Source organism: Collinsella aerofaciens, assembly GCF_025289055.1.
GTDB lineage: Bacteria > Actinomycetota > Coriobacteriia > Coriobacteriales > Coriobacteriaceae > Collinsella.
In genome coordinates, this window is the sequence record NZ_JAESIQ010000004.1 from 56,654 (window position 1) to 102,619 (window position 45,966).

General features: G+C 59.4%; 42 protein-coding genes and 1 riboswitch. Of the genes, 18 read left to right on the forward strand and 24 right to left on the reverse strand.

The window, feature by feature from the left end; genetic code table 11:
* Positions 1–24 precede the first annotated feature (24 nt).
* The 4 genes from JMJ97_RS09580 to JMJ97_RS02205 form a co-directional block, all read right to left on the reverse strand.
* Entirely contained in the window at positions 25–900 is an 876-nt protein-coding gene (locus JMJ97_RS09580; RefSeq protein ID WP_195625358.1) for an EamA family transporter, read from the reverse strand.
* A 450-nt stretch (positions 901–1,350) separates the two neighbouring features.
* Entirely contained in the window at positions 1,351–2,049 is a 699-nt protein-coding gene (locus tag JMJ97_RS02195) for an ABC-2 transporter permease (protein WP_260699014.1), read from the reverse strand.
* Complete coding sequence (locus tag JMJ97_RS02200; RefSeq protein WP_260699015.1) at positions 2,046–2,927, reverse strand: ABC transporter ATP-binding protein; 882 nt, start codon at positions 2,925–2,927, stop codon at positions 2,046–2,048. Before JMJ97_RS02200 ends, JMJ97_RS02195 begins: the two co-directional genes overlap by 4 nt.
* Positions 2,928–2,950: 23 nt before the next feature.
* Entirely contained in the window at positions 2,951–3,325 is a 375-nt protein-coding gene (locus JMJ97_RS02205; protein WP_260699041.1) for a GntR family transcriptional regulator, read from the reverse strand.
* A 221-nt stretch (positions 3,326–3,546) separates the two neighbouring features.
* Here JMJ97_RS02205 and JMJ97_RS02210 point away from each other — a divergent pair, with 221 nt between their 5' ends.
* From JMJ97_RS02210 to JMJ97_RS02220, 3 genes are all read left to right on the forward strand, one after another.
* Positions 3,547–5,160 carry a peptide chain release factor 3 gene (locus tag JMJ97_RS02210; protein ID WP_117820856.1) on the forward strand — a complete coding sequence of 538 codons (1,614 nt, stop codon included), beginning with the start codon at positions 3,547–3,549 and terminating at the stop codon, positions 5,158–5,160.
* A 156-nt stretch (positions 5,161–5,316) separates the two neighbouring features.
* Entirely contained in the window at positions 5,317–6,039 is a 723-nt protein-coding gene (locus tag JMJ97_RS02215) for a VUT family protein (RefSeq protein WP_022093974.1), read from the forward strand.
* 9 nt (positions 6,040–6,048) lie between these two features.
* Positions 6,049–6,729: an SDR family NAD(P)-dependent oxidoreductase gene (locus JMJ97_RS02220; protein ID WP_196032399.1), complete on the forward strand. Its 681-nt coding sequence runs from the start codon at positions 6,049–6,051 to the stop codon at positions 6,727–6,729.
* Between the two features lie 50 nt (positions 6,730–6,779).
* On the opposite strand, the gene JMJ97_RS02225 is transcribed toward JMJ97_RS02220, so the two are convergent.
* Together JMJ97_RS02225 and JMJ97_RS02230 are read right to left on the reverse strand one after the other, a co-directional pair.
* The gene (locus JMJ97_RS02225) at positions 6,780–7,505 is read right to left on the reverse strand and encodes a uracil-DNA glycosylase (protein WP_250786957.1); all 726 of its coding nucleotides are present in this window, start codon (positions 7,503–7,505) and stop codon (positions 6,780–6,782) included.
* A gap of 88 nt (positions 7,506–7,593) precedes the next feature.
* Positions 7,594–8,496, reverse strand: coding sequence for a DMT family transporter (locus JMJ97_RS02230; RefSeq protein WP_260699016.1), 903 nt, complete (start codon positions 8,494–8,496; stop codon positions 7,594–7,596).
* A 158-nt stretch (positions 8,497–8,654) separates the two neighbouring features.
* Between JMJ97_RS02230 and JMJ97_RS02235 the strand changes: the two genes are divergently transcribed.
* The gene (locus JMJ97_RS02235; protein WP_260699017.1) at positions 8,655–9,521 is read left to right on the forward strand and encodes a LysR family transcriptional regulator; all 867 of its coding nucleotides are present in this window, start codon (positions 8,655–8,657) and stop codon (positions 9,519–9,521) included.
* Positions 9,522–9,548: 27 nt separating this feature from the next.
* Here JMJ97_RS02235 and JMJ97_RS02240 read toward each other — a convergent pair whose 3' ends face one another.
* Positions 9,549–10,931 (reverse strand): MATE family efflux transporter, encoded by a 1,383-nt coding sequence (locus JMJ97_RS02240; RefSeq protein WP_217107643.1) that lies wholly within the window; start codon positions 10,929–10,931, stop codon positions 9,549–9,551.
* Between the two features lie 216 nt (positions 10,932–11,147).
* Between JMJ97_RS02240 and JMJ97_RS02245 the strand changes: the two genes are divergently transcribed.
* Positions 11,148–11,960 carry a putative RNA methyltransferase gene (locus JMJ97_RS02245; protein WP_250786960.1) on the forward strand — a complete coding sequence of 271 codons (813 nt, stop codon included), beginning with the start codon at positions 11,148–11,150 and terminating at the stop codon, positions 11,958–11,960.
* Between the two features lie 128 nt (positions 11,961–12,088).
* Here JMJ97_RS02245 and JMJ97_RS02250 read toward each other — a convergent pair whose 3' ends face one another.
* The gene (locus JMJ97_RS02250) at positions 12,089–12,490 is read right to left on the reverse strand and encodes a hypothetical protein (protein WP_055286664.1); all 402 of its coding nucleotides are present in this window, start codon (positions 12,488–12,490) and stop codon (positions 12,089–12,091) included.
* 434 nt (positions 12,491–12,924) lie between these two features.
* Here JMJ97_RS02250 and JMJ97_RS02255 point away from each other — a divergent pair, with 434 nt between their 5' ends.
* Positions 12,925–13,629, forward strand: a complete 705-nt coding sequence (locus tag JMJ97_RS02255; RefSeq protein WP_260699018.1) for a class I SAM-dependent methyltransferase — start codon at positions 12,925–12,927, stop codon at positions 13,627–13,629.
* 48 nt (positions 13,630–13,677) lie between these two features.
* On the opposite strand, the gene JMJ97_RS02260 is transcribed toward JMJ97_RS02255, so the two are convergent.
* On the reverse strand, positions 13,678–13,974 hold the full coding sequence (locus tag JMJ97_RS02260; RefSeq protein WP_260699019.1) for a hypothetical protein: 297 nt from the start codon (positions 13,972–13,974) through the stop codon (positions 13,678–13,680).
* A 77-nt stretch (positions 13,975–14,051) separates the two neighbouring features.
* Between JMJ97_RS02260 and JMJ97_RS02265 the strand changes: the two genes are divergently transcribed.
* The 4 genes from JMJ97_RS02265 to JMJ97_RS02280 all read left to right on the forward strand — a co-directional run bounded on the left by JMJ97_RS02265 (position 14,052) and on the right by JMJ97_RS02280 (position 20,516).
* Entirely contained in the window at positions 14,052–14,540 is a 489-nt protein-coding gene (locus tag JMJ97_RS02265) for a GNAT family N-acetyltransferase (protein WP_260699020.1), read from the forward strand.
* A 254-nt stretch (positions 14,541–14,794) separates the two neighbouring features.
* Positions 14,795–16,798 carry a GTP-binding protein gene (locus JMJ97_RS02270; RefSeq protein WP_260699021.1) on the forward strand — a complete coding sequence of 668 codons (2,004 nt, stop codon included), beginning with the start codon at positions 14,795–14,797 and terminating at the stop codon, positions 16,796–16,798.
* A gap of 93 nt (positions 16,799–16,891) precedes the next feature.
* Positions 16,892–18,010 carry an AAA family ATPase gene (locus JMJ97_RS02275; RefSeq protein ID WP_260699022.1) on the forward strand — a complete coding sequence of 373 codons (1,119 nt, stop codon included), beginning with the start codon at positions 16,892–16,894 and terminating at the stop codon, positions 18,008–18,010.
* The gene (locus tag JMJ97_RS02280; protein ID WP_479682379.1) at positions 18,003–20,516 is read left to right on the forward strand and encodes an excinuclease ABC subunit UvrA; all 2,514 of its coding nucleotides are present in this window, start codon (positions 18,003–18,005) and stop codon (positions 20,514–20,516) included. The genes JMJ97_RS02275 and JMJ97_RS02280 overlap by 8 nt, the downstream gene beginning before the upstream one ends.
* 40 nt (positions 20,517–20,556) lie before the next feature.
* On the opposite strand, the gene JMJ97_RS02285 is transcribed toward JMJ97_RS02280, so the two are convergent.
* The 8 genes from JMJ97_RS02285 to JMJ97_RS02320 form a co-directional block, all read right to left on the reverse strand.
* Positions 20,557–21,657, reverse strand: a complete 1,101-nt coding sequence (locus tag JMJ97_RS02285) for an ATP-binding protein (RefSeq protein WP_260699024.1) — start codon at positions 21,655–21,657, stop codon at positions 20,557–20,559.
* A 144-nt stretch (positions 21,658–21,801) separates the two neighbouring features.
* Positions 21,802–22,401 (reverse strand): tRNA (cytidine(34)-2'-O)-methyltransferase, encoded by a 600-nt coding sequence (locus tag JMJ97_RS02290; protein WP_260699025.1) that lies wholly within the window; start codon positions 22,399–22,401, stop codon positions 21,802–21,804.
* A 95-nt stretch (positions 22,402–22,496) separates the two neighbouring features.
* On the reverse strand, positions 22,497–23,627 hold the full coding sequence (locus JMJ97_RS02295) for a CobW family GTP-binding protein (protein WP_260699026.1): 1,131 nt from the start codon (positions 23,625–23,627) through the stop codon (positions 22,497–22,499).
* A gap of 86 nt (positions 23,628–23,713) precedes the next feature.
* Positions 23,714–24,055 carry an arsenate reductase family protein gene (locus JMJ97_RS02300; protein WP_055252194.1) on the reverse strand — a complete coding sequence of 114 codons (342 nt, stop codon included), beginning with the start codon at positions 24,053–24,055 and terminating at the stop codon, positions 23,714–23,716.
* A 17-nt stretch (positions 24,056–24,072) separates the two neighbouring features.
* Positions 24,073–24,696: a flavodoxin family protein gene (locus JMJ97_RS02305; protein WP_195544244.1), complete on the reverse strand. Its 624-nt coding sequence runs from the start codon at positions 24,694–24,696 to the stop codon at positions 24,073–24,075.
* 74 nt (positions 24,697–24,770) lie between these two features.
* Entirely contained in the window at positions 24,771–25,877 is a 1,107-nt protein-coding gene (locus JMJ97_RS02310; protein WP_260699027.1) for a diguanylate cyclase domain-containing protein, read from the reverse strand.
* A complete protein-coding gene (locus JMJ97_RS02315; RefSeq protein ID WP_260699028.1) occupies positions 25,808–26,299 on the reverse strand; it encodes a GGDEF domain-containing protein in 492 nt (163 codons plus the stop codon). The genes JMJ97_RS02310 and JMJ97_RS02315 overlap by 70 nt, the downstream gene beginning before the upstream one ends.
* Positions 26,300–26,426: 127 nt before the next feature.
* Positions 26,427–29,144: a bifunctional diguanylate cyclase/phosphodiesterase gene (locus tag JMJ97_RS02320; RefSeq protein WP_260699029.1), complete on the reverse strand. Its 2,718-nt coding sequence runs from the start codon at positions 29,142–29,144 to the stop codon at positions 26,427–26,429.
* A 324-nt stretch (positions 29,145–29,468) separates the two neighbouring features.
* Between JMJ97_RS02320 and JMJ97_RS02325 the strand changes: the two genes are divergently transcribed.
* Positions 29,469–30,338: a patatin-like phospholipase family protein gene (locus JMJ97_RS02325; protein WP_260699030.1), complete on the forward strand. Its 870-nt coding sequence runs from the start codon at positions 29,469–29,471 to the stop codon at positions 30,336–30,338.
* A gap of 112 nt (positions 30,339–30,450) precedes the next feature.
* Here JMJ97_RS02325 and JMJ97_RS02330 read toward each other — a convergent pair whose 3' ends face one another.
* Genes JMJ97_RS02330 through thiM form a run of 3 tightly spaced genes read right to left on the reverse strand, consistent with a single transcriptional unit; the run spans position 30,451 to position 32,327 of the window.
* Positions 30,451–31,146, reverse strand: coding sequence for a thiamine phosphate synthase (locus JMJ97_RS02330; RefSeq protein ID WP_260699031.1), 696 nt, complete (start codon positions 31,144–31,146; stop codon positions 30,451–30,453).
* Entirely contained in the window at positions 31,143–31,484 is a 342-nt protein-coding gene (locus JMJ97_RS02335) for a thiamine-binding protein (protein WP_260699032.1), read from the reverse strand. Before JMJ97_RS02335 ends, JMJ97_RS02330 begins: the two co-directional genes overlap by 4 nt.
* Positions 31,485–31,487: 3 nt before the next feature.
* Positions 31,488–32,327 carry a hydroxyethylthiazole kinase gene (gene thiM / locus JMJ97_RS02340; RefSeq protein ID WP_260699033.1) on the reverse strand — a complete coding sequence of 280 codons (840 nt, stop codon included), beginning with the start codon at positions 32,325–32,327 and terminating at the stop codon, positions 31,488–31,490.
* Positions 32,328–32,378: 51 nt separating this feature from the next.
* A riboswitch (TPP riboswitch) is annotated at positions 32,379–32,489 on the reverse strand.
* Between the two features lie 61 nt (positions 32,490–32,550).
* Between thiM and JMJ97_RS02345 the strand changes: the two genes are divergently transcribed.
* The 3 genes from JMJ97_RS02345 (at position 32,551) to JMJ97_RS02355 (ending at position 35,655) form a co-directional block, all read left to right on the forward strand.
* Positions 32,551–33,459, forward strand: a complete 909-nt coding sequence (locus tag JMJ97_RS02345; RefSeq protein WP_260699034.1) for an HAD-IIB family hydrolase — start codon at positions 32,551–32,553, stop codon at positions 33,457–33,459.
* A 10-nt stretch (positions 33,460–33,469) separates the two neighbouring features.
* The gene (locus JMJ97_RS02350; RefSeq protein WP_055286633.1) at positions 33,470–34,366 is read left to right on the forward strand and encodes a LysR family transcriptional regulator; all 897 of its coding nucleotides are present in this window, start codon (positions 33,470–33,472) and stop codon (positions 34,364–34,366) included.
* Positions 34,367–34,521: 155 nt separating this feature from the next.
* Positions 34,522–35,655, forward strand: a complete 1,134-nt coding sequence (locus tag JMJ97_RS02355) for a 5-methyltetrahydropteroyltriglutamate--homocysteine S-methyltransferase (RefSeq protein ID WP_260699035.1) — start codon at positions 34,522–34,524, stop codon at positions 35,653–35,655.
* A 238-nt stretch (positions 35,656–35,893) separates the two neighbouring features.
* Here JMJ97_RS02355 and JMJ97_RS02360 read toward each other — a convergent pair whose 3' ends face one another.
* A complete protein-coding gene (locus JMJ97_RS02360) occupies positions 35,894–36,559 on the reverse strand; it encodes an alpha/beta hydrolase (RefSeq protein WP_055310020.1) in 666 nt (221 codons plus the stop codon).
* A 137-nt stretch (positions 36,560–36,696) separates the two neighbouring features.
* Positions 36,697–38,007, reverse strand: coding sequence for an NCS2 family permease (locus JMJ97_RS02365; RefSeq protein WP_055310021.1), 1,311 nt, complete (start codon positions 38,005–38,007; stop codon positions 36,697–36,699).
* A gap of 193 nt (positions 38,008–38,200) precedes the next feature.
* Between JMJ97_RS02365 and JMJ97_RS02370 the strand changes: the two genes are divergently transcribed.
* Together JMJ97_RS02370 and bsh are read left to right on the forward strand one after the other, a co-directional pair.
* A complete protein-coding gene (locus tag JMJ97_RS02370) occupies positions 38,201–38,620 on the forward strand; it encodes a peptide deformylase (protein ID WP_260699036.1) in 420 nt (139 codons plus the stop codon).
* 243 nt (positions 38,621–38,863) lie between these two features.
* Positions 38,864–39,829 (forward strand): choloylglycine hydrolase, encoded by a 966-nt coding sequence (gene bsh, locus JMJ97_RS02375; RefSeq protein WP_260699037.1) that lies wholly within the window; start codon positions 38,864–38,866, stop codon positions 39,827–39,829.
* Between the two features lie 79 nt (positions 39,830–39,908).
* On the opposite strand, the gene JMJ97_RS02380 is transcribed toward bsh, so the two are convergent.
* Positions 39,909–42,158 (reverse strand): KUP/HAK/KT family potassium transporter, encoded by a 2,250-nt coding sequence (locus JMJ97_RS02380; protein ID WP_260699038.1) that lies wholly within the window; start codon positions 42,156–42,158, stop codon positions 39,909–39,911.
* Positions 42,159–42,297: 139 nt separating this feature from the next.
* Entirely contained in the window at positions 42,298–43,209 is a 912-nt protein-coding gene (locus JMJ97_RS02385; RefSeq protein WP_260699039.1) for a DMT family transporter, read from the reverse strand.
* A 118-nt stretch (positions 43,210–43,327) separates the two neighbouring features.
* Here JMJ97_RS02385 and JMJ97_RS02390 point away from each other — a divergent pair, with 118 nt between their 5' ends.
* A complete protein-coding gene (locus tag JMJ97_RS02390) occupies positions 43,328–44,185 on the forward strand; it encodes a LysR family transcriptional regulator (RefSeq protein ID WP_260699040.1) in 858 nt (285 codons plus the stop codon).
* Positions 44,186–44,386: 201 nt separating this feature from the next.
* A complete protein-coding gene (locus JMJ97_RS02395; protein WP_276550529.1) occupies positions 44,387–45,868 on the forward strand; it encodes an aminotransferase class I/II-fold pyridoxal phosphate-dependent enzyme in 1,482 nt (493 codons plus the stop codon).
* Positions 45,869–45,966: the final 98 nt, after the last annotated feature.

Here is a 45,966-nt window from a genome sequence, read left to right on the forward strand (position 1 = left end):
CCTAGATCTCGCTCGGAATCGGCGCTATTTCCAAACCGCGAGCGCGGCGGTGCCCAGTACGATGAGGGCGAGACCGATAGCGCTGCGTCGCGAGACTTTTTCGTTGAATGCCAGGCGCGCAAATAGTACCGATACGACAATCGATAGTTTGTCGATCTGCACCACGACGCTCACCTGGCCTGTGGCGATGGCGTAGTAGTATAGCAGCCACGATGCGCCAGTCGCAATGCCCGATGCCGCGAGAAATACGAGTTCATAGCGGTCTACGTGCACGGCTTGGCCCATCTTGCCTTTAGCTGCCACGATTGCCCATGCCATAACCAGTACCACACAGGTACGGATTGCCGTGGCCAGGCTGGATTCGACGCCTTCGATGCCAGCCTTGGCAAGGATGGACGTGAGCGCCGCGAACACGGCGGCGCCGAGGGCGTAAGCGAGCCAGGTCCGGTCTTGCTGCTGCTCGGGTCCGGCAGACTGCTTCTTCTCGATCATTAAAAACGTGCCGAGGGTGATGACAGCGGTTCCCACGAGCTTAACCGCAAGGTTGCTCGTCTCGCCAAAAAGTACGATGGCGATCAGTGCGGCGAGTACGGTGCTCATCTTGTCGACCGGTACGACCTTATTGACGTCTCCGATGCCCAACGCCTTAAAGTAACAGATCCACGAAGCACCGGTAGCGAGTCCCGAGAGGACGAGAAAGAGCCAGGATCTGGGTTCGATGCTGCCGATGGTTCCAATGGATCCAGAAATGCCCGCCATTGCCCAGGCGAAAACGAGCACCACGCAGGTGCGAATGGCCGTCGCGACATCGGAGTCGGTCTGCTTGATGCCGCATTTGGCCAGGATAGATGTGATGCCGGCAAAGAAAGCCGACACAAATGCTGCTGCGACCCACGACACGGGTGAAATGCCTCCCCAAAGAACGACCGCGCCAGATTTACGGCGCTCGTCCGATGATACCGTCCCGCCATGAAGCTTTGATATCGCTGTGGTGAGACAGGGGCCATAGTTCGAGAGGGCATTTGGTTAAGGCTCGAATCGAAGGTGAATGGTTTTCCGCGAAGTGAACGAGTAAATCTGGACCCCTGGAACATGCACACTTTTTTCGAACAAAACTGCAGGATTCTTAGACAAAAACCGCAGGAATTGAGTCCTTAAAAATGTCGATGCTACAGGGCACTGTTTTTACTCGTTCACTTCTCGGAAAAGTATTCACCTTCGATATGCTGACGGTGTCTTTTTGGTTGCCAAGAACTAGACGGCCTGCTGTGAGGGGCGGTGGTGACGCTATGCCGCCTTGTTTCATTGAAAAAATAAGCGGGGTACCACCTAAGCTTTTTTAGCTGTCGATTACAGGTCGCGTACTCGATAAACCTTGGTGCTGACGGTGCAGCTGATTGCACATAGCGCGAGGGCCAGCACGGCAATTCCTGCGCACAGACAGCCCAGAACGGCGGGATCGGGATTTGCTCCGGCAATCGACATGAGCCAGTTGCTGATGGGGTTGGAGGAGCTCAGCGTGGCCATTGTGCCGCAACCAAGCAGGGCAAACAGGCCAACGGATAGGCGCAGCGCCTCCATGTGTCCAAATCGAAAGAACAGCGGCTGCGCCAAAAACACCATCATGAGGGAGATGAGCATCGATGCTGCCGAGGCTATTGCAATCTCAAAGACGATCTGTCCCGTCAACGGGATACCCGCGCTGTTGAAGAGCGGGAAGGAGACGATGCTCAGAAGCGCGGCGGCGCACGCCATGACAGCCGAGAAGACAATGATGCTCAGGTAGCGTGCGCAGATGATGTCTTTGCGCGAGAAGGGCAGCGTTGCCCGATATCGCTCCCAACCGTTTTGATTGTCGAAACCGGCCAGTGAGTTCATGAATATGATGGGCGACATGGCACTGACGGCGCAAGCGCCGGCGCTCATACCGGAATCGCCATCCGACGCGTTGGCGAGCGTCAGCACGACGAACATGAACAGGCCGACACCCGCGATGCTCGGGACAAGTGAGCGAACGATGGCGAGCTCGGACATAAAGGCGCGTTTCATTTCGAAGCCCCTTTCAGCATGAGGCGCAGATAGTCATCAATGGTTGCCCGATCGCAGGGAATCTCGGGAAAGGCCTCGAGCGTTTCGCGACGGTTGGGCACGAGCACGTCCACGCTATAGGCGTGGTGGACGGCACAGGCGCCTTCGACGCAAGCCATAAGCTCGGCAGCCTGCGATTGGGTGCAGTGGGCGATGCCGGCACGGTCGGTAATGTCCTCGCGCGGCAGGTCAAACACAATCGAACCGTTATCGATGCAGATGACGCGATCAGCGGTGCGATCGAGGTCGGACGTAATGTGGCTCGAGAGCAGCACGCTGTGCTGGCCGTCGCCGACAAAGGCAAGCAGCTCATCAAGCAGCTCCTCGCGTGCCATGGGATCGAGGCCCGCGGTGGCTTCGTCCAAAACGAGCAGCTTGGCATTGTGGCTGAGCGCGCAGGCAAGCTGCAGCTTCATGCCCATGCCGCGGGAGAGGTCTTTGACCTTTGTCTTGGGATCGAGTCCAAATCGGTTGATGAATTCGGCGAACGTTTCGCGGTCCCACGTGGGGTACGCCGGGCCTACGAGCGACTCGATCTGGCCCACCTTGAGCGTGGAGGGGAAGGGGCACGTGTCCAGGACAAGACCGACGCGGGAGCGTAGATGGCGTTGCAACTCATCGGGCGCGTCGGCGCCACAGTGCTGCCCAAACAGGTGCACTTCGCCGGCGTCGAGCTTTATAAGCCCGAGAGCAGCTCGAATCGTCGTTGTTTTGCCAGCACCGTTGGCACCAACAAAGCCGACGATCTGGCCAGGCTCCACGGCAAGCGTGACGTCGCGCAGTGAAAAGCGGTCGCTTACAGTGCGTGAGATGCCTTTGAGTTCAAGCAAGTTTTGCATGGTATAGCCTTTCTTGCAGATGGCTACTGCATGGTTTCGGGGGCTACCAGGTCGAGCATCTCGTGCAGTTTGTCGCGCGTGACGCCCAAGGCTTCGGCTTGGCTTGCCGCTTTCGCAAGCAGCTCTTCGATATGACAGAGCTGGTTTTCGCGCAAAAGCTCCTGGTTGCCCTCGGCGACAAAACAGCCCTTGCCCTGCACGGTGCAGATAAACCCGAGCTGCTCCAGGTCGGCGTAGGCGCGCTTGGTGGTGATGACGCTCACGCCAAGATCGCTCGCGAGTGCACGGATGCTGGGGAGTTTGGCGCCCGCAGCGAGCGTGCCCGATAAGATCTGAGCTTTGACTTGCGAGGTTATCTGCTCGTAGATGGGCTTGTCGCTCGAATTGGATAGGATGATGTCCTCAGCGGCTCCTTAGCTGTTGGGCTACACGTGTATATAACCGGTAAGCACAGTATATATACACTATGTACAGTTGCGCTAGAGACAAATTCAGATTGGGCCGGCTATCCAGGCCCCAACTGATGAATTTGTCCTGATAGGCGCCCTAGAGCGGGATTTCGCGGCTACAATAGTGCGGTTACAACGACGTAATGCACTCAATGCAAGAAAGGATCCGCATGGCAAGCCTGTCGGATGAAATCTCGTCGCGCCGCACATTCGCGATCATCAGCCACCCGGACGCCGGTAAGACCACACTTACCGAGAAGCTGCTGCTCTATACCGGCAGCATCCAGACTGCCGGCTCGGTCAAGGGCAAGAGCTCGGCCAAGCATGCCGTCTCGGACTGGATGGACATCGAGAAGGAGCGCGGTATTTCCGTTACCTCCTCGGTGCTGCAGTTCACCTACAACGGCGCCTGCGTCAACATCCTCGATACCCCCGGCCACCAGGACTTCTCGGAGGATACCTACCGTACCCTTATGGCCGCCGATGCTGCGGTCATGGTCATCGACGGCGCTAAGGGCGTCGAAGCCCAGACCAAGAAGCTCTTTAAGGTCTGCACGCTGCGCCACATTCCCATCTTCACCTTTGTGAACAAGCTCGACCACGAGGCTCGCGATCCGTTTGAGCTCATGGAAGAGATCGAGAACGTCCTGGGTATCAATACGTATCCCATGAACTGGCCGATCGGCAGCGGCCGCAATTTCCGTGGCGTGTTCGACCGTCAGACCCGTCGCGTTATCGCCTTTGAGGGCGACGGCCACGCCAACGCCACCAAGAAGGTCGCCGAGGTCGAGGCTGAGCTGGGCGATCCTTCCATGGACGAGCTCATCGGCGAGGAAAACCATAAGAACCTGATGGACGACATCGAGCTGCTCGATGGCGCCGGCGACGAGCTCGACTTGGATGCCGTGGCCTGCGGCAAGCTGAGCCCGGCGTTCTTTGGCTCGGCGCTCACCAACTTTGGCGTGGAGCCCTTCCTCAAGGAGTTCCTGCGTCTGGCCCCGACGCCGCGCGCCTATACCGATACGCTCACCAGCGAACCGGTCGATCCCTGCCGCGACGACTTTAGCGGCTTTGTGTTTAAGATCCAGGCCAACATGGATAAGAACCACCGCGATCGCATCGCCTTTGTGCGCATTTGCTCGGGCAAGTTCGAGCGCGGCATGGACGCCTTCCACGTGCAGGGCAACCGCAAGCTTAAGCTTGCCACGGGCACGTCGATGATGGCCGATGACCGCGCCATCGTGGACGAGGCGTACGCGGGCGATATCGTGGGCCTGTTCGATCCGGGTATCTTTAGCATCGGCGACACTGTGTGCTCCGGCAAGCGCCACGTGCAGTATCCGCAGATCCCGACGTTTGCCCCCGAGATGTTCGCTCGCATTACGCAGGTCGACACGCTCAAGCGCAAGCAGTTCGTCAAGGGCATGGAGGAGCTTGCCCAGGAGGGCGCCATCCAGATCTTCCGCGAGCTGGGTGCCGGCATGGAGAGCGTCATCGTGGGCGTGGTCGGCGTGCTGCAGTTTGAGGTGCTCGAGCGCCGCCTTAAGGCCGAATACCGTGTTGAGGTTCGTCGCCAGCCGCTGCCCTATACGGACATCCGCTGGATCCAGAACGACCCCGATACCATCGATATCCCGGCTCTTTCGCTCACGCGCGACACGCTGCGCGTCGAGGACATGCGCGGCGGTAAGCTGCTGCTGTTCACGAGCCCGTGGAACGTGGATTGGGCAACCGACCACAACCCCGACCTTATCCTGTCGGAGTTTGGCAACGTAGCCTTTTAACGCATCGGCGCGGTGGTCCTGCGGGGCTGCCGCGCCGTTTGCTTGCCTGATGCCGTGTGAGCGGCTATCATACCCACCGTCGTCTCAAGACCGGGGCGTCCGAGCAGTTCGGGTCCGATATCCTGCTCGTTAAACCTAAAACCAAAGGAGTACATAATGATCAAGAAGGTCATGGAGGACTACAAGGTCCTGTTGCGGAGCATTCCCGCGGCAACGGTTTCGCTGTTTTTCGTGAGCGTCATCATGATGAACCTGCTGGCCAACAAAGAACTCATCAGCCTACCGTATCTGGCGCTCGACTGTGGCTTTGTGGTGAGCTGGGTTTCGTTTTTGTGCCAGGACATGATTTGCAAGCGCTTTGGCGCCAAGGCATCCATCAAAATCTCTATCCTCGCGCTGCTGGTCAACCTGGCCGTGAGCCTGTGCTTTTGGGCATGCTCGCTCACGCCCGGCATGTGGGGCGCTTACTACGACACGGGTATGATCGAGGTCAATACTGCCCTTAACGCCACCATCGGTGGCACCTGGTACGTGGTGCTTGGCTCGTCGCTTGCCATGCTCGTTTCTGCCGTGGTTAACTCCACGCTCAACCAGTCGCTTGGCCGTATGCTCAAAAAGAATAACTTTGCGAGCTTTGCCTTCCGCTCCTATGTGTCTACGGGTGTTGGCCAGTTTATCGACAACCTGGTCTTTGCCATTGTAGTGAGCCACACGTTCTTTGGTTGGACCTGGGTGCAGGTCCTTATGTGCTCGCTGACGGGTGCTGTTGCCGAGCTGCTATGCGAGGTCTTCCTGAGCCCTGTGGGCTACAAGGTCGTGCGCGGCTGGGAGCGCGAGAATGTGGGCTCCGAGTACCTCGAGCGCCACGCAACCGCCTAAGGAGCAAGTATGCGGGTTTTGATCACGGGCGCTTCGGGCGGTATCGGAGCTGCATGCGTGCAGCGCTTTTTGGACGAGGGCCACGAGGTTGTGGGCTTTGATCTGCTGCCGGCGGCGGTCGAACACGAGCGCTACCGCCATCTGATCGTTGATGTCCGCGAGCCGGGCTCGTTTCCAGGCGACCTTGAACCCCAGGTGATCGTGAACGTTGCCGGTACGCAGGATTCGGCCGATGACATCGCCGCCAACCTGTATGGCACCATCAACGTGACCGAGCGCTACGCCTTTGCGGGGGAGGGGCTTGCCGCCAAGCCGGTGCCGGCTATCCAATCCGTGGTCAATGTGGGGTCGGCGAGCGGGCATACGGGATCGGAGTTTCCTGCCTATGCTGCCAGCAAGGGCGGCGTTATCGCGTACACCAAGAACCTTGCAAACCGCCTGGCGCCGCAGGCCATCGCCAACAGTGTGGACCCGGGCGGCGTTATCACGCCGCTCAACCGTTGCGTGATGGAAGACGAGCGCCTGTGGAATCAGATTATGGAGCTCACGCCGCTTAAACGCTGGGCCACCGCCCAAGAGATCGCCGAGTGGATCTACTTTGTGGGCGTGACCAACCGGTTTATGACCGGACAGAGTCTGTTGATCGATGGCGGCGAGGCCGGCCGCACGCAATTTATTTGGCCCGAATAGGAAACGCGCCCGATGGAAAGCCGTCGGGCGCGTTTTTGATGTATCGATTTTTAGCCGAGGCAAGTCCAGTTGACGGGGGTCGAGCCGTGCTGTTCGAGTAGCCGATTGGCTGCCGAGAAGGGACGCGACCCCATAAAGGCGGGGAGTTCTGCCGTGGCACGATTGGCCGAAAGCGGCGAGGGGTGCGTGGAGGCCAGACAGAACTTGTCGGTTGCCTTGCCCGCGTCAGTTGCGACGAGCTTGCCCTCGACCATCTGCTGGGCAAAGCGGCCCCATGCCAAAAAGACAACCGGTTGAGGCAGCTGGCAGCAGCGTTCGATAACGTAGTCGGTGAGCGTGCTCCAGCCCAGCTTGGCGTGCGAGTTCGCGGCATGCTCGCGCACGGTGAGCGTAGTGTTGAGAAGCAGGACGCCCTGTTGTGCCCATGGCGTTAAATCTCCTGTGGCGGGAATGGGACAACCCAGATCGGCATTGAGTTCCTTGTAGATGTTGCGCAGGCTCGGCGGCAACTTGGTTTGCGTCGCGGGGACCGAGAACGACAGCCCCATGGCCTGGTTGGGTCCGTGATAGGGGTCTTGACCCAAGATGACAACCTTGACCTGGTCGGCCGGCGTGTAGGCGAGGGCATTGAGGATGTCGTCTTGTGCCGGGTAGATAGTCTGCTCGGCACGCAAAAGGGCGATGCGCTCGAGCAGCTGGTTCGTAGTGTCACGTACCGGCTGCGGTGCATCGCCCAACCAAGTTGCTATGTTGCGGTCGCGGGTCGCGGCGTCCATGGGGCTCCTTTACGTCAGATGCTCTGTTGGCATCTATTGTAAAGGCGCACCGGTTGCCTTTATGCCGCGGCTGTATGAAGAGCGGGGTCTACGAGACGTGCTCGGGCGCTCCTGCCATGCGAGCCTGTCCATGTGCGCGGAGGCGCGGAAGCTCGACGGTTGCCACCATGACGCCGGTGAGGATGAGGGCGGCGCCAAAGAAGGCGATGGGGCTCAGGACCTCGCCGACCAGGAAGAACGAGAAGACGGCGGAGCAGACTGGCTCGAGCGAGAAGGCGAAGCCGGTGGTCTCGGCGGGCACGTGGGGCTGCACGAGCGTCTGGGTGATAAAACCGTAGGCAGAGCAGATGAGCGCGAGGGCAACGACGACCACGATCTCGCTGGGCGTACTGGGAAGTGTGAAACCGCCAAAGACGCATGCGGCAATGCCCGAGAACAGGCCGCCAAAGCCCAACTGCCAAACGCCTAGGGACAGCGGGTCGACATCTTCGACAAAGCGCTTGGCTACGATAATGTGGCCGGCATAGATAAAAGCGGAGAGCAGCATGATGAGCGCGCCCGGATTCAGGCTGGTGAAGTCGGTGCCCGAGAGCAGCAACATGCCGCAGGTGACGATGGCGGTGCCGATGAGCACTTTGCGCTCGGGGGCGCGGCGCAGCAGGGCGGCGTTGGCAAACGGCACGATCACGACCGTCAGGCTCTGCAAAAAGCCGGCAGTGGAGGCAGAGGTGAGGCTGGAGCCCAGGCACATGCAGGTGAGCTCGGTTGCCATGATGGCGCCGATGATGGCGGCGCGAACCATAAGGTCGCGGTTGATGCGGAACGCGCGCTTGTGGAAGAGCAGCAGGCAGACCACAAAGGCGATGATGCAGCGTAGCGCGACGATGCTCGTGGCGTTCATGCTGTCCATGCCGATCTTCATGAGAGGGTACGAAAAGCCCCATGCGACGGGAACGGAAAATGAGAGCGCGATTGCTTTTTTGCAATCCATGGGACTCCTTTTGTTACAGAACGGTTTCGTACAAAGGATTCTGCTCCCAGATGTGGATGTAGTAAAGCGAATGTATCTTCAGTATGATTAAGAAATGCTAAAGTAGGCGCGAAAAGCGCTGACAAAACGTTTTACGGCTGCATTGATGTGGAGGCACGATGACATCGCGGTATCAGATTGTTTGTATGGTGGTCGATCGCGGCATTCTTAAGGGCGCGGCGGACGAGCTGGGCTATACGCAAAGTGCGGTGAGCCAGGCCGTCAAAGCGCTCGAGCGCGAGCTGGGTACCACGCTTATCGAGCGCGGAAAGCAGGGCGTTACGCTTACGCGCGACGGTAAACAATATCTGCCGTACCTGCGCCAGATCGTGACTGCCGAGGCCGAGCTCGAGGGCAAGCGCCAGGAGCTGCTGGGGCTTTCGTCGACCGATATTCGCATTGCGACGTTTACCAACGTGAGTCGAACCGTGTTGCCGCGCGTGATCCGCGACTTTGGGGCCCTGCATCCGGGCGTGCACTTTACCCTCAAGCAGGGCGATTACACGCGCAACGCCCAGTGGGTGCACGATGGCGTGGTTGACTTTTGCTTTACGGCACGCGGGTTTACCGCTGGTCTCGAGAAGCGCGTGGTCTATCACGACGAGTTGGTAGCATTATTGCCGGCCGCGCATCCACTGACGGCAAAGGAAAAGGTGACACTCGCCGACCTGGCGTCCGAGCCGTTTGTGCTGCTGGATGAGGGCGAACAGAGCCTGGTGCTCGATGCATTTGCTGCGCATGGCCTGTCGCCGTATGTGACGAGTGAGGTGACCGACGACTACACCATCATGGCGATGGTGGAGGAGGGCCTAGGCGTGAGCATGCTATATCGCCGTACCGTTGAGGGCATGCGAGCCGATATTCGCGTGCGGCCCATCGTGCACGCCCCCTCGCGCGACGTAGTGGCAGCCTGGCGCAGTTGGGACACCATGCCTATCGCCACGAGGCGCTTTATCGACTACATGAGCTCACATATTGTCAATTAATGACTGGCGTGGCGTTGAGTGCGGTGTTTAGCGGGCTGTCGCTTTGGCTTGGGTGGCGCGATAGGTGCGTGCCGGGTGGCAGAGCAATACCGCTACGACCATAAAGAACGCCGTGGTGCCCAGGCTGATGGGGTAGACCATCATGATGTTCGCAAAGGTGCGGAAGTGCGGGAACACGCAGAACACCCAGTAGAAGCGGATGCCGCAGACGCAGATCATGGTGATGAGGGCGGGCGTGAGCGAGATACCAAAGCCGCGCAGGTAGCCCGACATGTTTTCGTAGAACATGCTAAAGGCGTACGCCGGGAAGATCGAACATACGCGGATATAGCCGATCGAGACGATGTTGGGATCGCTGTTGAACAGCGACAAGATCTCGCGCCCCAGGCCAACAATAACGATAATCGTGGTGAGCGCGACGATACCGCCTTCGACTAGGCAGACCTTGAGCGTCTTGGTGCAACGGTCGATCTGGCGGGCACCGTGGTTTTGTCCCACAAAGGTGGTGCAAGCCTGACTAAAGCTGTTGAGCAGGTTGTAGCACACGTACTCCAGGCTCATGGCGGCGCTCGATGCCGCCATGACCTCGGTGCCCAGGCTGTTGATGGCGGACTGGATGATGATGTTGGCGACGGCAAAGACAGCGCTTTGGATGCCGGCGGGCAGGCCGATCTTAACGATGCGCTTGAGGGCGACGGGGTCGATAGCCAGGTCGCGCGGGGTGACGCGGACGACGGAGTCGGTCTTGAGCAGGCGAATAAAGAGCGTAGCGGCGCTGACGGTGTAGGCGATGGCGGTGGCGATGGCGACGCCCGCGACGCCCCAGTGGAGTACGGGGACAAAGATGAGGTCCAGGCCAATGTTGAGGACGGTGGACACGGCAAGCGCCTGCAGCGGCATGCGGGTGATGCCGACGGAGCGGAAAATCGCGGCCTCAAAGTTGTAGAGCAAAATCGAGGGCATGCTGAGCAAAAAGACACGTAGGTAGAGTGAAGCGAGCGGCATGGTCTCGGCGGGAACGTTGAGCGCGGCGAGCATGGGCTCGGCAAAGACCTCGCCCAGGGCGATGACGACAAAGCCCACGAGCGCCATTAAAATCGAGGTATGGACGGCGCGTTTGACCATGTTCTGATCGTTGCGGCCGATGGCGTTGGCGATGACCACGTTGGAGCCAAGCGACATGCCAATAAACAGGTTGAGCATAAGACTGGTAAGCGGAACATTGGAGCCGACCGCTGCCATGGCGAGGGTTCCCTGGTCGCCCGAGAAGTTACCGATGATGACCGTGGCGATGAGGTTCGACAGCTGCTCCAAGATGCTCGTGGCGGCCACGGGGAAGGCGAACAGGGGGATATTGCGCCACAGCGAGCCGGTGGTCATGTCAATGTGCTTAGATACGGTGTCAGCCATATGCTCTCAATCTCTAATATGCTCTTTCGTGCTTATTTGCGCAGATGATGATACTCCTAATGCAACCAGTCGGCACGTAGGGACGTTCCTTTTCTGCCGGTAGCTGGGGACACTCCTTATCTCTTCTAACTAGTCATTCAAGAACGTCCCCAATGACTAGGCGGGGAAGGCGTGCGACAATGGTGGGCGTTGTGTTGTTCGCGCTAAGGAGTTGCCATGTTGTTGTGTCCCGTTTGCCATGAGCCGTTGGTGGACGACGAGCGTGGTGCTGCATGTGCGGGCGGACACCGGTTTGACCGAGCTCGCGAGGGCTATCTATATCTACTACGTTCGTCCAAGAGCGGCGACTCCATGGGCGATCCCAAGTCGCAGGCACGCAGCCGTCGTGACTTTCTGAACCGTGGATACTATGCGCCGTTGCGCGATGCGATGGTTGAGCTGGTGCGCAAGCAGGTGTCTGGGCGCGCCGCGTCTACGAACGGCCCCATGACGTTGCTCGATATTTGCTGTGGCGAGGGCTACTACACCAGCGCCATGGGCGCGGTGCCGGGCGTGGATGCTTACGGTTTCGACTTGGGCAAAGAGATGGTTCGCCTGGCCGCCAAGCGCGGCGATGCAGCCTATTTCGTAGCCAACATGAAGGATATCCCCGTGGCAGATGGCGCCTTCGATATGGTGACCGAGCTCTTTGCTCCCTTTAACGAGCGCGAATTTGCCCGCGTGCTGGCGCCAGAGGGCTCGCTCTACACCGTGGTGCCGGGCGCCCGTCATCTCTTTGGGCTTAAGGAGGTGCTCTACGACACGCCGTACCTTAACGATGAGAAGCTGCCGAAGACCACCGAGCTCGAGTTAGTCGGAATGCAGCGGGTGTCTGCGAATATTACGCTTCAGACCCAGGCCGACATCGAGGCAGTGTTCCAGATGACGCCGTACTACTACCGTACGCGCCCTTCCGACAAAGAACGCCTGGCAAATTTGGACACCCTTCAAACCGACATCGACTTCATCATCGCCGAGTACCGCCACTAACCTACCAAAAAGGGACAGATTTATTTTGGCAGGTTTTATCTGGGAAAACGTAAAGGGTCGACCGCGGAGATGCGCGATCGGCCCTTTTTAGTTGCTTGGCTGAAACAGAGGTTATGAGAAGCGGGCGCTTACAGGCGGTCCTTGTTCTCGGCCTTAACGGCGTGTGCCTGCTGAACAAAGAACAGGTCGTACACCACGATGACAAAGGCGCCAAAGTTGATGGCGTCGCCGCCAAACGCGGGAAGCGTGAGCACCGCTTGGGCAAGCGTGGCGACCGCGGCAACAATACCGAGCTTAAACGCGCCGTCCACCTGCGAAGGCTTGTTGGCGCCCTTGATACCGGCGACGCCTGCGGCAAGGTCGACGAGACCCTTGGCGATAAGCACGACCGCTGCGAGCGTGGCGTACGAACCGTACGTGGAATCGAGACCGCCCGTGGCGATACCGACGCCGGCGGTGACGAGGCTGGCGATGCCCAAAACAAAGTAGATGAGAGCAAGGATTTTGAGAGTCTTGCGAGTGAAGCTCATGGCTGGTCCTTTCGATACGAGTACGCCAACTTGGCGCACCCAATGTACTGCACATATGGTGAAGCACATTGTAGTTCAACGCGGCGATGCATGCGTTTGAAAGCGTCTCTTGCCCGCACGGTCCAACCTTTCAAAAAAGAAAGCTGGGCGTAAGCCAAATCGATGGCAGCGTATGCGCGGCGCTGCGATGATGGGGCCATGGTAAGAGCTGGACCGAAGGAGAAGCCATGATGTACGGAGCAGGGCAAGTGCGTGAGCCGCGGTCGTTGGGAAGGCGCATGAGTGATTCCGTGATCGCTGCCGTGTGCACGGGATTGATGGCGGTGCTTTGCATTGGGATGCTGTGGGCCATGTCGCATGTGGGACAATAGCGGACGGTTGGGTGCTGGCATAAACGGCGCTCACGTATTCGTTTTGCTTGTTAAGGAGTATCCATGGGCGTCGTCGATCCCTTTTCTGTTGCTCGGGCCGCGGGGCTTGAGCTGACCGGGAAGTCCGAGGGCCTCACGCTCACCGACGGCACGATGGAGCTGCGTGCCGATTTTGGCCGCATGCTTTCACGACTCAAGCAGGGTCGCTTGCAGCAAGAGCTGCTGGTGAAGGCTTCGCGCGTAAAAGGCATCGAGCGTCCATGGGCGATTGACGCCACGGCAGGCTTTGGCGAAGATTCGCTACTGCTGGCTGCTGCGGGCTTTACCGTCGATCTGTACGAGCAGGATTGCGTGATCGCGGCGCTGCTCCAGGATGCCCTGGATCGCGCGGCAGATGATCCGGCACTTGCGACAGCCGTGACGCGCATGCGCTTACATGCGGGCGAGGACAGTATTGCCGGCCTTTGTCATGCAGCTGAGCTGATCGGGCAGGGCGAACTCACCGCTCCCGACGTGGTGTATCTGGACCCCATGTTTCCCGAACGCACCAAGAGTGCGGCGGTCAAAAAGAAGTTCCAGCTCCTACATCATCTGGAACAGCCATGCGCCGATGAGGAGACGCTGGTCGAAGCTGCGCTTGCGGTGCATCCGCGCAAGGTCGTTATCAAGCGGCCGGTGAAGGGGCCGCTGCTTGCCGGCGTTAAGCCGAGCTATCAACTTGCGGGCAAGGCCGTTCGATACGATGTTTTGGTGCCGCCGCGCCCGTAGCTTGCGTGCGATGGCTGGCGCTCCGTCAGTGCCGTGCCGATGCGGGGCCTATTTCCAAGGGTGCGACGTCAGGTGCCAGCCGCCGCAGTATTCGCATTTGTAGCAGGCTAAGCCGTGCCGCCCGCGGTTTTCGCAGTCGGCCATAACGGCCTCGGCCTCGGCGCGCGTGTCGTAACGGTTTTTGCGTTCGCACGACTTGTAGCGCCAGGCTTCATTGCGCTCGGCGTTCAGGGCGTCGCGGCGCTCGTCTTCGCGCGCAAACAGGTCGCCCATATCGCCGCCGGTGGCAGAGCCCAAAAACTCGCTTTTGGCCTTTGACCAGGCGGCTCGCTTTTTGCTTCCCATCTGCTTCGCGCCCCTCTTCAAACGCTGGTATCATTGCTCAATCAAAGTGATACCAATAAACGTGAGGCCGCCGCGTGATGATCAGAAAAACCCTCGATACCGACATTCCCGCTGTCATGGCTATCTACGACGCTGCCCGCGCCTTTATGCGCGCGCATGGCAACGCCACGCAATGGCCCGAGGGCACGCCTTCTGCCGAGCAACTGGCTGCCGATATCGCCGCCGGTGGCAGCTATGTGTGCGAAGTCGACGGTCGCGTGGTAGCGACGTTTGCCTTTTTACCGGGCCCGGACGAGTGCTATGACGTAATTGAGGACGGGCAATGGCGCAGTGACACTCCGTATGCTGTGCTGCACCGTGTGGCGTCCGACGGCACCGCGCACGGTATCGCGGCTGCGATGTTTGCCTTTGCCAAAGAGCGCGCCGATCACCTGCGTATCGACACGCATCAGGACAACCTGCCCATGCAGGGTGCGAGCCTCAAGGCCGGGTTTAAGCGCGCCGGCATCGTGTATGTGTCAGACGGCACGCCGCGTGTTGCGTTTGACTGGCTGCGCGAGGCATAAGAGCGGAGACGCGTATCAACAATTCGCGCGAACGAAAATGGCTCCGGGTGGGGCCATTTTCGTTCGCTGCGCCGTTTTGAAAGCCGGCTTTCGCAAGGCGCGAACCTACGAAAATCGCCGCGCGGCAACGCGGGGCGATGAGCTCGGTCGGGGGATAGGGCCCGCTTCGCCCGCCGGCCCGTAAATTGTATCATCCAGTGTGGAACGAGGGTGCCCGTTGCCGCGTGCGATGGGCTTGCAATAAGAGGAGAGCCATGTCGAAGCAAGCGGTCGTTGGAATCTTGGCGCATGTCGATGCCGGCAAGACCACGTTGGCCGAGGCCATGCTGTTCAACGCGGGTCGCATTCGCAAGCGCGGCCGCGTGGACGATGGTGATTCGCATCTGGACACTAATGCAATCGAGCGCGAGCGTGGCATCACGATTTTCTCGTCGCAGGCTGCGCTCGACCATGGTGATGCCCATGTCATGCTCGTGGATGCGCCGGGGCATGTCGATTTTTCTGCCGAGGCGGAGCGCACATTGCGCGCGCTGGACTACGCGATTTTAGTCGTGGGTGCCAACGATGGCGTGCAGGGGCATACCGAAACTCTGTGGCGCCTGCTTGCACGCTATGACATCCCGACGTTCATCTTCATCAACAAGATCGATTTGGAGAATCCCGGCCGCGATGTTTTGCTGGCACAACTTGGGCAACGTCTTTCCGAGGGCTGCCTGGATGCCAACGAACTGCTGGCGGGCGGCGCCGTTCAGGAGGACGCTGCTGCGTTAGACGAGGAAGCGCTCGAGGAGTTTCTTGAGGCGGGTGAGCTTTCTGTCGCAACGCTGTCGCGCATGGTTGCCGAGCGCAAGCTCTTTCCCTGCTTTGCCGGCTCGGCGCTCAAGGACCAAGGCGTGGACGAGCTGCTGGATGGCATATGCGCGCTGATGCGTGAACAGGCGTGGCTCCCGGAGTTTGCCGCGCGCGTCTATCGTGTCAGCCGCGGGGATCGCGGCGAGCGCTTGGCTTGGGTTAAAGTGACCGGCGGTACGCTGCATGCCAAGCAGGTGATTGGCGGACGTTCCGGTGCCGAGACATGGGAGCAGAAGGTCGATCAGGTACGCATCTATAACGGCGAGAAGTATGAGCTTGCCCAAGAAGTTGCTGCTGGCGGTATTTGTGCCGTGACGGGTCTTGCGCACGTTCGCCCGGGGGACGCCCTGGGCGCGGAGCCCGTGGGCGATGCGCCTGTCATTGCGCCGGTCCTCAGCTATACGGTGCTTCCGGGCGAACACGATGTCCACGCGGTGTTCAAAGCGTTGACTGAGTTGGCGGACGAAGATCCCATGCTCGGCGTAAGCTGGAATACGCATCTTGAGCAGATTCATTTGCAGTTGATGGGCGCCGTGCAACTCGAAGTCGTGCAGCGGGTGTTAGCCGATCGCTTTGGCCTTTCGGTTGCGTTTGAGCCCGGCGGCATTCTCTATAAGGAGACTATTTCGCAGCCGGTCGAGGGCGTGGGCCACTTTGAGCCGCTGCGCCACTATGCCGAGGTGCATCTGCGTCTGGAGCCGTTGCCAGCGGGTTCGGGTGTGCAGTTTGGCACCGTGACCTCGACCGACGAGCTCGATCTTAACTGGCAGCGTCTGGCACTCACCAACGCCATGGAGCGCGACCACCTGGGCGTGCTGACCGGCTCGCCCATCACCGATGTGCGCATTACGCTCACGGGCGGCCGTGCGCATGCCAAACATACCGAGGGCGGCGATTTTCGCCAGGCCACGTACCGCGCGATTCGCCAGGGTTTGATGCAGGCGCGTGAGGCCGGCGCGGCGGTGCTGTTGGAGCCGTGGTACCGCTTTGAGCTCGAGGTGCCGGGGGAGTGCGTGGGCCGGGCGCTCTCGGATGCCACGCGCATGGGTGCCGAGTACGAGCCGCCGACGATGGCGGGCGATCGGGCGAAGCTTGTGGGTCGCGTGCCGGCATCCGAGGTGCAGGATTATGCGCTGGAGGTGGCCGCCTACACGAGTGGTCGTGGGCATCTGTACCTAGAGTTCGCCGGCTATGCGGCTTGCCATGATGCCGAGCGCGTAATCGAGGCGGCCGCCTATGGGCCCGAGACCGATCTGCCCAACACGCCCGATTCGGTCTTTTGCTCTCACGGCGCCGGTTACACGGTCAAATGGTACGACGTACCCGCCGCGGCGCACGTAAAGATCGATCCCGCCACCTTCCGCCCCTGGCGAGCAGCAGACGCCGAGTTTTTCGGCCACATGTGACAAAGGGACAGTTCCTTTGTCACATGCTATTGGTATAACTCGGTACAAGTTGGTATAACTATTACCAGGGTTTGCCAATCCGAGGAGGCCGACATGAATCCAAATCCCTTTAAGCCCACGGCCGGCAAGCGGCCTCCGATACTCATCGGCCGCGAGTCGGTCATCGAAGATTTCGAGGAAGGGCTCGATAACGGCGCCGGAGCGCCGGGTAGGCTCATGCTCATTACGGGAAACCGCGGCTGTGGCAAGACGGTTCTCCTGCGGGAGCTGCAACGTCTAGCCAATGAGCGCGGATGGGCGGTTGTCTCCGATTCCGCTTCGCTTGGCTTATGCGACCGATTGGCCGACGCGCTTCGCTCGAATAAACCCGTTGTGACGTCAATGGAGTTCGGTCCGTCGTTTGGCCGGATGTCAGTCGAGGCGGCGCGAGCAAAGGGCGAAACGTTGCGAGGGCTGGTCAACGAGCGCCTCAAGAAGCTCGGTCCAGGCAAGGGCATACTGTTTGCGATTGACGAGGCGCAATCTGCGTCTATCGAGGAACTGGCGGCTCTTGCCGTTCTCTATCAGCAGGTGCTCGGAGACCAGGATGCCACGGGCTTGTCCGATAGCGACCAGCGCGGTCTTGCACTGGTCTTCGCCGGCTTACCCAGTATGGTTGACGATCTGCTCGAAGAGCCGAGCGTGACGTTTTTGCGGCGTGCCCAGCAGCGTACGTTGGGGGCGATCTCTTTGCCCAAGGTACGCGATTCGTATATCCAGACGGTCAAAGACGCTGGTCTTTACGTTGACGCGGAGACGGCGGACCTTGCGGCACGCAAGAGCATGGGGCATCCATATATGGTTCAGCTGGTGGGCTATTACATGTGGCGGTCTGCTGTTCGACGCGGCTCGCAGGTCATCGAAAGGCGCGATGTCGAGGATGGCCATGCGGATGCCGTCTCCGAGTTCTACGAAGCGGTTGACGCGCCCCTGTATTACGGGCTGCGCAGTCCACAGCGCCTTTTTATCGAGGCTATGGCGGTTGACGAGAACAAACCGACGCGCATGGCGGATATCATTGAGCGTTGTGATCGTACCCAGAGCTGGGCGAGTAAATATCGCGCAAGCCTGATTCGCGAGCGCGTCATCGAGGCTGCCGGATACGGCCTCGTCCGGTTTACCGTGCCCATGCTGGGCGCATACGTTCGCGATCGAGTTTTATGGCATGAGTAGGGTGATAAAGGTGACGGAACAGAAGATGAGCCCGCAGGCTATCGAGGTGCGTGGCGCGCGCGTTCATAACCTTAAAGACATCGATATCGATATTCCGCTGGGAAAGCTTGTGGGCATTGCCGGCGTGTCGGGTTCGGGCAAGAGTTCGCTGGCGCTGGGGGTTCTTTATGCCGAGGGCTCGCGCCGTTACCTGGAGGCGCTCAGCACCTATACCCGCCGTCGCCTGACGCAGGCCGAGCGCGCTCAGGTGGATGAGGTGCTGCACGTGCCGGCGGCACTCGCATTGCATCAGCGCCCCAGCGTGCCGGGCGTGCGGTCCACTTTTGGCACCATGACTGAACTCAACAATAGCCTGCGTCTGCTCTTTAGCCGTTGCGCCCATCATGTGTGCCCGCATTGCGGGGCGCGTGTGGAGCCGAGCCTTAACGTTGCCGCAGGCCTGTCGCTCGCGTGCCCTGCATGCGGTCGTGAGTTCTACGCGCCGAGCGCCGAGGACCTTGCGTTTAACAGCGGCGGTGCGTGTCCCACCTGCGGCGGCACCGGTGTCATGCGCGAGGTGGACGAGGCGAGCTTGGTACCCGACGAGTCAAAGACCATCAACGAAGGCGCGGTGCTTCCTTGGGGCACGCTCATGTGGGATCTGATGAAGCAGGTGGCCGGCGAGATGGGCGTGCGCACCGACGTGCCGTTTAACCAGCTCACGCCTCAAGAGCGCGACATCGTGTTTCATGGCCCGGCGGTTAAGAAGCACATTCTCTACGTCCCCAAAAACGGCGAGGGCGCCACGCCGCTCGACTTTACCTATTACAACGCCGTCTATACCGTCGAGAATGCGCTCGCCAAGGTTAAGGACGATAAGGGTTTAAAACGCGTTGCGCGCTTTTTGCGCGAGGGGCCATGCCGCGATTGCGGCGGCACGCGTCTCTCCGAGGCTGCGCGCCTGCCTCAGGTGCGCGGTATCAATTTGGCGCAGGCCGCGGCCATGACGCTAGGCGAGGCGATTGAGTGGGTGCGCGGGGTGCCTGCATCCTTGCCGACTGAGATGCAGCCCATGGCAGCGGATATCTGCGATTCGTTTTTGAGTGCGGCCCGTCGCCTGGTCGACCTGGGTCTCGATTACCTTTCACTCGACCGCGCCGGTGCCACGCTCTCCACGGGTGAGCGCCAGCGTGTGCAGCTCGCCCGTGTGGTGCGCAACCGATCGACGGGCGTGCTCTATGTACTGGACGAGCCTTCGATCGGCTTGCACCCTGCCAATGTCGACGGCTTGGTGGGCGTAATGCGCGATCTGGTGGATGATGGCAACACCGTGGTTATTGTCGACCACGATACGCGCGTACTGGCGGAAGCCGACTATCTGGTTGAGATGGGTCCCGTTGCTGGAGCAGGCGGCGGCAATGTGATTGCTGCAGGCACGGTAGACGAGGTCGAGCAATCGCGGGGCAGCCGCATCGCTCCGTTTTTGCGCGCAGAGCCCAAGCGCTTGCGTCCGCAGGTGACTGACGACGACATGTTCGACCAGGGACATATCCGCATGGCAACCGATACCATCCACACCGTCAAGCCGCTCGAAGTCGATATCCCGCGCGGTCGCCTTGTCGCGGTGACGGGCGTTTCGGGTTCGGGCAAGACGACATTGGTGCTCGAGACGCTCATTCCGGCACTCAAGGCGCAGGCAGCCAGTGGGCGCCTGCCAAAACATGTGCGTTGGGTCGACGCCGAGGGTATCGCCCGTGCCAACCTGATTGACGCCACGCCCATCGGCGCCAACGTGCGCTCGACGGTGGCGACTTATGCCGACATCCATGACGAACTGCGTCGCGCCTTCGCCCGTACGCCCGAGGCCAAGGCAGCCGGCTACAAGGCGGGTGCCTTTAGCTACAACACTGGCGCCTTGCGCTGCCCTACGTGCGATGGAACGGGCTCGATTTCGCTCGACGTGCAGTTTTTGCCCGACGTCGAGATCGTCTGCCCGGCATGCCGTGGTTCGCGCTACGCCGAGGCCGCCTCGCATATCCATCGCGAGGGCAAGGACGGGAGTCTGCTTACGCTGCCGCAGCTTATGGACATGAGTGTGGACGAGGCCATCGACGTCACACTGGGACTCAAGAAGGTTCAGACGCGCTTACAGACTTTGCACGACCTGGGCCTGGGTTATCTCACGCTTGGCGAGCCCACACCGGCGCTTTCGGGCGGCGAGGCGCAGCGTCTTAAGCTTGCGAGCGAGATGGGCCGTGTACAGGACGATGCCGTATTCGTGTTCGACGAGCCCACGATCGGCCTGCATCCGCTCGATGTTCAGGTGCTGTTGAACGTGTTTGACGGCCTCGTTGCCAAGGGCGCCACAGTTATCGTGATCGAGCATGACCTCGACCTTATCCGTAACGCCGATTACGTGATTGACATGGGCCCGGGCGGTGGCGATGCGGGCGGGCAAATCGTCTGCGCCGGTACGCCAGGCGACATCGCAGTCTGCTCCAAGAGCATCACCGGTCGCTACCTATAGGCAATGTGACAAAGGGACTGCCTCTTTGTCACATTGATTTCTATTTCACGCATTGAGCCGCGAGATAGTCGCGGAAGAATGGCAATTCAAATGCGACGAGCCCTCGTCCTCGTTCTCCGATGATGCCGGCATCTATCATGCGGCGTCGGTAGCGGGAGACCTGCTGCGGCGAACGCTTAAGGCGCTCGATAAGGTCGGCGGTGGTGGACTCTTCTTCGTCATCAAGCATGGCGATGAGGAATCGCTTGTCCTCTGCAGTGAGTTCCCGATAGGTTGCCGCGAGGATTCGGTCGTCCATCTCGTCGCGCGCGATTTTGATTCCCAGGTCAAAGTCGCGTGACGAGATTTTCTTCGAATCGTTTGTGAGATCCCAGGCACGGTAGCCTACGAGTTGCAATAGGAAGGGAAAACCAGAGATCGAGCGAACGGCTCTATCGATTCCCTCAGCATCTGCCAGGCGATCGTTTTCCTGGATTGTGCGAATCAAGGCCTCTCGCACGTCATAGTCGGCAATGCGACCCAGATGATATTGTTGGGCGCGGCGAAGGAACGAGACCGTCTTGTGGTTCAGCAACGTCGAGACGTTGTTGGGAAGTCCCGCCATGAGCAGCGCGACGCGTCTCCCATCGGTCACAAAGTGCTGATACGTCGCTGCGAGCTGAATCATCTCGTCGAGTGTCGGGTCCACCTCGTCAACCGTGACGAGCAGACCGGTGCCCGCTTCGTTGAGCTGGTCGATGATGTCGCTCATGCGATACCGCCAGGTTGAGGCATCGTGAACGCGACTGACCTCGATGCTGCCGAGCGGTGCAATTCCGAGACCGGTGACTTCGAAGTGGTTGGACGGGTCGATAAGATGGCCGGCAGCACGTTTCGCCCCGAACTCGATTTCCTCAAGCATTCCCGGGAGCGCGGTCGTCTTTACGGCAATCCAGCCGTGGGATTCCGCCCTTGTCGCGAGCGACGACATGAGAGCGGTTTTACCGGTTCCACGAGCGCCTGAGAAGATCGAGGTCAATTCTGGGCGCCTGCGCTGGCTCAAGAAGGCACGGTCCAAATCCCGAATAATCTGTTGTCTGCCAGCGAGGTGGGCAGGAACCTCACCAAAACTGGGGGTAAACGGGTTCTCGAGATATTCCACAAAGCTCTCCTTTCACACCGCCGTTTAACTTCATTTTACTTTAGTTAATTCTGATTAAAAGTGAGGGCTCTTTATCTAGAGCATCAATTAGGCGTGTGTGCCATCGGCGCGGCGTTTGAATGTGACAAAGGGACAGTTCCTTTGTCACATTCCCGGAAAGCCTGTTTGGCGTAGGGCCTCGTAGAGGACGATGGCGGCGCTGTTGGAAAGGTTGAGGGCGCTGATGCGGTAGTCGTCGGGATTGACGAAGTTGCCGCAGATGTCCTGTTGAAGAATGGTCTCGTGGCTGTCCTCGGTATGCCCCAGCGATTCTTCGTGGGCTTCCCAAGCCTCGGCGTTATCGAGTGAGTCGCAATCGCGCAGCATGGGGATGCGCTCGCAACGCTCGGGCGCCGCGGCAAGCAGTGGCTCGGGAATGCCCGAGCTCTCGCTGCCAAAGACCAAGTAGTCGCCATCGCGGTAGGTACTTTGCGCATAGGTGCGGCGTGCCTTTTTGGTCAGCAGATGCAGGCGCTCGTCGGCGGGGGAGAGGCCGTTGCGGGCAAGGAAATCCTCCCAGCCGGCATAGGTCGTCACGTCCAAGTTTTGCCAGTAGCCCAGGCCGGCGCGACGCACCGTCTTGTCATCGAGCGAAAAGCCCAGCGGCTCCACCAGATGCAGGCGGGCGCCGGTAACCACGCAGGTGCGGCCGATATTGCCCGTATTGGCCGGAATCTCGGGCGCATACAGCACGATGTTGAACATGAATCTCCTTGGCTCAGAACGAAAAACCACCACGAAGGGCACCTTCGTGGTGGTTTGGCGGTTGCGTAGGCGGAAAAATGCCCGCTTGGATAAACCTAGGCGCGGTGCCAGTCGGTCAGGCAGGCATCGAGGGAGGCGATGAGCGCATCCTTGTCCATGTGACGGCCGATGATGCACAGGCTCGTCATACGGTCGCCCGTCTCGTCGTCCCAAATCTGCATGATCTCGGGGTTCTCGTCGATGATCTTCTGCTTCTCGCCCTCGGGCGCGGAGTCAACGAACAGACCGTTCTCCATCAGGCGCATCTGGTGGCCGGCCTGCTCAAACATGTAGCACATGTCCGGATCGCCGGTCTGCCACAGCGGACCCTTGACGCGGATGACCTCGTCGGGCCACTCCTGCTCAACAAAATCGGTGAACTTCTGCAGGTCAAACGGCTTGCGGCGCGAGTACACAAAGGTCTCGATGTCGTACTCGAGCACCTCGGGGTCATCGTGCTCCTCGGGATGTTCCATGGCATCGATCCAGGCGGCGGAGTTGTAGGCGCGCATAAAGTCAAAGCGGTCGGTGTCGAGCAGCTCCTCCATAGGAACCTCTCCGTTTTGGGCCTCGACGATCACGGCGTCCTTCTGCAGGCTGCGCACGATGGCCTTGAGCTCGGCGATCTGCTCAGGGCTCACGGTATCGGTCTTGTTGAGAATCAGCGTGGAGCAGAACTCGATCTGCTGGATGAGCAGGCTCTCGATGTCGTCCTCGTCGATATCCTCTGCCAGCAGGTCGCGACCGCCGTTGAACTCGTCGTACATGCGGGCGCAGTCGACCACGGCCACGATGTTGTCGAGCGCGAGCTTGGGCTCGCCGCCCACCTTGGCCTCGTCGCAGAAGCTCGAGATGGTGTAGGCGATGGGGATGGGCTCGCAAATACCCGATGCCTCGATGATGATGTAGTCGAAGTCGCCCGAATCGGCGATGCCCTGCAGCTGGTTGGCAAGGTCGTCCGAAAGCGTGCAGCAGATGCAGCCGTTGGTGAGCGGGATGAGGTCATCGGTCTCGGAAAGGCCGCCGTCGGCGATGAGGCTGGCGTCGACGTTGATCTCGCCGATATCGTTGACGATCACGGCGGCGCGGATGCCGCCGTCGTTAGCGAGGATGTGGTTGAGCAGTGTGGTCTTGCCGGCACCGAGGTAGCCGGTAAGCATGATGATCTTCACGGGTTTGTTGGGCATGTGCCCTCCTTTGTTAGACATGGCTTACAGTTGAATCTTATGCCAAACGCCTGCTCTTATACCCACGCGCCGGCAAATAACACAAGCTACTCCCAGGCTCCCCATACATCGGGGCAATAACCGACGGTGGCCTTTTTGCCGTTGCGCACGATGGGCTCGGCCAAGACCTGCTGGTTCTCGAGCAACTTGTCGAAGCGCTGGCTGGGGGTGAGGTGCTGGATGAGCGCGAGCGTCTCCTCGTCCTTGGCTTTGGGGTTGAGCAGCTTGTCGATGCCGCCGACCGCCTGCATCACGCTCGTAAGCTCGCCTTTGCTCATCTCCTTTTCCTTAAGGTCGATAAACTGCACCTTAATGCGGCGTTCCTTAAAATAACGCTGAGCCTTCTTGGTATCGAAAGACTTTTTGGTGCCAAAAATTTGCACGTTCATGTATTTGTTCCGCCGTTCTACCTGATGAAGTTGGTGCGCTCGCGATCGGCTTCGGGGGCTTCGATGCCGGCGGCCTGTCCTGCCTCGATACAATGCAGGAGCCAGGCCATGTTCTTGCCGATGTTGCGCATGGTGGCCAGGCCCTCGGCGTCCTGGGCGGCCTCGCCCGGCATGGCGCCAAACACGTTGTTCCAGTACGTGGAAGCAACCACGGGCATCTGGTTGATGGTGAAGTACTTATTGAGCACGTCGAAGGTGGTCGACGTGCCGCCGCGACGGGCAACGGCGACGGCAGCGCCCGGCTTGTGTGCAAAGGCTTTGCTGCCGGCATAGAATGCGCGATCGAGGGCCGAAAGGATGCGCCCGCTGGGGTGCGCATAGTAGACGGGCGAGCCAAAGACAAAGCCATCTGCCTGCTCGGCGGCAGCGATCAGCTCGTTCACCACGTCATCGTCAAAGGTGCAGCGGCAATCGAGCTTGCCGCACTGACCACAGCCAATGCAGTCGCGAATGGGCTTGGTGCCCAGCTGAAACACCTCGGTATCAATGCCTTCGGCATTGAGTTGCTCGGCGACTTCGGCGAGTGCGCGGGCGGTGTTGCCGTTTGCCTTGGGGCTGCCATTGACCAAAAGAACCTTCATCACAAACTCCCTCTGCTGTCGGTGACTTCTGCAGAGGATTATCGCACGATGGGGGAGGCGGTGTGGGCGCGGTGCTAATCCAGTTTGGTACCTGGCACCTGCACGGCTTTCCCGAGCAACGCTTTGAGCTCGTTCAAAATCGAAACGGGCTGACGGTCGACGCCGTCCAGATGGAGCGTGGCCACGCGAATGGGCGGCTGATATTCAAATGGGCCAAAGAGCACGGGCGAACCCAGGAACCGCTCGATTTCCTCTGCAATCGCATCGGTTTCTTCGGGATCAAAGTCGTCGAAAAGAGCCACGAACATCGGCCCCGTCGAGCGGAACATACGACCCTTACCGCGCGAGCATTCCACCAGACAGGCGGCACATTCTGCCAAAACGCGGTCGCCCGCATCAAAGCCAAAGCGGGCATTGACCTGAGCGATATCGTCGATTTTGATGGCGATCAAACCAGCCTTGCGCGCCACGCGACGCATTTCGCCAATGGCGTTGACCAGGGCGTGAATATCGCCCAAGCCGGTCACGGAATCGGTCGTATCTGCCAAGCTTCGGTTGATGATAATGCCCACATACATGCCGGGCTCGGTATCGGTGCCGTCCAAGCGGTAGCCCGTGCAGTCGCAAAGCACGTATTTTCCGGTGGCATCCATTACGCGATACTGCATGTAGTGGAAGTGCCACGTGCCGTTTATCACCATGTCGAGCTCGACACGTACGTTGTCGCGGTCCTCGGGATGAACGCGGGCGAGCCACATGTCGAGTGAGTTAAAAGGGTGCTGGGAGGGCAGGTCAAAATCGCGCACGGCGTTAACCGACCATTGCGATTCTCCCGTATCGAGATTGAGGATAAACGGATAGCGCGTCTCGGAGCTCATGGAGATCGCTTGGAACACCCGGTCGTTGCAGGGAAGCTGATCGACGATTGGGCGTTGCGGCGCGTCATCGTCTTTCGGTTGCTGCACACGATGCATAAGCTTATAGCGATACATCTTGCGATCGGCATCCATTGTCATCTGGCGACGCGTGTCGCCAGCAAGTGGATCGACGCGCGAGCAGCCAAAGCTAAAGCTGCCGATCATGGGCGCCTTGCCACCTGAGCTCGCCTCGATCAGCCTGGTACGTACCTGCTCCAAGCGCTGCTCGAGTTCAATCTCGTTTGCGGAGAGCGAGATGAGCAAAACTCGTCTCCACCGATACGGAACAGCATCTCATCGTGCTCCATGGTTTCGGAGAGCGTGCGGCAGATGCTCAGAATATAGCGATTGCCTTCGGCGTGGCCAAACCTATCATTGCAATGCTTGAGATGGTCGATGTCAATATAGGCGCAGGTGAAGGGGTCGCCTTTGCGCCAGAGTTGCTCGACGTGACGGTCGAATCCGTTGCGGTTGCCCAAGTTGGTGAGCGGATCGATATAGGCGTTGCGCTCAAGCAGCTGGCGCTCTTGTTGCAGGATGGCATGCGTCTTTTGCAGTTGCTCGCCAACGGCGCGTAGCCCAGCAGGCAGCGCGGCAACATCGAGTTCGGCGGTCGAGACGCCGTTCGCAAGTCGCTGAAGATAGGCAATAATCGATTGCTCGCCCAGGCGATACGACTCGTTCATGATGGATAACCTCCTTGGGCGGAACAACGGTTTGTATCATATCCCCAATTCGGTTTGAATTGGGGATATAAGTTAGCTAATGGAGACAAATATCCCCTTCGACGGTGGCGTTTTGCGCGCGAGCGTATCAGTTGTTATTGCCACCATCGAGCAATGCCTCAAAATCCTTCGCCGGCATGGGGCGGTAGTAGAGGAAGCCCTGAGCGTAGCGGGCGCCCATTTGTCGTAGCATGTTCGCCTGCTCATTTGTCTCGACGCCTTCGACCACGACGGGCAGATGGAGCGACTGCGCCATTTCGAGCATCGATGAAATGATTTGCGTGCTGCGGCCTTGATCGCGGTCGGTGGGCACAAAGGTGCGGTCGAGCTTGATGACGTCGACGTTGACGTTCTTGAGCATCGCGAGCGTGGACTGGCCGGTGCCAAAATCGTCCATGTAGGTCGAGAAGCCACGGGTGTGCAGATCCGCGGTCAGCTTATCCACGGCCTCGGACTCTCCGGTATAGGCGGTCTCGGTGATCTCGATGTGCATGAGTTCGGGCGGCAGGTTGTACTGGGCGGCGAGCGACCCCATATGCTCGGCGACATCGCAGGCAAGAATGTCTACGCGCGACACATTGAGGGAAATCGGAACCACGCGAAGTCCTCGATTGAGGCGCTCGCGGAGCCACATGGCGACGCCCTGCCAAACATATTTGTCGAGCGTCACTACAAAGCCGCTTTCCTCGAGTGCGGGGATAAACGTTGCGGGCGAAATGAGAGAGCCGTCCTTGTTAATCCAGCGGGTGAGTGCTTCGGCGCCAATAATCTCGCCGGTTTCCATATCGACCTGGGGCTGAAGATAGTACGTGATGCGACCATTTGACAGCGCGTACTGGAATTCGGTTAGCGTGCGGTTGAACACGATTTCGCGCTTGTACTCCTCGGGGCAAAAAATGGCAATGCGCTCCTTAAAGTCGTTTTTTGCGCGCCGATTGGTAAACATGGCCTTTGCCTGCGCATCGATGGTGATCTCCTCATTGGAATCGATGGGGTAAACGCCCATGGACGGCCAAAAACCTACGCCGCCATCATACCTGGCTACTGCCTCGCGAACGCGGTTGTAGATTTGATGGACGGTGATGTGCTTAAAGGGGATGAGTACGCAAAAGTCATCTTGGCCCCAGTACCCTGCGACGCCCATGTCGGCATTCTCGATGTCCTTGAGGACCGTGCCCACATCGGCAAGCAGGCGGTCGCCTTCGGCCTGTCCATACCATTCGTTAAACAGGCGCATGTGGCCCATGTCGACCGTGGCGATGCACCAGGCGCCGTCGCGTCTTGCCTCGAGAAAAGCGTTGGCGCGCCGCATAAACTCGCTGGGTCGATAGAGACCCGTGAGCGAGTCGATACGTTCGGCGATGGCGCTTTTGCGCTCAGCCTCAGGTATGGGGAGGCTGTCGTTGGGAACAAGCCCGCCGGCCGTGCGAAGGCGACGGTTGAGTTCGCCTAAAACGGCGGTCGCTTGATGGGTTAAGTGCTCGTAAAAGGCCGGGACGACAAGGCAGACGGGAGTAATGGTGTCGCCTGCGATTCGAACAGGAGCGAAAACGGCCTCTTTAAGGTGGCGGGTCAGTTGCTCGAATGCCTCGTGGTCTAGGTCGTTGCTGAGCACGACGAACTGAACGCTTCGTGAACGGTAGACCCGGCTCCTGCCGCGAGTGATCGACAGCATGCGGCCTGCGTATTCGGCAAGCATGTTGTCGACAGCCTCGGCCCCGTAGAGCTCGTTGAGCTTTGTCGTGCCACGAACGCGCACCGCTATAAGCCCTGTCTCGCAACGATCGCGGCGGCAGGCGTCGATGGCGTTGGCCAGCATGCGCTGCGTTCCGAGGCCTGTGGCGGCGTCGACGGTTTCGGCAAGTGAGTGGTTGACGAGCTCGCCGACATAGAGCGAGGGGACATTTCCGTCGCCGTCGATACGAAACCCGCGAGCACGGCAAAGGACGTAGTCGCCGACGGCGTTGCGCACACGATACTGCATGACGCGACGGTGCTTGGTGCCGTTGTAGACTTGGTCGATGTCGTTGATGCAGGCCTCAAGGTCGTCGGGATGGACGCGCGTTTTCCAGTAATCGCGACAGTTGTCTATGTGCTCCGAGGGAAGGCCAAGATCGCGCAAGGCACCTTGTGACCAAAGGGTGCGATGTTTGTCCAAGTTCTCGATAAAGAAATAACGGCCCTCGTTGAGCATCGAAAAGGCGTCAAAAATACGATCGCTTATTTCGAAGTCGTCGGCGTGAACTTGCGTGATATTGCGTCGATCGAGGTGCATGGCATGACGTAGCTTGTAGTCGTACATGCGATGGTCGGCATCGAGCGTCATGCGATTGGAAGCTTCGCCCAGGGCGGGGTCGGCATGTGACACTCCGTAGCTAAACGAGCGGGGCATCTCGGAATCGTTGTTTTTGAGCAGAACCGTTCGGCAGTGTTTCAGACGTTCGGCGAGGTCGTCCTCGGTTGCAATCGTAGATAGGATGGCAAACTCGTCGCCGCCTATGCGAAACGCCGCTTCGCCCACCTTCATATACAGCTTAAGATAGAGACTTACCTGCAAGATATAGCGGTTGCCCTCGTCATGCCCAAAGACGTCGTTGCAGTGCTTGAGATTGTCGATATCGATGAACGCCATGGTAACGGGGGCGTCCTGCTCCCAGAGCTCCTCGAGGGAACGGGCAAAGCCGCCACGGTTGCCAAGCCCAGTAAGCTGGTCGGTAAAGGCAGTCCTGATCAGATCCTCCTGCCGCTTGAGAAGGTCACGGACGGTCTTTTCGAGCGTTTCGGTGTAATTGCTGACAGTATCCATGTTCTAAGCGGCTTTCTGAGGTCGGGGCGGATTGCGTCGGGCGAGCTCGTTGTGTACACGCGTCGTTGCTCGGCGTTTTGCGTGTATCCAGGCCCCCGCCTTGCTGCGTTGTTGAGTTAATTTGTCGGCTAATGTTCGCTGTTGATAACAGCTGAGTAGTGTAAACAACAATACACAATTATATATGGGTGCACATGCTGTGGGCGGCTATTATTCGACAGGCGATAGCGCGACGATGCGATGTTCGATGAAAATGCGACTGAGACGATATATGTTGACGGGTATACTTGTTCCGTTTGAATTTGTGGGGACGGAGATGGTCGCATGGCACAGTCAAATACGATGCGCACGGTGGGGCTGGCACTCGAGGGAGGCGGCTACCGCGGTATGTATACGGCGGGCGTGCTCGACGTTTGGATGGAGCACGGCTTAACTTGCGACCATATGGTGGGTGTCTCGGCGGGCGCGGCGTTTGGCTACAACTTTAAATCGCGCCAGATCGGCCGCGCCATTCGCTACAACAAAGCCTATTGTGCCGATAAGCGCTATGCGAGCGTGACGAGCTGGTTGCGAACCGGCGACATGTTCAATGCCGATTTTGCCTATCACGAGGTGCCCATCGAGCGCGATCCCATCGATTTGGAGACATATCGCGCCTGCCCCATGCGGTTTACGTGCGTGTGTACCGATATCGAGACGGGCAAGGCCGTCTATCACGATCTGCCGTATGGCGACGAGCGCGATATCGAGTGGATCCGGGCGTCGTCGGCAATTCCCGTGGCGACGCGTCCCGTTGCTATTGACGGGCATAAGTATCTGGATGGTGGCGTGGCTGATTCTATTCCCAGCGCATGGCTGTTTGCGCAGGGGTATGACCGCAATATCGTGGTACTCACGCAGCCGGCGGGCTTTGTGAAGCAGCCCAACAGCGTGATGCCCATGCTGCGGCGCGTGTTCCGTCACTATCCGGAGTTTGTCGCAGCGCTCGAGCATCGGCATGAGGTCTACAATGCCACGCTCGATGACCTGGCACGTCGCGAGGCCGCCGGCGAAATCTTTGTGGTGCGGCCGAGCGAATCGGTGAAGGTGCCGTCGCTGTGTCGCGAGCCCGATGAACTTGAGCGCATCTACCAGATTGGTCGCCGCGATGCGGAGGCGACCTTGCCGGCACTGGAGGCATATCTGGCAGGGTAGAGGCTGCTGCCGCCATCTCGGCGGGAAGCGCATCCCGGAATGGAGATCCAAACTGGGATGCGCTTTCCATTGCTGAAGATATGAGACTGCGAATCAGCTGCTCGGCTTATGCCTATGCCTGCTGCCAGGTGTCGACAAGCTCCTTGGCTGCGGCGTAGGGGTCGTCGGCACTGCAGACAGCGCTCACCACAAAGAAGCCATCGACGCCGGTGGCTTTGAGCTGCGGCAGGTCGGCCGTCTTGACGCCGCCGCCCACCACGATGGGCACGGGGCTTGCCGCATGGAGGGCGGCCAGGTCCTCAAAGCTCTTGGTGATGATAGAGCCGTCGGCTGCGCGTCCGCAGTCGCGCTTAGTCTCGGTCTCGTGGAGTGGGCCGATGCCCAGGTAGTCGACTAGGCTCATGTCGGCGGTCTTGACGTACTCGAGCATCTCCTCACAACGGGCCGAAAGGCCCACGATGGCGCCGGGGCCCAGCAGCTTGCGACAGACCTCGACGGGAATATCGCTTTGGCCCACGTGCACGCCGTCGACAGCAATACCCTGCTCGCGCGCGGCAAGCACACAGTCTAGACGGTCGTCGATCAGCAGGGCGACCTGACCGGTCTTGCCGGCCTGTGCGATTGCCTGTGCGGCGTTGCCGGTCAGCGCAATGATCTCGCGGGCGCTTGCCACCTTGGAGCGCACCTGGATGCAGGTAAAGCCGGCGTCGAGTGCCTGGGCCACCACATCACCCACGGGTCGCCCCAGCGTGTTTTCGGGGCCGAGTACCAGATAGGCCGAGATATCAAGGTTGTCGCGGATGCTCATCGTGCTTCCTCCTGCTTTTTGATCTGTGCTTCCATGCGCTCGAGTTTGCCGGTCATGGTGTCGGTAAATCCGGGTCGAATATCGGCTTTGAGCACGACTTCGGTGCGGATGCCCTTGCTCGCCAACACAAAGGTTGCGTCGCGCACGACCTGCATGACCTCGTCCCAGTCGCCCTCGATCTCGGTGAACATCGAGGTGGTGCGGTTGGGAAGGCCGCTCTCGCGAATGACGCGCACGACCTCGGCGACCTCGGCGGACAGCTCATCGCCGGTGCCGCATGGGGCGATGGCCACAGCGACGAGCGTGTTCATGCCGGTATTGGTTGTGGGCTCGGACATGGCTTATGCCTCCTCGAGCTCGAGTTTGTTATCAGCGATGTCCTGGGCGCTCGCGCGGTAGAGCTCATCGATAAAGGCGACCTTAAAGCTTGCCGGGGCATCGGCGACGGCGGCAGCACGCGTGCCAGCGACGTTGTAGACGGCGGTGCCGCAGACGGCTGCCGTAAACGGATCGGCGGCGCAGGCATACACAGCCAGCACGCCGCCCTGCGAGCAGCCGCAGCCGGTGATCTTGGACATGAGCGGGCTGCCGCCGTGGGACTTGGCCACGGTCGTGCCGTCGGTGATCAGGTCGACTTCGCCCGAGACGACTACGGCGCCACCGGTGTAGTGGGCGAGCGCCACCGCGGCATCGCGGGCGGCGTCTACCGTGTCGGTGGTATCGACACCGCGTACGCGGCTCAGATCGGCCGCCTCGCCCTCAAGACCCCACAGGCCGGCGAGCGCGATAATCTCGGAGGCGTTGCCACGCACGATGGCGGGCTTGTACTGCTTGAGCTCGTTTACCAGCTGGGTGCGCAGACTACCGATACCCAGGCCCACCGGATCGAGCACCCAGGGCTTGCCGGCGTCGTGTGCCGCCTTGGCCGCGCGGGGAATCGTCTGCTCGTAGATGGGGAAGAGCGTGCCCATATTGAGATAGATGGCGCCGCCGCCGGAAACGAGCGCCTCGCCCTCGTCGGGCAGATAGACCATGGCGGCCGATCCGCCCACGGCGAGCTGTGCGTTGGCGACAAAGTCGATCGTCACCGTGTTGGTGATGGAGCCGGCCATCGGATTGGTGGCGCGAATCTCCTCCACGGCCTTGACCACATTTTGCTTAAGCTGTTCCGAATCAATCACTGCACATGCCTCCTTGGCATAGAAAAGGGGCGCTGTGCATAGACAGCGCCCCTGTAAAGGCGGCATGCTCCCTACGCCAGCATTAACTGACAGGTTCAAAGGATTGGGCCCCATGCCCTCTCAGCCTTGTGGTTTGCACCGCCGGCACTCCCGCATCGAATCTGTTGTTCCCTATACTAGCGCACCGTTACAATGGTCGCAGTGAAAATGACTGGGGGACTCTATGATCAAACTTGTGCTGACCGATATGGACGATACGCTGATTCCAGCCGGGCATGACGGCGCCAGCGACTACGCCATTGAGGGTATTCATGCCATGCAGGCGGCGGGTCTGCACTTTGGGCCGGTTTCGGGTCGTCAGCCGTCCGCGATGGGCTGGATGTTCAAAAATTGTTCCGAGTGCTTCTCGACTGGCGCGTTCTGTAACGGCCAGGTCATGTTTGTGGACGGCGAGGCGGTAGCCTCGCATGCAACCGATAACGCCGCCCTTATGCGCTTGGCTGACTACTTGGAGCAAGAGACCGATGATACGTATCTGAAGGTCTACAGCCTGGGTGATGACTTTTGGAATAACGATGCCTACTGCGTGACGAGCGATCCCGAGCGCGTTCGTCGCGCCATGGAGTCGGGCGGTAATGCGTGGCTCAAAGGCGAAGAGGCCCCGTGCCGTCCTGTTGTCGATGATGCCCCGGTATACAAGGCGAATATCTGGAGCGCCCGCTCGCGCGAAGAGCTCGCTGAGCTGCGCGAGCGCATTGCCGCTGAGGTGCCGGAGCTCTCGCTTGTGTTTCCCAACAACCGTGTGCGCCTGTTTGACATCCTTCCGGCTGGTTGGGACAAGGGCTGCGCTGCGCTGGAGCTGGCGCGCGCTTTGGGTCTGACGCCCGATGAGGTGGCCGTATTTGGCGATTCCGATAACGATCTGCCCATGATCGATGCCGTTCCCAACTCCGTTGCAGTCGCCAATGCCAACGAGGCCGTCACGGCTGCCGCGCGCTGGCATATCAGCGCTGCGGCAGACGATGCGGTTGCCGGGGCTCTGCATCAGATTGCCGCCTGTGCCGCGACGGGGGAGATGCCGCCGTTTATGCGTCAGGAGGGTGCAGCCGACGCGAATCTCGCGAACAGCTAAGGAGACAGCCATGAAGCTCCAGCAGCTCAGATATGTCGTCAAAGTTGCCGAATGCGGCAGCATCACCGAGGCCTCGCGCCGGCTTTTTGTGTCGCAGCCTTCGATTACCGCATCGATTCGCGATCTCGAAAACGAGATGGGTGTGCACATCTTTGAGCGCACCAACAAGGGCGTCATTGTGTCCGAGGAAGGCGAGACCTTCTTGGGCTACGCGCGACAGGTGCTCGACCAGGCCGATCTGCTCGAAGGCAAGTACAAGGGCGCGTCCGAGCAGGTGCCGCACTTTAGTGTGAGCTGCCAGCATTATTCCTTTGCCGTTAACGCGTTTGTCGATGTGATCCGTGAGTTCGATGCCGCGCGCTACGACTTTACCCTGCGCGAGGAACAGACCCACGAGATTATCGAGGACGTCGCGCATATGAAAAGCGAGCTCGGCATCCTGTATCTGTCGGAGCACAATCGCGAGGTCATCGAGCGCATGCTGGTGGCTAACGAGCTCGTGTTCGAAGGACTCTTCTGCGCCACGCCGCATGTCTTCGTCTGCGCCGACCATCCGCTGGCGGACCGCTCCAGCGTGACGCTCGAGGATCTGGAAGACTACCCGTTCCTGTCCTACGAGCAGGGCAGCTACAACTCGTTTTACTATTCCGAGGAGCTGACCTCGACGTTCGAGCGTCGCAAGAATATTCGCGTGCGCGACCGTGCGACGTTGTTCAATTTGGCCATGGGCCTCAACGGCTACACGGTATGCTCGGGCGTGATCAGCCACGAGCTCAACGGCCCCGGCATTATCTCGATTCCGCTCGACGTGGACGAGTACATGGAGATTGGCATCATCACGCGCAAGAACACGACGCTCACGCGCTACGGTCGGGCCTATATCGACGCGATTCGTCAGCATATCTAGGCCGCTGTACTCCGCACGGTTCAAGTCTCTTTATGGCAGTCCAGACTGATATAGGAAGCATCTATATCAAACTGTTATAAACGTATATTTTACGATGGTCATATGAGCGCTCATACTCTGTCCCAGTAAAGCAACCAATGCAAAGGGAGATATCTATGAGCACTTCGATTCAACCGAACGCGCCGTTTCGCGCCGATATCGTCGGCAGTTTTCTTCGTCCGCAGGCTGTAAAGGACGCCCGTGCCGCCTATGTCGCGGGTAAACTCGACGCTTCCGGCCTTAAGGCCGTCGAGGACGACGCCATTCGCGATTTGGTCGCCAAGCAGAAGGCCGCCGGCCTGCGGGTGATCACCGATGGCGAGTTCCGCCGCAGCTACTGGCACCTCGATTTTATGTGGGGCCTTAACGGCATTGAGCGCCGCACCTCACGCACGGGTTATATGTTCCATGACGAGGAGACGACGGCCGACACCGCCGTGGTTACTGGTCCCATTAGCGGCGAGAACCACCCGTTCGTCGAGCATTTTAAGTTCGTCAAGGCGCTTGAGGGGGAGGGCCAGGTCGCACGCCAGACCATTCCGGCGCCGATCCAGACGTTCTCTGAGGTCACACTCGATCGCTGCGACGGCCAGCAGGAGAGCCTGCGCGCTGTCTATAAGACCGATGAGGAACTTGCCGACGCCATTGCGGCCGCTTATCGCACGGTGATCACCGACCTGTACGCAGCAGGCTGCCGCAACATCCAGTTTGATGACTGCACCTGGGGCATCTATTGCGATACCGACTTTGTGTCCAAGACCGGCATGAGCCCGGTCGACCTGCAAAAGGTAAGCGAGCTGGGCGTGGCGCTCAACAACGCCGCCATCGAGGGCAAGCCCGACGATCTGGTTATCAACACGCACGTGTGCCGCGGCAACTACCATTCCACCTATGCCTTTGAGGGCGGCTACGACCCCATCGCGCCGTACCTGTTCGCACATGAGAATGTCGATGCGTTCTATCTGGAGTTCGACACACCCCGCGCCGGCGGCTTTGAGCCGCTCAAGTACGTTGCCCCCGGCAAGAAGGTGGTGCTGGGACTGGTCACTACAAAGGCGGCTGAGCTTGAGGACGAAGACGTTATCGTCGAACGTATCCACGAGGCCACAAAGTATGTGCCGCTCGAGAATCTGTACCTGTCGCCCCAGTGCGGCTTTGCCAGCTGCGAGATTGGCAACAAGCTGACCGAGGACGAGCAGTGGGCGAAGATCGCGCTGGTCAAGCGCATTGCCGAGCGCGTTTGGAAGTAACGCGAGCGTTTGCAGGTGGCGGCGCGTGCGAGGCATTGCGTATCGCGTACAATGGTTCGGATCGTATCGTTCGGGCAGGTTATCCGATATGCCTGATCGCCCTTCCATCATGAAAGGACTTCCATGTCCCAATCCTCGACGCCCGCCGTATCTAAACTCGAGGAGACTGTCGAATAGTAGTTGTGTTCAGCTAAATCAAAAAATGGCGTCCATGCGCATGTACGCGTGGACGCCATTTTTAATGCGTCAGTATCCAGTGGATGCCGCGCGCCATGCGCAGGTCAGTTTGGGCAAAATGATTGCCGGGGTTGAGCTCCAGCGTTGTTGGGATGTCGCGCTCGATAAACAGCTCTTCCATCGCGCGCGTATCGTCGAGTACGTGCCGCATCATGCGGTTGGGCGTCTTGGTTTCCTTTTTACCGAGCGACAGATAGGCGGCGTCGGGCGTAGCCGTCATCGTGCGCTCGCGCGCGTAGTCGATAAAGCCGGGGAACCACAGCGACCCCGATGCACTCGCTGCGCGCTCAAAGACATCTGTTTGCCAAAGTGCCCACAGTGCAAAAAGACCCGCCAACGAGTAGCCGGCAACGCCGCGCCAGGCAGGCGGTTGCGGGAGCGATGATTCGGCCTGGGGGATTATCTGCTTCAACAACTCGTCAAGAAAACCAGCAGCCTGTCCGCCAAAGGGCTCGCTATCGCGTACGGTACCATCGCATGCCCAGGGGCTCAGCTCGCGATTCCAATCGAGCCCTCCAATGGCGACAAGGGTGAACGGCGGGCAGTCGAGCTCTCGGCAGCGCTCGTAGACTTCACTACCGTCGCCCATAACCACGGGGAGATAGATGACGGGCGCGCCTTCCGCACGCTCTGAATAAACGGTTATCTGCTTATGATGCGCTTCCAAGGCAGGCTTCTCTCGGTGTTGTGATATTGACAGCCTCAATTGTCGCACGCTGGCACGGGGGCAGACGCTAAAAGAAAGGCGCGGAGCCGCTCGATGCGATTCCGCGCCTTGTTGTTTTGCTTTAGCAGACTATGCCGTTACGCCACGAAGAAGTAGACGAGGAAGGCGAGGGCTGCGATCCACATAAGCGGCTTGATCTTGGAGGCCTCGCCCTTAAAGAGTGCGACGATCACGTAGGTGATAAAGCCCAGGCCAATGCCGGCAGAGATGGAGTAGGTGAAGGGCACGCCGGCGACAATCATGAACGCCGGGAAACCCTGCGACACGTCGGACCAGTCGATCTCGGAGGCCTCGCTCATCATGAGGTAGCCGACGTAGACCAGAGCACCGCAGGTGGCGGCGCTGGAAACGATGGTGACGATGGGGGAGAAGAACGCGGCGAGAATGAACAACACGCCGGTGGTGACGGAGGTGAGGCCCGTGCGGCCACCGTCGGCAGCGCCAGAGGTGGACTCGACGAAGGTGGTGATGGAGGAGACGCCCATGAAACCGCCCACAGCAGCGGCGGCGGAGTCGACGATCAGGATCTCCTTGATATTCTCGACGTTGCCGTCGTCGGTGAGGAACTCGCCCTGCTTGGCCACGGCCATCGCGGTGCCCATGGTGTCGAAGAAGTCGCTCATGAGCAGCGAGAACGAGATGACGAGGAGCGCGGGGTCGGTAAGGACCTTGACGATGGCGGGCACGCCGCCGGCGTCGGCGATGGGGCCACCGATGCTCGAGAAGTCGAGCGGGGCGATGATGCCGGTCGGAGCCTGGGTCACACCTAGGGGGATACCGGCGATGACGGCGACGACGATGCCGATGAGCAGCGAGCCGGGGACGTTGCGGCAGGCGAGGGCGACCGTCACCAGGATGGAGATGATGCCGACGATGAAGGTGGGGGAGGTGATGTCGCCCAGACCGACGAGTGTACCGGCGCCAGCGGTGATAATGCCGGCATCGCACAGGCCAATCATGGCGATGAACAGGCCCAGACCCACCGAGATGGCGTGACGCAGGACAACCGGGATGGCGTCCATGATGGCCTCGCGCAGGCCACAAAGCACGAGCAGCAAGATGACAACGCCCTCAAGGAAGATGACGCTCATGGCCACGTGCCAGTCACCGCCGCAGACGGTGGTGGTGATTCCGGCAATCATCGCGTTGACGCCTAAGCCCGACGCGCAGGCGAGCGGGCGGTTGGCGAAGATGCCCATGCAGATGGTCATGATGCCGGCACCCAGGCAGGTGGCGCAGGCGAGCGCTCCTGCATCGATGCCGGCGCCCGAGAGCACCGCGGGGTTGACGGCGATGATGTAGGCCATCGCCAGGAATGTTGTCAGTCCAGCGCGGAGTTCGGTCCCGATTGTGGACTTGCGCTCGCTGACGTGAAATAGTTCGTCCATGCATACCCTTTCCTTGTTCGGCCCCGAGTTTAGGCCGATTGACACGAACTCACCTACTATAGCCCCTTTACGACGCTGTTGTTCATCGCATGTTGATGTTCGGCGCTTTGTAGCAGACGGACGGTATTTTTCGCATGAAAATGTGTGGGTACCGTATACTTAAGCGGTTACAACGAACTCTTTGGAGGAACGTATGATTAAAGAGCTCTGCCGCGACGAGGCTATCCTGTCCCAGCGTTGCGAGGTTGCGACCGTCGAGGACGAGTCGGTTGCTCAGGACCTGATCGATACCATCAAGTCGCTCGACGATGCCGGCTGCCTTGCCGCTAACCAGATTGGCGTTACCAAGAAGGTTTGCGTCTACCTGGACGATGCCGGCGAGCCTCACGTACTCTACAACCCCCGTCTGGTGTTTGGCCTGGGCGCCAGCAAGATGGAGGAGAGCTGCCTGACGCACGAGGAGGTCACCAAGTCCACGCGCTATATCAAGTGCAAGGTCGCCTTTGATCAGATCGTCGACGGCAAGATGCGCGAGCGCAAGCAGGACTTCGTCGGCTTCGAGGCGCAGATGGTCCAGCATATGATCGACCACTGTCTTGGAAAGTTGGTCTAAGGGACCAAAGCACCGCACCTTGCCGCTCAATCGTCGCTCGCGTACCTTAAGTACGCTTCGCTCCTCTTTCGTGGCAATCTGCGGCACTTTGACCCCTTAGACGACCTGCGGGGTTAACTTGGTTGAGTTTATCCTGCTTGAATAGCCCGGGCGTGACATTGTTGTCATGTCCGGGCTTTTGTGTTTAGCGCCTTTTTGTTTGGAGACAATGAAATTAGCAAGAACGTAAAGCTAGGAGGCGCTATGTGTACGAGTATTCGATTTACCGATAATTCTGGCCACATGTATCTGGGCCGCAATCTCGACTGGAGCTTTGACTACGGCCAACAGGTTCGCGTGATGCCGCGCGGGTTTCACATTCCGTATTCGTTTATCGACGACGCGACAGCGGCGCACGCGGTGATCGGTATGTGCATCGATTACAAGAACTACCCTATGTTCTTCGATTGCGGCAACGATGCGGGCCTCGCCGTGGCGGGTCTCAATTTCCCGGGTTATGCCGAGTATGCCGAGGACCCTGTCGACGGCAAGACCAATATCGCGGCCTATGAGTTCCCCCTGTGGGTGGCAGCGACGTTCTCGACGGTCGATGAGGTCGAGGCCGCGCTGCGCGACACGGTGATTGTCGCCAAATCTGCCGGAGAGGGGCTGGGCGTGTCGCTGCTCCATTGGATTATCGGCGACAGCCAGCGCAGCATCGTGGTCGAGATGATGGCTGACGGCCTGCATGTATACGACGATCTGGTCGACACCCTTGCCAACCAGCCGACCTTCCCGTGGCACATGGAAAACCTGCGCACCTATATCACCGCCACAAGCGATTTTCCGCAGACGGCGACATGGCGTGGCGCCGAGCTCAAGCCCTATGGAGCCGGTGCCGGCATGCGCGGCATTCCGGGCGATTGCTATTCGCCGAGCCGTTTTGTAAAGGCGGCGTACCTCAATGCCAATTACCCGCAAAAGGAGAGCGAGACCGAAAACGTCGTTCGCATGTTCCGCTCGCTCGAGGGCGTGGTGATGATCGAGGGAGCGTCCAGGATGGGCGATGGCAAGTTCGAGAAGACTATCTACACCGGATGCTTTAGCGCGCGCACAGGCAATTATTACTACGCGATGTATGGGGATCCGTCGATTCGCTACGTGAGCCTGATGGATGCCGAGGGCGCGAGCCCCGATAGACTCGTGGTTCCCGAGCCGCGCCGTTCGTAGCCGATAGCTTTACCGCAATGCAAAACGGCCCTGCATCTCCCGTGAGGTGCAGGGCCGCTTTCGTTGATTTGTGACGTCGCTAGAAGTTGGCGTCGTTGAGTTGTTCACTTTCGAGGCCGTCGAGCTGTTGCTGTTCGGGCGTATCGGCGACGCTCTCGAGCAGCTCGGTGGGATCGACGTTCATGTCCCTACCGGCCTCGTTGCCGTTGACCAAGTCGTCCGAGAAGATGTCGACTTCCATTTCCTCGGCCTCTTCAATCTGAACCTCGAGCGGCACCTGGGTGCGCACGAGCTTAACGGCCGGGCGCATGCGGGCAAACAGCGGCACGTACTCGATGATGATGGCAGAGTTCTCGAGACCGTACCAGCGCGCCGGGCTTCCGCAAGCGCGGCGGACGGCGTACTTGATGGCCATCACGCGGTGGTCATTGCGGTTGATGTCCGTTTCGGGGGCAAGCATCTTGCGCAGCATGCAAAAACGGAAGTCGCCCACGTTGCCGCGCGTCTCGTAGATGGAGTAGGTGTGGTGCTGCGGCGGCAACTCACCCGAGGCCATCAGGTCGCCAACGATCTGGCGCAGGTAGGCGTTGATGCGCTGATTGACCTTAAAGCCCAGGTCCAAGCGCACGCGGAACAAGAAGTCTGTGCCAAAGGTCTCAACGGAATACTCGTGCGTATAGGGCTCGTCGGTAACGTGTACGTTGATGAACCAATATGCCTTGGCGCGCTTGGGGTGCTTGTCTAGGATGGAATAGAGCACGTCGCGGTCGAGCGTGAGCGGGTCGGGGCTGTTGGTGAGGAACACCAGATTGTCGGCGAGCACGGGGTAGGTCTCGTCATTGCGCAGGCGGTTGAGCTGGTCGATGTACTTGGAGACGGGCAGCAGAATCGTCTGCGTGCGCTCGATGGCGGTGCCGCGACGCCACACATACATAAGGCCGAACAGCAGTGCGGCCAGGAAGATCATGACGTAGCCGCCGTCAAAGAACATGGTGAGGCACGAAGCGAAGAAGCACAGCTCAATGGCACCAAAGAGCAGGGCAAAGATGCAGGCGCCCAGCTTGTGCTTGAGGATGCCGGCGATATAGCTCGTCAGCAGCGTGGTGGTCATGAGCATGGTCACGGTGATGGCGAGGCCATAGGCGCTTTCCATGCGCTCGGAGTTCTGGAACAGCAGCACGATGAAGATGCAGCCGACCCACATGATGTTGTTGACGAGCGGAATATAGAGCTGACCCTTGGTGTCGCTGGGGTAGTGGATGCGCAGGTGCGGCATAAGGTTGAGGCGCGTTGCCTCGGATACCAGCGAGAACGAGCCGGTGATGAGCGCCTGCGAGGCGATGATGGCCGCCACGGCCGAAAGCACAATGGCAAAGGGGCGCAGGGGCTCGGGAAGCATCATATAGAACGGGTTAACGATATCCATCGCGAGCATCTGGGGATTGGAGTTATTGGCGAGTAGCCAAGCTCCCTGACCCAGATAGTTGAGGATAAGGGCCGCCTTAACAAATGGCCAGGATGCATAGATGTTTGCCTTGCCCACGTGGCCCATGTCCGAGTAGAGTGCCTCGGCACCGGTTGTCGACAGGAAGACAAAGCCGAGCACCATAATGCCCGAATGGTTGATGGGCGAGAACAGGAACATAATGCCGCGGATGGGGTTGAGCGCGCGCAAGATGGACAGGTTGCCGAGCATGTTGAACAGACCGGCGCCTGCCAGGAACAGGAACCACAGCGTCATGAGCGGGCCGAAGAGCTTGCCGATTGACGAGGTGCCGGCGCGCTGCATGGCAAATAGGCCGCAGATAATGATGATCGTGATGATGATGACGTTGGTCTGGCCGTCGCCCAGCAGCGCATGGCCCCATTCGATGGTGCGCAGACCCTCGATGGCTGTGGTGACTGTGACGGCGGGGGTGAGGATGCCGTCGGCAAGCAGTGCCGCACCGCCGATCATGGCGGGCAGAATCAGCCATGGTGCCACCTTGCGTACGAGGCTGAACAGGGCGAAGATGCCGCCTTCGTTGTGGTTGTCGGCCTTCATGGCGATTACCACGTACTTGACCGTGGTCACGAGCGTCATGGTCCAGATGACGAGCGAAAGCGCGCCCAGGATCATGTCCTCGCTGACGGTACCGATGCCGCCGTTGTTGGCGACGATTGATTTCATGGTGTACATGGGGCTCGTGCCGATGTCACCATAGACGACGCCGAGCGTTACGAGCAGCATGCCAGCGGAGAGGGGGATGGCTCCGTGCCCGCCTTGCCCGTGCTGGTCTTGGAGGTTTGCCTCCAGTTTATTGTGTGCCACGAGGACTCCCTTAGACATCCGGTTATCTGTCTAGGACAAAAAACTTTATGCCGTCTTTATACATACAAGAGCAGTTTGGCACATCGGGTTATTTTAGACAATAATCCTCAGCTGGGGATTATTTATCTACGCAGGTAGCATTTCAAAGCAGGGGCTTTTAAGCACGTACTGTCTGGGCGATGCCAGCCTTGGCGTTTGCGCGTTTGCCGGCGAGTTCGCAAAAAATCGCGCCGCCGATGATAAGCGCGGCGCCCATCAGGCGGACCGGTGTTATGGCTTCGCCCAAAAGGACGGCCGAGAACACGACGGCCGAAAGCGGCTCGAGGTAGCCGACGACCGCGACGGTCTGGACGGGCAGCTTGGCGACGGCACTAAAGTAGAGCAGGCAACCGATGCCGGTGTTGACGACGCCGAGCATGACGACGGCGCGCCAATCAATACTGGTGGCGACGCCGGCGGACAGGAATGAGGGAGCGCCCTGCGTGATGAGCGTGAGGACCAGCGCGGTCACAAAGGCGGCGCTCACCTGGAGCGTGGAGTTCTCGAGGCCTTCGATGTGTGGCGCACCCTTGCTAGCGATGACCATCAGCGCATAGCAAAATGCCGAGGCGATACCGCAGACGATGCCCGCAATGGGCATATTGCCGCCTAGACCTTGCGCTGCAATGAGAAAAGCACCACAAGCAACGGCGACAAAGCCGGCGATTTTGCCGCCGGTCAGCTTTTCGCCAAAGATGAGCGGGGAGAGCGCCATGACAATGATGGGGCCGCAGTAGTACAGCAGCGAGGATACGCCGACGCCGATCGTCTGGTAGGCGCGGAACAGAAAAATCCAGCTGGCGCCTAGCGCGGCTCCCGAGAGGAGGAGGGCTGCGGCTTCGCGGGGGCGAGATGGCGCCTGCAACTTATGGCGTTGGGTGATGGCGAGGATGGTGACAAGCGAGAGCGCGCCCAAAAACGTGCGTAGTAGCACGATATCGGAGCTCGGCAGCGCGATGGCAGCGGCGATGATGCCGTTGGAGCCAAACAATAGCAATGCTGCTAAGTACGTAAACAGTCCGTTGTCCATGCGCTTCCGTCCCCTCTATATTCGAGCATATTCACTATGGGTGAACTGGCAGTAGAAGAAAAGCGAATATAATGCATGGTTAACATGACAAAAATTCATGTAAAGGTGGAGGCGTGTCGTGGAAACGAATATTCAAAAGATGCAGGTGCTGCTCGAGACCGTGCGCGCCGGAAGCTTTACGCGTGCCGCCGAGCGCCTGAGCTATTCGCAGTCGGGCGTGAGCCGTATGGTGGCCGATCTCGAGGCTGACTGGGGCTTTAAAGTGCTCGATAGAAGTCGCGAGGGCGTAGTGCTTTCTGCCGATGGACAGCAAGTTATGCCGGCGGTCGAGGCGTTATGCGAGGAATTTGCTCGTTTGCAGCGACGGGTGGATGAGATGCGTGGGCTCATGCGTGGCAAAATCTGCATCGGTACGTTTTCGAGTGTGGCGACCCATGTACTGCCACCGGTGATTGCGCGCTTTCGCGCCGATCACCCGGACGTCGATTATGAGTTGCTGATGGGTGATTACTCAGAGATTGAACAATGGGTGGCGGAAGGGCGCTGCGATCTGGGCTTTATCCCGCGTGGGCCCCGAGAAAACGGCATGACATCGCGGTCTTTGGTGCGCGACGAGTTGATGGCGGTAGTGCCGGCAGATTCTTTGCTTGCCACGGCGGAGGTCGTTTCTCTTGCCGATTTAGCCAACGAGCAGTTTATTCTGCTAGAACGCGGCACCGATGACGAGATTACGCCGCTGTTCCGTCGGGCGGGGCTGACGGTGTGCTCCAAGCTGTCGACCTGGGATGATTATGCGATTATGGCTATGGTCGAGGACGGCCTGGGCGTGAGCATTCTTCCCGCGCTCATCTTGCGCCGTTGTCAGTTCGATGTTGCCGTGCGTTCGCTCGAGGGACATCCCCATCGGCAGATCAATGCCATATATCGAACGGCCGATGTTTCGCTTGCCGCCGCCCGTTTCCTCGAATACCTCTAAACGCGTACACGCTATTGTCCGCTTTGGGCAAATCTCGGAGTCCGGTACATTTTCTTATGAAATTGAACTATCGAATGAGGTACGGCGCTATACTGCTTGCTAAATTGAACCTTAGTTCAATTCGTGTTCTATAAATTGAACTTTGCCAGCAAGGAGGTTCCTGTGGCCCAAGAGACGTTTTGCGATCGCCTGCGACAGACTATGTCCAATCGCGACGTTCGCCAGTCGGACGTAATCCGCGCATCGGAGATGCTCGGCAAAAAACTCGGCAAGAGTCAGATGAGCCAATATGTGAGCGGCAAGACGATCCCGCGGCGCGATGTGGCTGAGCTGCTCGCCCGTATTTTGGAGGTCGATGTTACCTGGCTGCTTGCCGGCGACGCCGATCAAGGCGAGGCATCATCACCCCGCAACGATTCCAAGCCCGAACCCCATCCCTCAGCTCAAATTGCAAGGAGCACCACCATGCGTACTTTTTCTAAATCCACCAAACTCGACAACGTCCTGTATGACGTGCGCGGTCCCGTCGTCGACGAGGCCGCCCGTATGGAGGACGAGGGCGAGCGCATCCTCAAGCTCAATATCGGCAACCCGGCGCCCTTCGGTTTCCGCACACCCGATGAGGTCATCAAGGACATGCGCCAGCAGCTGCCCGACTGCGAAGGCTATTCCAACTCGCGTGGCCTGTTCTCCGCGCGCAAGGCGATCATGCAGTATTCGCAGATCAAGGGCCTGCCCAATGTTCAGATGGAGCACATCTACACGGGCAACGGCGTGTCCGAGCTCATTCAGCTTTCGATGAACGCGCTGCTCGACAACGGCGACGAGATTCTGATTCCCAGCCCCGACTATCCGCTCTGGACGGCGTGCGCAACCCTTGCCGGCGGTCATCCCGTACATTATCTGTGTGATGAGCAGGCGGATTGGTATCCCGACCTGGAGGATATGGAGTCCAAGATCACGAGCGCGACCAAAGCCCTCGTCATCATCAACCCCAACAACCCCACGGGTTCCGTCTATCCGCGCGAGGTGCTCGAGGGCATCGTCGAGATTGCGCGCAGGCATCAGCTGATGATCTTTGCCGATGAGATCTACGACCGCCTGTGCATGGACGGCTACGAGCACGTCTCGATTGCCTCGCTCGCCCCCGACCTGCCCTGCGTTACCTTTAGCGGCCTTTCCAAGTCGCACATGATCGCGGGCTATCGTATTGGCTGGATGGTGCTTTCGGGCAACCAGCGCTGCATGAGCGACTTTATCATGGGTATCAACATGCTCTCTAACATGCGCCTGTGCTCCAACGTGCCAGCTCAGTCGATCGTTCAGACGGCACTCGGTGGCCATCAGTCGGTTAACGACTACATCCGTCCCGGCGGCCGTGTCTACGAGCAGCGCAACTTTGTGTATGAGGCGCTCAACAAGATTGACGGCATCTCGGTGGTTAAGCCGCGTGCGGCGTTCTACATCTTCCCCAAGATGGATGTTAAAAAGTTCAACATCACCGATGACGAGCAATTCGCCCTTGACCTGCTGCACGAGAAGAAGATCCTGATTACGCGCGGCGGCGGCTTCAACTGGGCTGAGCCCGACCACTTCCGCATCGTGTACCTGCCGCGCATGGAAGTGCTCAAAGAGTCCCTCGAAGACCTCGCCGACTTCTTCGAACACTACCGCCAAAGCTAGTGGGATAGAAGCTCCGCACTATGAAAAGCTCCCTGCAGTTGTTTGAACTGCACCCCAAAACTTGGACGGCTTAAATAAGAACTACGCCGCAAGGGACT

Excerpts from the sequence above, each read along its gene's own strand:
- JMJ97_RS02215 (WP_022093974.1), top strand. The coding sequence starts at position 5,317 with ATGATCAAGAAGGTCATGGAGGACTACAAGGTCCTGTTGCGGAGCATT.
- JMJ97_RS02210 (WP_117820856.1), top strand. The coding sequence starts at position 3,547 with ATGGCAAGCCTGTCGGATGAAATCTCGTCGCGCCGCACATTCGCGATC.
- JMJ97_RS02265 (WP_260699020.1), top strand. The coding sequence starts at position 14,052 with ATGATCAGAAAAACCCTCGATACCGACATTCCCGCTGTCATGGCTATC.
- JMJ97_RS02275 (WP_260699022.1), top strand. The coding sequence starts at position 16,892 with ATGAATCCAAATCCCTTTAAGCCCACGGCCGGCAAGCGGCCTCCGATA.
- JMJ97_RS02315 (WP_260699028.1), bottom strand. The coding sequence starts at position 26,299 with ATGAACGAGTCGTATCGCCTGGGCGAGCAATCGATTATTGCCTATCTT.
- JMJ97_RS02230 (WP_260699016.1), bottom strand. The coding sequence starts at position 8,496 with ATGGATTGCAAAAAAGCAATCGCGCTCTCATTTTCCGTTCCCGTCGCA.
- JMJ97_RS02245 (WP_250786960.1), top strand. The coding sequence starts at position 11,148 with ATGTTGTTGTGTCCCGTTTGCCATGAGCCGTTGGTGGACGACGAGCGT.
- JMJ97_RS02240 (WP_217107643.1), bottom strand. The coding sequence starts at position 10,931 with ATGGCTGACACCGTATCTAAGCACATTGACATGACCACCGGCTCGCTG.
- JMJ97_RS02370 (WP_260699036.1), top strand. The coding sequence starts at position 38,201 with ATGATTAAAGAGCTCTGCCGCGACGAGGCTATCCTGTCCCAGCGTTGC.
- JMJ97_RS02260 (WP_260699019.1), bottom strand. The coding sequence starts at position 13,974 with ATGGGAAGCAAAAAGCGAGCCGCCTGGTCAAAGGCCAAAAGCGAGTTT.
- JMJ97_RS02350 (WP_055286633.1), top strand. The coding sequence starts at position 33,470 with ATGAAGCTCCAGCAGCTCAGATATGTCGTCAAAGTTGCCGAATGCGGC.
- JMJ97_RS02280 (WP_479682379.1), top strand. The coding sequence starts at position 18,003 with ATGAGTAGGGTGATAAAGGTGACGGAACAGAAGATGAGCCCGCAGGCT.
- bsh (WP_260699037.1), top strand. The coding sequence starts at position 38,864 with ATGTGTACGAGTATTCGATTTACCGATAATTCTGGCCACATGTATCTG.
- JMJ97_RS02300 (WP_055252194.1), bottom strand. The coding sequence starts at position 24,055 with ATGAACGTGCAAATTTTTGGCACCAAAAAGTCTTTCGATACCAAGAAG.
- JMJ97_RS02320 (WP_260699029.1), bottom strand. The coding sequence starts at position 29,144 with ATGGATACTGTCAGCAATTACACCGAAACGCTCGAAAAGACCGTCCGT.
- JMJ97_RS02385 (WP_260699039.1), bottom strand. The coding sequence starts at position 43,209 with ATGGACAACGGACTGTTTACGTACTTAGCAGCATTGCTATTGTTTGGC.
- JMJ97_RS02200 (WP_260699015.1), bottom strand. The coding sequence starts at position 2,927 with ATGCAAAACTTGCTTGAACTCAAAGGCATCTCACGCACTGTAAGCGAC.
- JMJ97_RS02330 (WP_260699031.1), bottom strand. The coding sequence starts at position 31,146 with ATGAGCATCCGCGACAACCTTGATATCTCGGCCTATCTGGTACTCGGC.
- JMJ97_RS02335 (WP_260699032.1), bottom strand. The coding sequence starts at position 31,484 with ATGTCCGAGCCCACAACCAATACCGGCATGAACACGCTCGTCGCTGTG.
- JMJ97_RS02305 (WP_195544244.1), bottom strand. The coding sequence starts at position 24,696 with ATGAAGGTTCTTTTGGTCAATGGCAGCCCCAAGGCAAACGGCAACACC.
- JMJ97_RS02270 (WP_260699021.1), top strand. The coding sequence starts at position 14,795 with ATGTCGAAGCAAGCGGTCGTTGGAATCTTGGCGCATGTCGATGCCGGC.
- JMJ97_RS02255 (WP_260699018.1), top strand. The coding sequence starts at position 12,925 with ATGGGCGTCGTCGATCCCTTTTCTGTTGCTCGGGCCGCGGGGCTTGAG.
- JMJ97_RS02295 (WP_260699026.1), bottom strand. The coding sequence starts at position 23,627 with ATGCCCAACAAACCCGTGAAGATCATCATGCTTACCGGCTACCTCGGT.
- JMJ97_RS02195 (WP_260699014.1), bottom strand. The coding sequence starts at position 2,049 with ATGAAACGCGCCTTTATGTCCGAGCTCGCCATCGTTCGCTCACTTGTC.
- JMJ97_RS02290 (WP_260699025.1), bottom strand. The coding sequence starts at position 22,401 with ATGTTCAACATCGTGCTGTATGCGCCCGAGATTCCGGCCAATACGGGC.
- JMJ97_RS02220 (WP_196032399.1), top strand. The coding sequence starts at position 6,049 with ATGCGGGTTTTGATCACGGGCGCTTCGGGCGGTATCGGAGCTGCATGC.
- JMJ97_RS02355 (WP_260699035.1), top strand. The coding sequence starts at position 34,522 with ATGAGCACTTCGATTCAACCGAACGCGCCGTTTCGCGCCGATATCGTC.
- JMJ97_RS02325 (WP_260699030.1), top strand. The coding sequence starts at position 29,469 with ATGGCACAGTCAAATACGATGCGCACGGTGGGGCTGGCACTCGAGGGA.
- JMJ97_RS02250 (WP_055286664.1), bottom strand. The coding sequence starts at position 12,490 with ATGAGCTTCACTCGCAAGACTCTCAAAATCCTTGCTCTCATCTACTTT.
- JMJ97_RS02395 (WP_276550529.1), top strand. The coding sequence starts at position 44,387 with ATGTCCAATCGCGACGTTCGCCAGTCGGACGTAATCCGCGCATCGGAG.
- JMJ97_RS02225 (WP_250786957.1), bottom strand. The coding sequence starts at position 7,505 with ATGGACGCCGCGACCCGCGACCGCAACATAGCAACTTGGTTGGGCGAT.
- JMJ97_RS02345 (WP_260699034.1), top strand. The coding sequence starts at position 32,551 with ATGATCAAACTTGTGCTGACCGATATGGACGATACGCTGATTCCAGCC.
- JMJ97_RS02235 (WP_260699017.1), top strand. The coding sequence starts at position 8,655 with ATGACATCGCGGTATCAGATTGTTTGTATGGTGGTCGATCGCGGCATT.
- JMJ97_RS02365 (WP_055310021.1), bottom strand. The coding sequence starts at position 38,007 with ATGGACGAACTATTTCACGTCAGCGAGCGCAAGTCCACAATCGGGACC.
- JMJ97_RS02380 (WP_260699038.1), bottom strand. The coding sequence starts at position 42,158 with ATGTCTAAGGGAGTCCTCGTGGCACACAATAAACTGGAGGCAAACCTC.